Genomic DNA, 57,671 nt, shown 5'->3' on the forward strand with positions numbered 1-57,671 from the left:
CTGAAGACAAACGCTCCATAGAAGTTTGTTGAGCTGAGTTTGCGTTGTTTAGGTAACGCTGAGCGGTCATCGCTGATACGTTAGTGTTTACATTCACTGCCATGGTGATTTCTCCAATTGATTTTCCGGTGTAGCGGTTTCCGACGTCTCGGAAAACCAAGTAGTTCTCTCAAAGTTACTTTTATTAACGGCGCATGCCCTGTTTTCTTTAGAGAAAATTTTGTATTTTTTTGAAAATAATTCGTTTGGAGGGGTAATCGTGACAAAGCGGATAAAAAAGCAAAAAAACTTTCATTTTTCGCTAAAGCTTCTTTTCGAATTGTCGATACAGGCAGGTTTTACGTTAAATTCGGGCACGGCCGTTCATCAGCCAAGCAAGGTCAATGCTAGGTTTGGCGCTTGTTTTGCTTGCGCCAGAATAGAGGTACTGACCTGTTGTAAAATCTGTTGCTTCACCATTTGCGTAGTTTCTTTGGCATAGTCAGTGTCTTGGATACGACTGTTGGAAGCGGCTAAGTTTTCGTGGATATTATCGAGATTATTGATCGCATGATTAAAGCGGTTTTGATACGCGCCTAACTCCGCACGACTGCCATCTACCGTTTTCAAAGCATCATCTAAAATGCCGACCGCCATCTGAGCGCCACCGACCGTGCTAATATCAATACTATCTACCGTTCTATTTACGGTGACATACTTGCCAAGTTCTAACTCATCAGCCAGGCCACCACTGAAGGTTGGTCCAGGGTATTTTATGGCGTCCTTGTGGGACATGAGTAACTGCAGTTGCCCCTCTTCATTAACAGACGCTCTCACTTTATCGGTTTGCCCATTAATGTAAGTCGCGAGTTCTTCTATATCGTCGCCAGCTTTAGCTTCAATACGGATCTCCTGCTCTTCAAAATTGTTATCACGGTAGCTGATAACAATTTCATTATTTCCGTTTTGAACCGTCCAATCTGAACTGACTCTTTGATATGAGCTCATTGAAAAGCTACCTAAAGATTCCGGCTGCATGGTCCGCAGGCCAATTTGTACCGCTTCACCAGCCGTTGCACCGATTTGAAAAGACGATGTACCGAATGTGCCATTCAGCAATTTACGTCCGCCAAAGGAGGTCGTTTCTGCAATACGACTTAACTCATCATTTAAAGCAGAGACTTCTTCTTGCAGTGCAGTACGCTCCGCTTTGCTGTTTGAACCGTTAGCTGATTGAAGCGACAAATCACGCATACGTTGCATAATGTTAGTCACTTCATTCATCGCCCCTTCAGCGGTTTGCATTATAGAAATGCCGTCATTCGCGTTACGTACCGCGACATCCAAACCACGCATTTGCGATTGCAGACGGTTGGAAATTTGCAGACCCGCAGCGTCATCCTTTGCGCTATTAATACGCTTCCCTGAAGACAAACGCTCCATGGATTGATTCAGCATATCCGTTGCACTGGTCAAGTGACGCTGTGCGACAAGTGCTGCAACATTGGTATTAACGGTGATCGCCACGAATAAAGAGTCCTAAAATTAAGGCTTTGAGTACTTATCGACCAAGTAACAGAAAAGTTTAGTGTTTTTTGAAAAGAGATTGGAATAGAAATAGAAAACAAAAGCCCTCCATTGGAGGGCTTAAGAAATAAAGTCTGACAACTTACTTGATGGCTAGCTCTGCGAGCATTTCTTGCGAAGGCGCGAAGAAGTACGCACCAGTTACCGCTGTTGTGAAACGAAGCATTTGGTCTGTTTTACCATCTGTCACGCCGTACATACTTTCTAGCATCACTTTAATGTTATGAAGTGTATTGCAGTAAGAAATAAACAGCAGGCCATGAGGCCCTGTCACCGTCCCGTATGGTAAGCTGTGGCGAACAATCTTCAAACCTTTACCTTCTTCTTTGATATCAACTCGACCAACGTGTGATGCAGCAGGAACGTCTTCTAGCTCGATAGAGTCTGGCTTGGTACGACCAATCACTTTTTCTTGCGCTTTGACATTCAATCGATTCCAAGCGGCAAGGTTATGTTCAAAGCGCTGAGCCATAACATAACTGCCTCCAGCAAATGGGCCCTCTTTTACTAGAGCCACATCAGCGCGAGCCTCCCCTTTCGGGTTTTCTGTGCCATCAATGAAGTCTGTCATATCACGAGCATCAAGGTAACGGTACCCATATGTTTCGTCCACAATGGTGACATCTTGTGCCGTCTCTTCTAGGAACTTACGCAACACGTAAAAATGCAAGTCGTGACGAGTCGAGTGACAGTGAATCAGTACATCGACATCCGATGCAGGCGTTACGATGTCCCCTTCGCCAAGTTGAGTAAAATCAATAAGCTCTTCTGGCGCGTCTACATTAAGGTGTTCCCAAAACGATTTTGTGAATGCGATAGAAAGCGTCAGCGCTGCACCCGGCTGGGTAATGTTTAACTCTTCCACCAACTTTGGCAGTGCTTTCAGTTTTTCTAATACGTTTTCACGGTTTTGGTTCACTTTGAGTTGAGTGTACAGTGCAAATGGCCCGGCTTCTGGCACGATCGCCGTTTGAGCTTGTGACATTGAGGTTTCCTCTATTACTTTGCCCCAGAGTGGGAAGTTATTGTTTTTAATTCTTTGAATGCTGCTGTTCATCGTGCGCCAATTGTGGCACATGAAAACAGTCTTTTACCCATCTTCCATTTAGAAGATAGATCATAAACCAAGCTAATAAGGTAATGGTAAGGGCGTTTGCCCAATTAAACACTCCATGTTCTAGGTACACATGATACATGGTCTGAGCAAGTTGAATACCGCACAAGATCAAAGTGATCTCGCGACCATAGCGAGTAATTCTGTTTACCCATCCTCTGTCGGGATGACGAAGCCCCATTAACCACATAAGAAGCAAACTTGGAATGCCCATCGCCAAACCCAAATACAACGTACTTGAATCTGGGTAAACAATAGCGAGTAGCTTACTGCCACTATCACGACTTACACCAGCCATGGCAAACACCACCCATGAACGCACAAGAAACATCCATCCCACCCATAAAATGATCGGCGCCTTTAAAAATCCATGAGCGTCATATTGGTCAAACGAATAGCGCACAACATCTTCTTCTTTATGTGATAAAAACGTCACTTTAACCTATCGTTTCAGAGTTGCAAGCCAACAAAGATGAGAACTGAAGTTCATTTCAGCACCTTACACAGGTAAACTAAACAAAGATTTACAGCGACGTTGATGAGAAACATGAAAAAAAGAACTCCTGCCACCCCTGTGCCTTCTCAAGAAACACAAGCCGAAGCGATGAGAATTGCTAAATCCACGCAAAAGCCCGGCCAAACCAAAGAGCAAACCAAGCTTATCGCTCAAGGTATCGAAAAAGGCATCGCGCAATATAAGAAACAACAAAAAGAGCGCAACCGCCAAGCCGATAAAGCGAAGAAAAAACAGCAACGTGAAAAACAACGTCAGCATGAAGAGATTATCGAACAAGACAATATCACCGACGATGCGCCAAACCATTCATCAAGCAAACTGCCTTGGACACTACTTGTTCTGAGCTGGATTGGCTTTGCTGCTTACATAGTATTGGGGAAATAGCTAATGAAACGCCTGTTACTTGGACTTTTTGTCGTGCTTCTAACGGGTTGCACGATGCCTTCTCACCTTACTCATGCTCAAAGTCAAGATGTTCATATTCGCATTGACGCGCAATTCAACCCTGAGCGATGCGAATACAAAGGCGAAGTCACCGGAAGTGAAGGCCATTGGTATAACTACATTTTCATGACTAATGACGCGATGATGCAAGGCGCGATGAACGATTTAAAAAACAATGCAGCGGCTATCGATGCGGACACCGTTTTTATGGTTTCCCCACAAGATTTTATCACTTCATTTAGCGTGCTGGGTTCCGCCTACCGCTGCAATGGATGAGGCCTGAATATGAAAAAAGCCAGCAATTGCTGGCTTATGCACGAAATCCAAGACTGCTAGCGATATCTCTCTCCCGCTCTAGAACCCATTGGCTATCAAAAGGCCCCCAATCTGAAAGTTGATAATAGCCGTCATTATGACGTCGGCCATCTTGAACGAATATGAGTTCAATGCCGATCCCAGGTAACGCCTTGAGTACATCTTGAATAGTACGACGAGGCCACCCCGTTTTTTCGATCAACTTTGGCACATTCGGCCTTTCTAGGTTTTCCACCAACAAGGCCAAATATAGCCGCCTTGCAAAAACAGGACTCAATTCCATTGACACCTCCTAAAATTGTGCTGATTCATTATTTCGTTTTTGCTCAGCGAGGTGTTGCGTTTGATCAATAACTCGACTTTTCCATTTGATTTAGACGAATTTTTATTCGATTTATAGCGCATTCATCGTAAATAAGTTATGTGACATTAGTTATCTCAATCTATCTGAAAATATTTTCCACCGCATTTTGTCAGTTTGATTGCTTCTTGATAGGATGCTTTAACAGCCCAAATCACTTAAGTGCGTCTTAACCGCGCCAGTGAAAAATAGAACAAAGAAAAAGGAAACACTATGTCGATTACCATGTTTGGTATTCCCAACTGCGATACGATCAAAAAAGCCAAGAAATGGTTAGAAGCCGAGGATATTGCTTACGACTTCCATGACTACCGTAAGCAAGGCATTGATGCAGAAATGGTAAGTGAATTTTGTCGCGCTTTAGGTTGGGAACAGGTGCTCAATAAACGTGGCACAACCTACCGCCAATTAGCGCAAGAGCAGAAAGACACACTTAACGAGGAAAACGCCATCGCTCTTTTGGTAGAAAACCCTGCGATGATTAAACGCCCAATTTTAAAAGTGAATGATCAACTTCATATCGGTTTTAAAGCTGATCAATACGCTAGCATTTTCAACTCTTAAATAAAGGAATACTCAAGGATGACAGACAGTCCAGTATTGGCACTTGCTAAAGATCTGATCAGTAGACAGTCCGTAACGCCGGAAGACGCAGGTTGTCAGGATTTGATGATCGAGCGCTTAAAAGCACTCGGGTTTGAAATTGAAGTGATGGTATTTGAAGACACCACGAACTTCTGGGCTCGACGTGGTTCAGAAGCGCCGCTATTTGCGTTTGCTGGCCACACCGATGTGGTACCAGCTGGCAAATTGGAACACTGGAATACACATCCGTTTGAACCGACCATTATTGATGGTTACTTGCATGGCCGCGGCGCAGCTGACATGAAAGGGTCACTCGCTGCTATGGTCGTTGCTGTCGAACGCTTCATTGAAGAAAACCCAGACCACAAAGGCTCAATTGGCTTTTTGATTACGTCAGATGAAGAAGGGCCATTTATCAATGGTACCGTTCGCGTTGTAGAAACGTTGATGGAACGTGGTGAGAACATCGATATGTGTATTGTTGGTGAACCATCCAGCACCGACGTGGTTGGCGATGTAGTGAAAAATGGACGCCGTGGATCCATCACTGGTGATTTAACGGTAAAAGGAACACAAGGTCACGTGGCCTACCCTCACCTAGCCAGCAATCCAGTGCACGAGTCTCTACTCGCGATTCATGAACTCGCGACGACAGAATGGGACAAAGGGAATGATTACTTCCCACCGACTAGTTTCCAGATCCCGAATGTATCGGCTGGCACTGGTGCGTCTAACGTTATTCCTGGCGAGTTCCATGTTCAGTTCAACCTACGTTTTAGTACTGAGCTTAACAATGACGCAATTGTTCAGCGTGTTACCGAAACATTGGACAAGCATGAGCTGGACTACGACCTAAAATGGACATTCAACGGAGACCCATTCCTGACCGATACGGGCGCACTGCTAGACGCGGTTGTAGCTGCTGTGGCCGAAGTCAATGATACGAAGCCAGCGCTACTTACAACTGGCGGTACGTCTGATGGTCGTTTTATTGCTCGAATGGGAGGTCAAGTCGTAGAGTTAGGCCCTGTTAACGCTACGATTCATAAAGTGAACGAGTGTGTGAAAGTCGACGATCTTGAAAAGTTGACGGACATGTACGAAAACACGTTGAAACACCTATTGGCGAAGTAATCAGCGAGAACACAATGACACCAGAGCAACTCACCGGAATCACTGATTCCCATCTTCAATCCACACTAGTGGGGCAAAAGGCATTTATGCTTCACCCTAAAGTAGTCAATGACTTATTGAAGATGATTAATGCCGCAACCGAAGCAGGTTTCAAAATGGAAATCGCCAGTGGTTTTCGTGACTTTAATCGCCAAAAAGCCATCTGGAACGGGAAGTTTTCTGGTGAGTTGCCAATTCTCGATATCAACTCCCGCCCTTTGAATAAAGCAGAGTTAAATGACGAAGAGAAATTGATGGCCATTTTGCGCTGGTCGGCATTGCCCGGAGGAAGTCGTCATCATTGGGGTTGTGATTTTGATGTCTATGCGCGCAATTTATTGCCTGCTGACACCAAACTCAAGTTGGAACCTTGGGAGTATCTTGAAGGCCACCAGCAGGCGTTCTACCAATGGTTAAAAGCCAACCTTGGTCGGTTCGGTTTCTTCTTCCCTTATCAGCATGATTTAGGTGGCGTTTCGATTGAGCCTTGGCACATTAGTCACCGCGCTGTCGGGCAGCAATGCCTCGAGCAGTTGACGCTTGATGTACTCAGAAGCCAGTTGATTAAACAAAATCAGACCGACAACATTGCAGGGATTGACGTCATACTGAATAATTTGGATAACGTCGTTGCCAAATTTATTCACAATATCACGCCGCCGGAGGCTCTATGATAGAAATACTAACCAATCCTTGGGTCATTATTATTGTAGTGTTGAGCGTGGTCATTGGTAATATTGCCGCACTCAAATATACCGCAAAAATGAAGTTTGGTCAGATGGATAAAAGCCGTAAGAACGATTTAGATAAGCTGAACACATTGGATAAACAGCGCTACGCTGAAGAAGATAAAAACAAAAACGAGCCTCGTTAGTTACTCACCAGCTTCATCTCGACACATTTAATCTAAACATCAAAAAAGGGACCACTAGGTCCCTTTTCTATCATTAAGTAAACACGCCGCGTTAAGCTCGCTTTGTTTACTGCTTCACTGTTGCAGCCAATACAGGCGCTAGTGATTTCAAAAACTCTTCTTCTACTGGCTTGCCAGAGGAGTCGGTGATATTGATAGACGTACGGTTGCCTAAATCACCAAGTAAGAATGTGTACTTCCCAGCGGCTAACTCCACTGGTTTAACGCCGATATCGTTCCAGAATTCATCATCCGGAGACGCATATTTCGCAGTGATTGTACCCTGAGACTGGCTACGCTCTTCAATCTTAAAGCCCATCTTAGGTAGAATATTAGGCAAACGTTGCCAAAGCATGTTGTATTGCGCACGCGCGATAATCACAGGAAGTCCGCTGCGGTCTTTACCCATTGTGATTGGGATCTGTTTAACCAACTCTTGCGCTTTACGCTGTGCTTCTTCACGCACTTCTTGGTCGTAGCGAGCGGTGACCAAGTTCGTCATGAATACATTGTAGCGCTCACGGTTGGTCGCCGTTACTTCTTTCACTTGATTGCCTTCACGCCAGTCAATAAGGCTCACCTTAAAGCCGTGTCGACCATTTGCTTCAGCGCGTACGATTTCATATCGGCTGCCAATTTCTAGCTCTTCATCTGGCGAATCCCAAGTCACCCATCCTGTCTCGATGCGAGAGTCTGTTTGGCTTTCAACTGGAATCTCGTTAGCCGCGACCATGTTTTGCACCGTTTGCCAAACTTTATCTAGTTCATCTTTACGAAGTAGCCAAAGTGTCACTTCACCATCACTACTGCGGTCCAAACGTGCACCGGGAATAAGCTCTAGGACTTGTTGAGGTGGACGAATGTCGACATCTTTACCTACACCGCCAGCGTAGTTACCCTGAGGGATCTCGTAGTTAGGGTAAAACTGAGGCTGTGCACCCTGTGGGACATTCCACTCACCCAAATTTGGGGAGTTCAAATACTCGAAGTCATCTTTTGCTTGACGACGTTGATTGGCACCACCTGAACAGGCAGTCAATACGAATACAGCTAATGAACTTAACACTAACTGGCTTGAAAGCTTCATCTATACTCCTAAAACACCGAGGGCGCTTTGGCCCCCAGTATGAACTTCAATCCTAGTAACTCAATCTTAATAAATATGGGCGTCTGTTAGCGCCTGCTCGACGATCGGCTGCGATTTTTCAGAAAGCGTAGTTAAAGGAAGACGCAAACCACCTTCTTCAATCAAACCAAGCTTTTGCGCTGCCCATTTTACTGGGATAGGGCTTGCTTCGATGAAAAGGTTTTTGTGTAGAGTCATCAAGCGTTGGTTAATCGCTTCTGCTTCTTCGTACTTACCTTCACTTGCCAAATGGAACATGTCTGCCATGTCTTTAGCTGCAATATTGTTCGTTACCGAGATAACACCATTGCCGCCAAGTTTCACAAAATCCAGCCCTGTCGCATCATCGCCACTTAGTAAGATAAAATCTTCGCCACAAAGTTCACGATGAATTGCAATTCGTTCCAAATCGCCCGTTGCATCTTTTAGAGCCACGATATTATCAAGCTTTGACAAGCGTGCCACTGTTTCTGGCTGCATATCAACAGCAGTACGGCCTGGTACGTTGTACAAAATTAGAGGCACATCACTCGCTTCGGCAATTGCCTTGTAATGTAAAAACAAACCCTCTTGAGTTGGTTTGTTGTAATACGGTGTCACACTCAGGAAGCCAGCAATACCAGAATCAGCCAGTAATTTGCTAAATGTTACTGCCTCATGGGTTGCATTTGCACCCGTGCCAGCAATCACAGGGATGCGACCGTCGGCAAACTCAACAGTTTTATTAACGACCTTTACATGCTCTTCAATGGTCAGTGTCGCTGACTCACCTGTTGTGCCTACTGCCACAATACCGTCTGTACCCGCTTCAACGTGGTACTCTACTAGCTTTTGCAGACCGTCAAAGTCTACTTCGCCATCTGCTTTGAATGGCGTAATCAGCGCTACGATACTTCCTGAAAACATGTTTATCTCCCTCATTTAACTCTTTCTGCATGGTACTGTAATGCGATTGAAAAACACAAGAGCGTAAACTCGCTTACAAAGTACAAATGAATGAATAATTACCAGTTGTTAGAGGTCTAGCAACTTAATTGCTCTATTTGGTTTGATTAACGGCAATATTGATAATCGTGTTGGGCTTTCGAGTGACTTTAGAATCTATCAGTGATTTGGAAAATACTGAAGAGCACAAGCAAGGAAAATATACTCTTTGGTCTTGTTAGCCAAGTCAGATCTAAGTGAATAAAACGGCCAGACAATAGGCAAGCACATCATGCAAACGTTTTGTTTATCCTACAGCCTGCATTTACTGTTTATTTCCCACCGCTCCCCTCAACATCCTCCTGCTTTTTATAGACTAAAAAAGAACTGGCTCGATATTTCTTCGCAATATCTGTGCTAACATCTCTCTATTGAAGAAAGGACAAGAAGCTCATTTATGAAGCAACATCTGGTACTTACAGCAGTTGGAACGGACCGTCCAGGCATTTGTAACCAAGTCGTACAGCTCGTTACTCAAGCTGGTTGTAACATAGTCGATAGCCGTATCGCTATCTTTGGCAGCGAATTTACGCTGATCATGCTCCTGACTGGGAACGCCAGCAGCGTGACTCGAGTTGAAACACAATTGCCCCTGCTTGGCCAAGAACATGACCTTATTACGATCATGAAACGCACAGCGGCGCACGAACTGCTCGATAACAGCTACACCATGGAAGTGTTTATTGAGTCTGAAGACCGCCCTGGGTTAACTGAAAAATTTACTAAGTTCTTCGCTGATCAGCAGATTGGTTTAGACTCTCTTAGCGCGCAAACCATCAGCAAGTCGAAAATTCAACTCGATTCTGACCAGTTTCACATTGCGATTACTGCATCTGTAAGCGCGGATTTTAATTTGATGCAGTTACAAGAAGACTTCGATGAACTTTGTAAGTCGCTCAACGTACAAGGTTCTCTGAATTTCATTAAAAACACACTATAAAGTAAAGGAAATCAAAATGAATACGCTGACAGCAGGCTCGCCAGCGCCAGCCTTCTCTTTGCTCGACCAAGACGGAAATACCGTTTCTCTTGAAGACTTTAAAGGCAAGAAAGTACTTTTCTACTTTTACCCTAAGGCGATGACGCCGGGTTGTACTACACAAGCAAAAGGCCTTCGTGACATCAAAGCTGAACTCGATGCACATAACGTGGTGGTACTCGGCGTAAGCATCGACCCTGTAAAGCGCCTAGGCAAGTTCATCGAGCGCGATGATTTAAACTTCACTCTGCTTTCTGATGAAGACCATGCCGTTGCTGACCAGTTCGGCGTTTGGGGCGAAAAGAAATTCATGGGCAAAGTATACGACGGTCTTCACCGCATTAGCTTTCTGATCAATGAAGAAGGCGTGATCGAACACGTGTTTAACAAGTTCAAAACCAAAGATCACCACGAAGCCGTATTAAACTACTTAAACGAAAATGCTTAAACGCTATTGTTTTTCTACAAACAAAAAGCCCAGCAAACTGCTGGGCTTTCTTTTAACCATCGTACCTTTGGTAACAACTACTCTTGTTCGACAGGTTCGTTTTCTTCCGTGCTTGGTAATGCATGCCATACGGCTTTGACTAATGTCGCTAAAGGAATGGCAAAGAACACCCCCCAAAAACCCCACAGCCCACCAAAGACTAATACAGCCACAATGATAGCAACTGGGTGTAAGTTTACTGCCTCGGAAAACAGAACAGGAACCAAGACATTACCATCAAGCGCCTGGATAATACCGTAAGCAAGCAACAACCAATAAAACGGAGGCGTTAAACCCCATTGGAACAAACCAACGATGGCAACAGGTACAGTAACAGCCGCCGCACCGATATAAGGAATCAAAACCGACAGACCAACGGCTACGGCAAGCAACGCCGAGTAACGAAGATCTAAAAGGGCAAAAGTCACGTAGCTCACACCGCCCACGATTAAAATCTCTAACACTTTACCGCGAATGTAATTTGATATCTGCTCGTTCATTTCATGCCAAACTTTATTCGCCAATTTACGGTTTTTCGGCAGAATACCGCTTGCGATTCGCAGCATTTCTTCTTTGTCTTTAAGCAAAAAGAAGATCAGAAGTGGCACTAAGATCAAATATACCGCTAGCGTTGCAATGCTAACTAATGAAGCAAGCGACCCTTTGACGACACTTTCACCCAGCCCCAATGCTTGGTTTTTGGCGTTCGTCACCACGGTTTCTACTATTTCTAAATTGGCTAGTTCAGGGTGGCGCTCTGGCAATGTGACAATAAACTTTTGTAGCCCGTTGTACATGTTCGGAATATCGTTAATTAGATTACCGACCTGAGTCCAAATCGTCGGAACCAAGCCAAACAACGCAATTAACATTAACCCGACAAAGACCAAGATCACGATAATAACCGACAAAGTGCGCGGCACGCCCATACGACACATTTTGACAACTGGCCATTCAAGTAGATAAGCCAAAACGATCGCGACAAGTAATGGCGCAATCAAGTGTCCAAAGAAGTAAATGGTGATAAAGCCAAACAGCAAGATCGCGACGAGACTTACTGCGTGAGGGTCAGAGAAACGTCGTTTATACCAACGACTAACCATTTCAAACATCTTATGCGGATTCCTTATTGAAGACAGTCAATGTGTAGTGCTCTGATGTAGATTGGCAATCAACCGAGTACCCTTGGGCACTAAGATAGTTCACAATGTCTCGTTTAGAGCTGTTGTCCACCACTTGAATGACAAGTTGATGATACTGCTTTGCTTCTCCTTGAAAGACCTCAGCAGCATGACGCTTTGCAAGTAACAGTGCCATAGGACAACGTTGCTCACGCAAATCAAGTAACATGGATTCCATTGTATTGCTCTGCACTTATGATAGGGTTGTATTGTAACGGCTTTTTGAGCTGGTGCTAGCACTTCTGACATGATTTAACCACATGCTGAAATAGCTCGGATGTAAAATAATTTACGAAACCAATTCATTTATTTCCGGTCTTACTGTTAGCTTATATCCTCACGGATAACCAAAACGTATGTGGCGCTGTTAATAGGCTCTCGACCTGTAACCACATGCTTATGTATTTTGGAGAACCTTTTAAACGTATGTTAAAACGCACTCGCTCGCTAGTTTGCTTATGTCTTGCTGCTGCCATCAGTTCGCCGACAACTTATGCCAATAGCATTGACTTGCCAGACATTGGCACAGCTGCTGGTGGCACGCTTTCAATAGACCAAGAGTTGATTTATGGCGACGCCTATATGCGTATGCTCAGAGCCAGTAAACCTATCGTTAATGACCCTGTCATCAATGAATATATTGACTCTCTTGGGCACAAATTAGTGGCCAATGCGAATGATGTAAAAACGCCGTTCCACTTCTTTATGATTCGCGACCGTAATATCAACGCGTTCGCGTTTTTTGGTGGCTATGTAGCGCTGCATTCTGGGTTGTTTCTTCATGCTCGTTCAGAAAGTGAGCTGGCCTCTGTTGTCGCTCACGAGATAGCGCACGTCACACAACGTCATCTTGCTCGGAGTATGGAAGAACAAGCACGCCGCTCTCCGGCCACATTAGCCGCACTTGCGGGGGCACTACTGCTTTCAATTGCCTCACCCGAAGCGGGGATGGCTGCAATTACAGCAGCAACCGCGGGCAACATGCAAAGTCAAATCAACTACACTCGTGCAAACGAAAAAGAAGCGGATCGCTTTGGTATTTCGACACTAGCAAAAGCCGGTTTTGATGTTCAAGCAATGCCAAGGTTTTTTGGCCGTCTTGCTGATGAGTATCGTTATGCGAGTAAACCGCCACCAATGCTCCTGACTCACCCTCTGCCTGAAGATCGAATTACCGATAGCCGTGCGCGAGCAAGAACCTATCCTCCAATGCGTGTTGTGCCTTCAATAGACTATCATCTAGCTCGCGCGCGCATTGTGGCTCGTTACGCTGGCATTGATGGACAAGCCGCCCTGAGCTGGTTTGAGAGAACCCAAAAGAAAGCCTCTGCGGACATTACACCTGCTTTTGATTATGGTCGAGCACTCGTGCATTTAGACAATAAACGCTTATCTCAAGCGGAACCAATTTTGAAAAAGTTACTGGAACAAGACCCAAGTAACCCGTTTTACTTGGACGCTATGACGGATTTATACATCGAGAAGAAGCAGCCAGAAAAAGCAACCGAGATGCTCCGCAAAGCGTTATCTCGTAACCCTCAAAATAAAGTATTGACCATTAACTACGCCAATGCGCTACTTGAGGACAATAAAAACGATCAAGCCACGCGAGTTCTTCAAAGATACACTCATGACTATCCTGAAGATACAAATGGCTGGCACCTAATATCGAAGAGCTACCACGCGCTGGGGCGTAGCGATGAAGAGTTGGCTGCTCGAGCAGAAATTTTGGCATTGCGAGCAAATTGGAATAAAGCGATTCAATATTATAGTGAAGCAAGTAAAATGGCCAAGTTGGGCAGCTTAGAGCAAGCACGATACGATGCCCGTATCGACCAACTCATGATCCAAAGAGATCGATTCATGGCATTACAATAACGAAATGGAGAAAACCATGTCAGTCGTGATTTATCACAACCCTCGTTGCTCAAAGAGCCGTCAAACACTTGAACTGCTTGAGCAAAATGGTGTTACACCGGAAGTCGTCAAATACCTAGACACACCACTTAACGTGGATGAACTAAAAGCGCTGTACGCCCAGCTTGGCTTTTCATCTGTACGTGAAATGATGCGCACTAAAGAAAGTGAATATAAAGAGCTTGGCTTAGGCGAAGACTCCGTCAGCGATGAGCAATTATTCGAAGCAATGGCGAAAAATCCAAAGTTGTTTGAGCGTCCGGTAGTCGTTGCTAACGGCAAAGCAAAAATTGGTCGCCCACCAGAGCAAGTGTTGGATATTTTATAAATGGATTGCCAGATCCTTATTTTGTATTTCAGCCGTCATGGCTCGACAAAACAACTGGCAAGACAAATAGCAAGAGGAGTCGAATCGACTCCTCAATGCCAAGCAGTTTTGCGTACAGTTGAAGAATTGTCACCTCACTCACACTCCCCTTCTGATCCAATTGTTACTCTAGAGGAACTGAAAACGTGCGACGGTCTAGCGTTTGGCAGTCCCGTCTGGTTTGGCAACATGGCTGCGCCTTTAAAGCACTTCTGGGATCAGACTACATCTTTATGGGTCAGTGGTGACTTAATCGATAAGCCTGCTTGTGTCTTTACCTCTTCGTCCTCGATGCATGGTGGTCAAGAAACAACGTTACAAAGCATGATGACCCCTTTATTGCATCACGGGATGATGGTTTTGGGCATTCCTTATTCCGAGCCAGAGTTACACACTACGCAGTCCGGAGGCACTCCGTATGGCGCCAGCAGTGTAGGCCATGAGGCAACCCTAAGCAGTGAAGAGATTCGCCTGGCACAACAATTAGGCAAAAGGCTGGCAACTGCAGCGTTAAAACTAAAAGTCTGTTAGTAAAATCAAGGATAGTTAATCGATGTCTGACTCTTTAGACCAAACACCACTCGGTACACAGGCTAAAACCTATCGTTACCTGGCTTTATTTGGCAACTTAGCCTTATTAGCCTGGGTCGCTATTTGGCAGCTTGCGTTATCCCCTCACCCTCACCTCAGCAGCACAACACTTGCTATTGCTTGGTGTATTCCGCTACTACTTCCGTTACCTGGTATTTTAGCTGGTAAGCCTTACACTCATGCTTGGGCTAACTTTGTTCTTATGCTGTATTTCTTGCATGCGCTGACCATCCTTTATGTGGATGGGGGTGAACGCTGGCTTGCGGCAGTGGAACTGATACTGACTTCACTCGGTTTCGCTGGCAATATTTTGTTTGCTAGAGCGAGAGGCAAAGAGCTAGGTCTTAAGTTGAAACGCCTCTCTCAAGTAGAAAAAGAAGAAAAAGCGAAATTCAATAAATAACGCCAATTGCAGTCAATCACTGATCATTGGTTCGAATACGAATTTAGAAAACAAAAAGAGTCGCTATTGCGACTCTTTTTTATGCTTACCACATTGGTCTTTGATCCTTGCGTTTCACGCCTGGAACGCTACGAAGGCGATTACGATGCCGAGCGCCACTCGTAGATCAAGTCATACTGTTCTCGGACAGGCTCCACAATCATCGGCTGAGTTGGCTGTGTTTCGTCACTTGCTTCTGCCACAAGATCTACTGGTACTTCAGGCTGCGCTTCTTTTGGCGTCACGGCGTCTTTTGCTTCATTACTCTGAACCAATGGCTCTTCTTCTTGAGTTGAAGCTGGGGCATCAACTTCACCTAAAGGATCTTCAAAAACCATTAATTGAGAAATAGAAGAAGCTTCTTTCTCAAAAGCTTGTTGTGATGCCAAAAGGTGGATGTTGAGCGTTAACTCGTCCCCTTGAACACGCTTAATCTCTGTACCCGCAACCGAATTAAGTTGTTTTAACGCATTCTCTAAACGGAAGAAGTCCGTTGCAGAGGTTACATTAAGGACTTTCACTGCTAGCGCTTTTGAAGACTTTCCTGAAACCACAACTGCACTCTTACTTGCATAGTAGTCTGCGATGCCATCCACCATTTCTGCAATAGCATTAGCACCTGATGCAGACCCGCTACGCGGAGAACGTTGCGCTTCTACAATTCTCGTTGGCGACTGGTCGTAGAGTGTCCAACGAATTTGTTCACCTTGAGCTCGTACAACCAAAACGGCGTCAGCTGGGTAGCGCTGGCTGGCTTGACCAATTGGCTCAATAAAGCCGCCCCAAAGATCAGAGACATTAACACCGGTCACATCATCAAAATCCCCAACCGGGATAGTGATTGGTAGGCCTCTTAATTTCGCTGCGCTACGAAGTGCTGCAACATTTGAAGATTCAGAATGTTCCCACGCAATGTTACGATCGTAACCCTGCTCTTCAACCATCCAAACTAAAATATTGGCACGATTTGGCGACCAAGATGGCAATTGTGCTTGTGTTAAAAGAGAGCTGATTTGGTCGTTGTTAAACAACATTTTTAGGCTCGCTTTTCCATCAACCTGCCCATAGCTCAGTTGAGAAATGTAACGCGCACTTGAGCTGAGTGCCTTTTTAATCACTGGATTGCTTAAAGAGGATTGAGAACCGGTCGCTCGAACAATCACATCCTGCATACCTTGTTGACGAGCCAAAGACTCACCGTCGTTCTGCTCACTGTCGATAACCACTTCGGCACGATAGATATCCACCTGAGTTAATGCATATACTGGTAGGGACAACCAACCTATCAGTAAGAGAGCTAAATAGCGCATAGTTTTTATAATCCTCTGAACAAGAACCCGAATAATAAGCAACTATCAAATCTTGAGCAAGGCAAGTACTGAGTAAATTGTCTGTATTATGACCAGCTTTGTTAACTCGGGCCTCAACCAGCGCTTCAGTGCTATTTTTTATAATAAACTCATTGCTTATTAAGCTATCTCAACAAGTTAGGCTGTCCATTTTTCATCTTCACGCAAGACACGTAAAAGAGGACAATTTGCAAGCAAGCAACTCTCAAAAGTGCTATTTATGAGAAAAATTCAATCGAAAGTTTGATCTATGCAACATTGCAAACGATTGCAGGATGATAGTATTCGCCGGATTTGTCTGCGTATCTTGAAAATAGGGAATTATTATGAAAAACGCGTTACAAGGCGCTCAAATGCTCTTTGTCGCTTTTGGTGCTTTGGTGCTTGTGCCGCTCCTAACTGGCCTTGATCCAAACGTAGCCCTCTTTGGTGCCGGTGTCGGCACTCTCCTCTTCCAATTAATGACTAAACGTTCTGTTCCCATCTTCCTTGCCTCTTCTTTTGCGTTTATTGCTCCTATTATGTTCGGTATCCAAACTTGGGGTATCGGTGCAACGATGGGCGGCTTGATGGCAGCGGGCTTAGTTTATGTGGCTCTTGGGGCGATGATCAAAGTGCGCGGTGTTGGATTTATCCATAAAATTCTCCCGCCTGTTGTCGTTGGCCCTGTGATCATGGTTATCGGCCTTGGCCTTGCCCCAACAGCAGTGAACATGGCGGTAGGTAAAACTGGTGATGGAGCTGCACAGCTAGTTAATGGTGATGCTGCGATCATTATCTCGGCGGTCTCACTGCTCACAACCATTGTACTCAGCGTTTTTGCAAAAGGCTTTTTGAAGCTCGTTCCTATTGTTGGTGGTATTCTTGCTGGTTACTCTGTTTCTCTATTCTACGGTGTGGTTGATTTCACTCCCGTAGAACAAGCGGCTTGGCTAGCCATGCCAAACTTCACCGCGCCAGAGTTCAATATCAACGCAATTTTGTTCATGATTCCTGTCGCTATCGCACCTGCGGTTGAGCACGTAGGTGACATGCTTGCTATCTCAAACGTTACAGGTAAAAACTACCTGAAAAAACCAGGCCTTCACCGCACAATCGCAGGTGACGGGGTGGCAACTATCGCAGCTTCGATGGTGGGTGCTCCACCAAACACCACTTACAGTGAAGTAACAGGAGCGGTAATGCTAACCAAAGCATTTAACCCTGTGATCATGACTTGGGCAGCAATCACCGCAATCGTACTTGCATTGGTAGGTAAGCTAGGTACGGTTCTTCAAACGATTCCAGTTCCTGTCATGGGCGGCATCATGATTCTGCTGTTCGGCTCCATCGCAACGGTAGGCCTCAACACACTGATCAAGAATAACGTTGATTTACATAAGTCTCGTAACCTAGTGATTGTTGCCGTAACACTTGTGTTTGGCATTGGTGGTATGGCTTTCGGTATTGGTGAGTTCAGTCTACAGGGTGTGAGCCTATGCGGTATCGTGGCAATTATTCTTAACCTTGTGCTACCAAACGATTTAGGTGAAAACCACGTTGTGGATAACGCACAAATGGAAGAAGAAAGCGCGAAATAGTTCGTTTGCGCCGCTTTATTAGTTGGCGTGTCTTACTCTTCTCCTCTTGTAGATACAAAAAAGGCTTGGTTTTCACCAAGCCTTTTTCTGTTCAGTCATAGTAATACATCAAAGAATTACTTAGTACCGAAGATCTTATCACCTGCATCGCCTAGACCCGGAACGATGTAGCCTTTGTCATTAAGCTTCTCATCGATTGCCGCAGTGTATAGCTCAACATCTGGGTGTGCTTTTTCTAGCGCTTCAATACCTTCTGGTGCAGCAACAAGTACCAGCACTTTGATTTGGTTACAACCTTTCTCTTTTAGGAGATCGATCGTAGCAATCATAGAACCACCTGTTGCAAGCATTGGGTCAACAACAAGCGCAATACGCTCCTCGATGTTTGAAGCAAGCTTGTTGAAGTAAGGAACTGGCTCAAGCGTTTCTTCATCACGGTAAATACCCACAACACTGATACGTGCGCTTGGCATGTGCTCAAGAACTCCATCCATCATGCCTAGACCTGCACGTAGGATTGGCACTACGGTTACTTTTTTACCTTTAATCTGGTCTACTTCTACCGGACCGTTCCAACCATCAATGGTCACTTTTTCTGTTTCAAAGTCTGACGTTGCTTCGTAAGTAAGTAGGCTACCGACCTCAGTCGCTAACTCACGAAAACGTTTTGTGCTGATGTCACCTTCTCTCATTAGACCAATTTTATGTTTTACTAGAGGGTGCTTTACTTCAACAACTTTCATGTCCATCTCCGGCTATAGTTGGCAATATTTAAACAAACCTTCAGATTATACATGATTTTCACAGGGATATCAGGATAAATCACTAAAGAAAAAAACAGACGCAAACGTTTGCTATCTATGTTTAAGCACTGTTAGAATAGCGCCGTTTTCATATCCAACTTAATACCGAGGACTTCCCTGTGAGTGGTAACAACTCTTCTCTTAGCTATAAAGACGCTGGTGTAGATATTGATGCAGGCAACGCGCTTGTGGATCGTATTAAGGGTGCGGTAAAACGTACTCGTCGCCCTGAAGTTATGGGTGGTATCGGTGGTTTTGGCGCGCTATGCGAATTGCCAACTAAATACAAACAACCTGTACTGGTTTCTGGTACTGATGGCGTTGGCACAAAACTTCGCCTAGCACTGGATATGAACAAGCACGACACGATTGGCATCGACCTAGTGGCAATGTGTGTAAATGATCTTATCGTGCAAGGCGCAGAGCCACTGTTTTTCCTAGATTACTACGCAACAGGCAAACTAGACGTTGATACCGCAGCGGATGTTGTTTCAGGTATCGCAGAAGGGTGTGTTCAAGCAGGTTGTGCCCTAATTGGTGGCGAAACTGCGGAGATGCCGGGCATGTATGAAGGCGAAGACTACGACGTAGCTGGTTTCTGTGTTGGCGTAGTAGAAAAAGAAGACGTGATTGACGGCACGAAAGTCGCTGCTGGTGATGCACTTATCGCTGTTGGCTCAAGCGGCCCACACTCAAACGGTTACTCCCTTATCCGTAAGATCCTAGAAGTATCTGGTGCAGATAAGAGCGAAGAGCTAGCAGGCCGCACTATTGGTGAGCACCTACTAGAACCAACAAAAATTTACATCAAGTCAGCACTTAAGATGATTGAGAAACACGACATCCATGCGATTTCTCATATCACTGGTGGTGGTTTCTGGGAAAACATCCCACGCGTACTGCCTGAAGGCACGAAAGCAGTTATCGATGGTAACAGTTGGGAATGGCCAGTTATCTTCAAGTGGCTACAAGAGAAAGGCAACGTCGACACACACGAAATGTACCGCACATTCAACTGTGGTGTAGGTCTAATCGTCGCACTACCGAAAGACCAGGCAGACGCAGCAGTTGCTCTTCTTAAAGAAGAAGGCGAAAACGCGTGGGTGATTGGTCAAATCGCACAAGCAGACGCGAACGAAGAGCAAGTTGAAATCCAATAATTTGCAAATCGAGCTCAAAAGATAAGAAGAATGAGGACACTAGATGACTAGGTCCTCATTTTGCTATCTAGAACACTAAAAACCATTCTATTAGTAGGTAGTTTAGAAGCTACATAACTCCAACCTACAATACCAAGGCGCTCTCGACATCATGAAAAACCATACCCTAAAAAACTTTGTGGTCCTCATCTCGGGTAACGGAAGTAACCTGCAAGCTATCTTGGAAGCTTGCGAAGACAGCATGCCAAACGCACGAGTGGCAGCCGTGTTCTCTAACAAAGCAGATGCTTTTGGTTTAGAACGTGCAAAAAAGTTTGATGTAGACGGTCACTTTGTCGACCCTAAAGCATTCAGCTCGCGTGAAAGCTTTGATGCAGAGCTAATGAGTCAAATAGATGAATACCAACCAGACGTGATTATTCTTGCTGGTTACATGCGCATTCTGAGCAGCGCATTTGTTTCTCATTACATGGGTAAGATGATCAATATCCACCCTTCTCTTCTACCAAAATATCCTGGGCTACACACACACCAGAGAGCAATTGATGCTGGCGATAAAGAACATGGTACGAGTGTGCACTTTGTAACGGAAGAGCTTGATGGTGGCCCTGTCATACTGCAAGCAAAAGTTCCTGTGTTCGAAGACGATGATGCTAGTGTACTTGCGGCACGTGTTCAGGCGCAGGAGCACCGAATCTACCCTATGGTGGCTAAGTGGCTGGTAGACGAGCGGTTGATCATGAAGGATGGTAAAGCCTATTTAGATGGCGCAGAGCTTGGCGTACATGGGTACGCCTCAGATGAGTAGCCCTGAATAATAAACTCCAGGCACAAAAGAGCAGCCTGAGGGCTGCTCTTGGTTGTTTTAATACTTATAAACTTGATTCAAGAAAACCATGGTGAGACTAGAAACCTAAAACCCAACATTCTAAAAAATCCCATAACCACTTGAGTAACATAACACTCGGAAAGTAGATTCTGAATCTGGTTCGTTCTTCACCGTTCAGACTGACGAGATGTTTTATGAGAAATTTCTATCAGTTACGTCTTTACAGCAAGCCTTAGCGAGACTAGGACTCTACTACCAGCACTCTAGAAAGTAAGAATGCTCATCCGTATCCGCCCTCGGTTTAAAACGCATAAAAATAAAGCTCGCGATTAAGCGAGCTTTATTTTTATATTCAGAGTAAGAGACCATCACTCTAACGGTTCGGTTGGCGCTTGATTGCCCGGCTTAGCCGCCGCAAACGGCACATTTACCAGTTCAGAGGCATTATTTTTGACTAGTTCACCTAGGTGAAACAAGCCGTATTCGCCAGGTTTCATACGCTGCCAAGCTTCGTTGCCCGTCAAAGGTTGAGTTGCGATCACAGAAACGATATCGTGTGGCGTTGTTTCTTCTTGGAAGTTAATTTCCACATCTTCATCAAGCAACGCGGCTTTTCCAAACGGTGCGCGTCTTGTGATCCAATACAAATGATTGGTGCAATACGTCATTACATACTCACCATCACTCAGAAGCATGTTAAATACACCCTTCTCTCTTAGCTCATCACAACATTTAGCAACATATAAGAATACCGACTCCATATCCTTTGGTGGCTCAGGATATCGATCTTCCATTTGCTTCAATAACCAGCAAAATGCCAGTTCACTATCTGTTTCACCGACAGGTCGATGTCGACCTGTATGCAAGTCTTGATAGCCAGAGAGCTGACCGTTATGCGCAAACGTCCAATACCTACCCCACAGCTCACGTGTAAAGGGATGAGTATTTTCTAAATTAACACCACCACGATTCGCCTGTCGGATATGACTAACGACCGCACGACTTTTGATGGGATAATTTTGTACCAACTCTGCAATTTTAGACTCACAACTTGGCTTGGGATCTTTGAAGGTTCGAAAGCCCTTCCCTTCGTAGAAGGTGATCCCCCATCCGTCACGGTGTGGGCCGGTTCGACCTCCACGCTGCATGAGCCCAGTAAAACTGAAACAAATATCCGTTGGAACATTAGCGCTCATACCGAGCAATTCACACATGGTTTAAAAAACTCCCTAACAACACAGCTCGAAACGGTGGCCGTAAACGATTATTCCATCTCTTTTTCGATCAACTGAATGATGATATGAATAATCTTAATATGAATTTCCTGAATGCGGTCTGCATAACCAAAGTGTGGCACGCGGATTTCAATATCTGCAAGGCCTGCCATTTTGCCGCCATCTTTACCTGTTAGCGCAATCGTCTTCATGCCTTTCGCTTGTGCTGCTTCAATCGCTTTCAGGATGTTACCTGAGTTACCTGAAGTCGACAGACCAAACAGTACGTCACCTTTTCGACCAACCGCTTCTACATAACGTGAAAACACGAAGTCATAACCAAAGTCATTACTCACACAAGAAAGGTGGCTTGGATCTGAAATAGCAATACCAGCATAGCCAGGACGATTTTCTCGGTAACGGCCTGTTAGCTCTTCGGCAAAGTGCATTGAATCACAGTGAGAACCACCGTTACCACATGACAATACTTTACCATCTTGCTTGAATGAGTCAGCAATCATTTTCGCCGCTGCTTCGATTTGCGCAATGTTATGGTCATCGCTTAAAAATTTGTTGAGCACTTCAGCAGCTTCGTTTAATTCACTTCTAATCAGATCATGGTACATAAGACGTTCTCTTTATTATTTCGGCTTCAGTCAGCTCTTGACTCACTGAGCAAATTGTTCTGATACCAATTTGGTATCGGACATTTCATAAACCGGAACTCGGGTTTGATTACTCTGAGTTTACCCACAAACGAGAATTAGTGTCGATAGTGAACCAACAGATTTAGATTAGTGATGGTAATAAACTTGTCAACTTGCTCATGAAACCATCACTCAAATCTCAACTTTAGAATTTTAACTCTACTTAGATCACTTTTTATCCAATCTTATGTTTTACATTTCCTTAATATTTTGATTACACTTAAACCAACTGGTTAGACCTCTTACCTAACATGCAGACGTACAAAACTTATAAAGTCTGAAAAGGAAAATATATATGGACATCTTGCTCTCAATCATCACGATGGCGATCGTGCTAGGCATTACGCTCTACCACCGCATGTCTCTCGTGAAATCTATTAGCTTACTCACCGCAGCCATGCTGGCTCTTACAGTAGCTGGTACTGTTGGCGTTATTGGTTGGGCGATTTACGTTCTCGCCGCAGCTGTGCTCGCGGTTCCTGGCGTCCGTCAGTCTTTAATTAGCCGCAAAGCGTTAGTGCTTTTCAAGAAAGTGCTGCCAGCTATGTCTCAAACCGAAAAAGAAGCGTTAGACGCAGGTACCGTCTGGTGGGAAGCCGAACTATTTAAAGGCAAACCAGAGTGGCAAAAGCTACACGCAATTCAAGCACCTAAGTTAAGTGCGGAAGAACAAGCCTTTTTAGACGGCCCTGTGAATGAAGTGTGCGCCATGGTGAGTGATTTCCAAGTGACCCATGAACTCGCGGACTTACCGCCAGAAGTTTGGCAATACCTGAAAGATCATAAGTTCTTCGCCATGATCATTAAGAAAAAGTACGGTGGTCTTGAGTTCTCAGCATACGCGCAATCACTAGTACTACAAAAACTAACGGGTGTTTCTGGCGTTCTATCGTCTACCGTTGGTGTTCCTAACTCTTTGGGCCCAGGTGAGCTACTGCAACACTACGGTACTGAAGATCAAAAAAATCATTACTTACCGCGTCTAGCTGAAGGTAAGGAAATCCCTTGTTTCGCCCTAACAAGTCCAGAAGCGGGTTCTGACGCTGGATCTATTCCAGATTACGGTGTGGTCTGTAAAGGCGAATGGGAAGGAAAAGAAGTACTGGGTATGCGCCTGACTTGGAACAAGCGCTACATCACCCTAGCGCCAGTCGCAACGGTACTAGGCTTAGCATTTAAACTTCGCGATCCTGAAGGTTTGCTAGGCGACAAAGAAGATCTTGGCATCACTTGTGCGCTTATCCCAACTGATGTCAAAGGTGTTGAGATTGGTAACCGACACTTCCCGCTCAATGTACCATTCCAAAATGGTCCAACGCGCGGTAAAGACATCTTTGTTCCTATCGATTTCATTATCGGTGGTGAAAAAATGGCGGGCCAAGGTTGGCGTATGCTGGTTGAGTGTCTGTCGGTTGGACGTGGTATCACGCTACCTTCAAACTCAACAGGTGGCATCAAAACTGCGGCAATGGCAACCGGTGCTTACTCACGTATTCGCCGTCAGTTCAAACAGCCGATCGGCCATATGGAAGGAGTTGAAGAACCATTAGCACGCTTGGGTGGTAATGCTTACGTGATGGATGCAGCAAGCAACTTAACCGTTGCGGGTATCGACTTAGGTGAAAAACCTTCAGTTATCTCAGCTATCGTGAAGTATCACTGTACGCACCGCGGCCAGCAAAGCATCATCGATGCAATGGACATCGTAGGCGGTAAAGGTATCTGTATGGGACCTTCTAACTTCCTAGCTCGTGGTTACCAAGGTGCGCCAATCGCAGTAACGGTTGAGGGTGCTAACATTCTAACACGCTCAATGATCATCTTTGGCCAAGGCGCAATCCGTTGCCATCCGTACGTTCTTGAAGAAATGAACGCGGCGTATTCTGAAGCAAGTAATGCTGTCGAGAAATTTGATAAAGCGCTTGCTGGTCACGTGAGCTTTACAATGAGTAACCTAGTGCGCAGTATCTGGTTTGGTTTGAGCGACGGTCTGGGCTCTTCATCGCCAACCAAAGATGCAACCAAGCGTTACTACCAACAATTGAACCGCTACAGTGCAAACCTTGCCTTACTATCGGATATCTCGATGGCAGTGCTAGGTGGCTCTTTGAAGCGTAAAGAGCGTCTATCAGCACGTCTTGGTGACATTCTAAGCCAGCTATATTTGAGCTCTGCGACGTTGAAACGTTTTGAGCAAGATGGCCGCCCAGTCGAAGATTTACCATTAGTACACTGGGGTCTACAAGACAGTTTGAAACAAGCGGAAGTGGCGGTAGACGAATTCTTAGCAAACTTCCCGAACAAAGTGATTGGTCGTGCACTGCGCGTGTTAATCATGCCATTCGGTCGTGTACGCAAAGCGCCAAGCGATAAACTAGACAGTAAAGTGGCGCGCATTCTACAAACGCCAAGTGCAACGCGCTCACGCATTGGTCGCGGTCAATACCTTGAACCAACCGAGCACAACGCAGCAGGTAAGATTGAGCTTGCGCTGTCAGTCATTCTTCAAGCTGAACCTGTGTTTGACAAAGTATGTAAAGCGCAAGGTAAGCGTCGCCCATTCTTACGTTTGGATATGATTGCTCAGGAAGGGCTAGAGCAAGGCTTTATCACGCAAGAAGAAGCCGATCTACTCAGAGAAGCGGAACAGCATCGTCTAGATACAATCAACGTTGACGATTTTGAGCCGGAACTGCTTGCCGCAAAGCCGCTATACCCTCAGATGGATAGTGTCGCGTAACTCTAGAATCTGAGACCACAAACGGGAGTATCAGCTCCCGTTTTTTATTGCTTCCAGAATCGGATTCATAACACCTCACACTACAAAGCTCCCCCCTGCGCAATAAAATCCTCGCACTCCAATCTTTCCCCCGATTTCCAGTGATAACTAACTCACAGACGTTCCAACTAAGCGGTGTATACTTTAAGTAACTCACTCACATATATGGTAAATCCGTTGGCTAAAATATTACTCGCACAGTGGTTCCCAGGGCTTGTTCAGCTTAAGCATTATCAAAAAGAATGGTTTGTTAACGACTTTAGAGCCGCCTTTTCTGTTGTCGCGGTTGCACTGCCAGTTGCCATAGCTTACGCACAATTAACTGGTGTATCCGCAATTGTCGGTCTGTATTCGTGTGTACTGCCAATGTTGGTTTACGCCATGATGGGCACATCTCGGCAACTCATTGTCGGACCCGATGCAGCAACCTGTGCAGTGATTGCTGCTGTTGTGACACCACTTGCCGCAGGTGACCCCACAAAACATTGGCAGTTGGTTATGACCATGACAGCGATGACGGGAATTTGGTGTGTACTGGCAAGTCGTTTCAAGCTAGGGGTATTTGCAGATTTCCTTTCTCGTCCGATTCTTTTGGGTCTACTCAACGGTGTTGCTCTCACAATTATCGTTGGTCAGTTTGCGAAAGTAGTCGGTTTGAAATACGAGCAACGTTATTTACTGGAACGTTTATGGGAAGCTCCACAACGATTAACCGATCTTCATTGGCCTACTGTAACTCTGAGTATCGTGACAGTTGTCGTTTATTTGCTCACCAAACGCTACCGACCAACTTGGCCTGCTGCCATGCTGGCGATCCTCGTAACTACTGCGTCAGTTTGGTTTTTCCATTTACAAGAGATGGGCGTATCGGTTGTCGGACTCACTCAAGGTGGCTTCCCTCAGTTTCAAACACCGGAGTTTGAGCTAGGTGAAGTCCGTGAACTAGTGGTCCCGGCGCTCAACCTTGCGATTGTCAGTTTTGTTAGCATGATGCTCACCGCCCGCAGTTTCGCTGCTAAAAACGGTTATGATATTGATGCTAATAAAGAGTTTCAGGCGTTGGGTTTTGCCAACATTGCCTCAGCGTTTTCGCAAGGTTTCGCGATAAGCGGCGCTGACTCACGCACAGCCGTCAATGATGCAAATGGCGGTAAATCTCAATTAGTTTCGATTGTCGCCGCAATCACCATTGCCATTATTGCGGTATTTATTTACGAGCCTTTACAGTTCATCCCTATCGCTTCACTTGGTGTTGTATTGATCATTGCGTCCCTATCGCTGCTCGATCTTAAAGCAATTTGGAAATTAAAATCTCGTGACAAAGATGCATTTTATCTGGCCATCATTACTTTTATTTCTGTGTTGATCGTGGGTGTAATACCGGGGATCACTTTGGCGGTACTGTTAGGGCTGTTTCAATTTTTACGGATTGTCATGCGACCGAGTGATCAGCTACTTGGCTTGGATGAAAAAGGTACCATTCGGACCATCGACGACTCAGGAAAAGCTTCGCCTATTCCTGGAATGGTGATTTACCGCTTTAACTCACCGCTAACTTACTTCAATGCTCCTTACTTTAAACGTAGAGTGTTAGAGCAGGCAGAGCATCACAAAGACGCAAGTTGCGTTGTCATCGACGCCGTATCGAGCTTTACTCACTTGGATCTCAGTGTGATGGCAACACTGGCAGATATTCACAATACTTTGAAAAAGAGAGGTGTACGCTTAATCCTCGCAGGAAGGAAACGACGTCTTCGTCAATGGTGTGAGCTTACTGGTATCAGCACCAGTGAAGGAGGCATCTTACTGCGAGCTGATATGTACCTTGCCATTAAACTTAGTGGCTGTTACATCAGTGCTGTGGGTGAGGGACAAATTCCTACTGTTCAAAAAGAGCCTGATTTAGAGCAGCCACCCAAACCTATTCCAGAAGTGGCTTAAATACAAATTTAATATAGAAAACAGGAAATTAAACTCCTGTTTTCTAGTGCTTATCTTCACAGCTGAATACGTGTTACGCCTTTGGCTTAAACTTTTTTGTCATCCCTTGGCTTTTAGGAGCCACCAGCCTATAACCAAGCTTTTCGTAAAAGACCGGTTCATCAGCAATCATAGAAACGTAAGAGCCTTCAAGTGCAACAGAAGAAAGATAACCGTCGATGTATTCCATGACTTTTCTACCTAAACCGTTGCCTTGATAATCAGAATCAACGGCAACGTCGACAATTTCGAAGTTACACGCCCCGTCACCAACAACCCGACCCATTGCAATGAGCTTTCCTTCATCCCGAACAGATACGCCATATAACGAATTGGGTAGACCAATTTCAGCAGCTTTCAACGATTTGGGTGATAGCCCGGCTTTGATACGCATATCACAGTATTCTTTCGGGCTTGGCACATGCTCTTCATATCTTATTGTCATTATGTACTACTCCTTTGTATCACCTTGGAGCTTACATAACTAAACTGTATAAATAAACAGTTAAACGTTGGAAAGATGTTCCCATTAAGCACACAAAGTATCGGGTCTAGAAAAGAACCCGCCGACAACTCTGACGCCATAATAGATATAAGTTGCTCTGAAGCTAGACATTCCTTTTTCTAAACATGTTTCTCTCAACAACGTATCCGCATGCTTTCGAGCACTTTGAGGCAACACCTCTTCCCTCATGAGTTGGTAAAGAGCATCATGCACTAAAGAAGCTTTCATAATGTTTTTTGTGTCTAACGCTGGCCCACTCGCTCCATCCCATGCATAGCCCTTTTTAATCGTTAACACGCCTTGTTTGGACAAACTAAGAAAAGGGCTGTCATACGCCTGACTCACTGAAATGTGAGTCTCAATCTTTTCTTCAGAATGGAGAGTGTATTTGTACTTCTGACGCTTTTTGTATTTCATCAGAGACCTCGCGTTTACTTATTCTTATTTATCACGCACAGCTGAATATTTATCCAGAAACCCTACAAGATCGGCTCTTGTTATTATGGCGTACTACCTATTACAAAGCCCAAATCAATATGAATAGAACTCCATGCAATCAATAAAGCCAGAACCCCTGACTTTATTGATCAAAATTCAACCAGAAACCCTTATTCTGAAGGAAGTCTACTCAATTTTTTATGGATATCTTCTACAAAATTGGCTTGTTCACTTGGAGAAACCTCTAGAACATAATGAAAAAACGGACTTGTATGCTCAGTAATTTTATACTCTTCACTTAACAGCTTAATTACTTGTTCATGATTAAATCGTGCGGAGACTAAGCCACTCTCGGTTTCTTGAGTTATAACTATATAGTGAGCGGTTGGAAAAACCGTAAACCTTCCTTCGACAGGAAACCAGGGAGCAAAAGAAATAATCTCGTCATCAATTATGTATGCTTGAGGTTTACTGACATAAGTGTAAGGGTACTTTTCATCTAAATAGGGTCTTGCTGTATCAAACAAGCCATCATAATAAGTTGGTATTTCTACTTTTTGGATTTTACTTAAGGGATCGAAAGTGAAGGTATCAAGTGATTTTAAATTATTACTTCCCGAATCTGGATTATTAACACCATTATCAATAGAAGAACAACCTACAATTATCACTGCACAAAAAAAAGCTAAAATTTTATTCATTATTTCTTTTATCTTTAATTGATTGTTTTGAAAGTTAGTCACATTAAAAATGCAACCAATTTAGAAAGTAAAAATGATATATTATTTATATAAAATCCCAAACATATATTTGAATACAGTAAACTTAAATATTCATAATTTATCCATTTTTCTTCTTCCAACTTGGTAACTTGATAAAAAAACGGAGCCGATTGGCTCTGTTTCTCGCTTTATGTGTTACTACTATTTCTTTGGTACTTCTAATTGCATCTCTGGCATGGCATCGCGCTTCGCTTTAATTTTGCGCCAGACTATCCATGCAATGATCACAATCAGCAGCATTATCAAATTACCCACCGCGATAATAATCATGCTGCGCTTACGCTCAGCCTCTCGCTCAGCGATAATTTGCTTTTCCATTTCAATACGGCGCTGTTCGGCTAATTCAGCTTCTTTTGCAATTCGAGCAGCTTCTAGATCAACTTCATCAACAACACTGAAGGTTTGCTCTGGGATAGGAAACACCAACGAGCGCTGGGTTGCAAAATCAGTGGCAAAGATCTCGCCGCGCCATGCGTACTTACCAAGCTCAGCATCGTTATTGAGGTTCAACGTAACTCTCATTCCATCTTTAGAGACCTGTCCTTGGCTGTAACTAATGAAACCATCGGGTGCGTCCTTTTTCACTGTGACTGCTATAGAGCCTGGTGCAATCATACCTTGCTCGCCACTCACCACTAATTGGTGTGGCTTATCGGAATTACGAGCCTGAATAAAAGTACGAGAGATTGGGTTCGGATAAACCAAGATGACTTGTTCTTGCGCTCGTAAGAATACGCCATTGCCAGACGTGATGCGCGCGCGGTACTTACCAGGCTCAACGTCTATCGGGAGCTGAACCGTAAACACACCATCCCCTGCTTTTTCATCCAAGCCGCGGCCGTCATCAGAAAACTCACCCACAACCATCGACACTGGACGAGCTTCTTTGATCAGCTCATCTTCATTTTCGACAAACTTGGTAAATGTCACGCGCAGATTCACGCGATCAAGGAAGTCGCGCAGTACAAGAGGTTTGCCGTCGGAGGTCAGGCGAGCTGTAAACTTAAGCGCTTCCCCATTATATAATCGGTTTGGGAACAGATCCGTACTGAGCTTTAGGTGAGAAATTAAGCGGATGTTATTTTTAGGCGTAACTTTCCCCACAGCCTGCCATGGACCTGGCATAGGGTTATCAACGGAAATAATATCGAGTGAGGCTTCTTGATACCAACGTACATTGTCGTAAGAGCCCCAAGCATAGTATTTTTTACCGTCAGGACGGACTAAAACAACTGGCTGAGAACTTTGCTCACGATAAACCAAAAACGTGATCTGCTCGATGGTTGGATCAACTCGAAAGCGATTGTCTAACAAAGACATTGTAGATTCACTCGCAGCACTCGAGAGACTACTCCATATCGCTAAAAACGCGACCAACAAAGCCCTCAACATAGCTTCTCCTATTGATGCCAAATACAGTCGTTCACCAACTCTAATCTTTTTTGGTGAGCTTCTAGTTCATCGGCACTTGCGCGCAAAACCTTTAGCGCTTTTCTTCCTTCAATACGACGAATGGTTTCTACCCCACCCTCTTGTTTATTCGCGTTAAATTCTAGACTCGTTTGACCACCCGTCATAAAGAGGTAAACGTCGGCTAGAATCTCCGCATCGAGCAAAGCTCCGTGGAGTGTACGGTGCGAGTTATCAATACCGTAACGTTCACATAAGATATCAAGGTTGTTTCGCTTACCAGGGAAGATTTTCTTCGCCATTGCAAGGGTGTCGGTCACCTTGCAGTAGTCGTCCGTTTTGCCGATGTTAGGATCGAGCATGCCAAACTCGTAATCCATAAATCCGGTATCGAAGGGCGCGTTGTGGGCAACAAGTTCTGCGCCTTTAATAAACTCAAGAAACTCTTGGTGCACGCTCGCGTATTCCGGTTTATCAACCAAGAATTCATCCGTAATACCGTGAACTTCAACCGCTTCTGGTTGGATTTCACGATCGGGTTTTAAATAAACGTGGAAGTGACGACCAGTCAGCTTACGGTTGATGATCTCCACGGCACCGATTTCAATAATGCGGTGTCCCATGTAGTGAGGACCACCCTCGCGGTTCATACCTGTGGTTTCGGTATCGAGAACGACAATGCGGTTATATTCAGAATTGCTGCTGGTATTCATAAGGTTATGTATGTCAGACTATGCTTTATTAAATGTTTCGGCTAATAGTACCAAAAAATATGACCAAACACGTTGAGATTTTCACTGACGGTTCTTGTTTAGGTAACCCAGGACCAGGTGGTTACGGCATAGTATTGCGTTACAAAGACGTAGAAAAGACACTTTCCAAAGGCTATACGTTAACTACCAACAACCGCATGGAAATGTTGGCGGCTGTCGTCGCGCTACAGACGTTAAAACAACCTTGTAAAGTCACTTTAACGACTGACAGCCAATATGTGCGCCAAGGTATTACTCAGTGGATCCATAACTGGAAGAAGCGTGGTTGGAAAACAGCGGATAAAAAACCCGTGAAGAATGCCGATTTATGGCAAGCTCTAGACAAAGAAACCGCACGCCATCAAGTTGAATGGCATTGGGTAAAAGGCCACGCAGGCCATCGTGAGAACGAAATGTGTGATGAGCTAGCCCGGACTGCTGCAGAAAACCCAACTGAGGAAGATACAGGTTACCAACCCTCTTAGCGAGATTCTTTCCTCATAGTGTTACCCTCTCGATTCATCACCCCAAGTGGTGTGAGCTTTTTCTTCAAGCGCCAATGCGGTTTGATAGGCTTGAGAGGGTATGTCCGTTTCCGCGCGACTATGTAATACAAACTCCCAGCGGGTGATGCCCAATCACCAAGACTATTTTCCAACCATGTCCACATCGTACGGTAACGTTTCATCGGAAACAGCGCATAACGATCACAATGAATCACTTGATAATTAAGTAACCCTAACCAATCTTTGATGCGGTTCGACGTAAACATTCGTCCACTCCAAGGCAAATTATGTTTACGCCATGGAAGTAAACTCGCTAATCCAGTCAAGCTTAATGGGTTGAATCCAGTAATAATTACATAGCCATCATCCATCATCACTCTATCGACTTCACGCAACAAACGGTGTGGATCGCTTGCATAGTCGAGCTGATGAGCGAGTATCACAACATCAAAGCTTTTTTCCAAAAAGGGTAATTCGTAACCATCTGCAATCACATTATGCAACGGGTTCTGGATATCTACGTTGACTTGGTGTTGAATGTTACAATTACAGCTGGTTAGCTCACAGCTCAACCCGCCCAGTTTGAGCATATGGTAGCCGAAGAGTTTCGGACACCATTCATCAAGTCGGGTCTGGATTGACTCAAGCACCCACGGACCGTTGTTCATTGCTGACCAAGTCGACGGGTGTGGTATAGTTTTGTTGCTGAGTGCTGGTTTCATTAACCACCTGACTAAAATGGGTGACGGAGAACGAATCGTGTTAGAGATCAAAAGCATACCCGCATTTAATGATAATTACATCTGGCTGATACAAAATAGCGATAAGCGCTGCGCAGTCGTTGATCCGGGCGATGCGAAGCCAGTATTAGAATTTCTGCAGGCTAACGAATTAACTTTAGAAGCGATTTTAATTACGCACCACCACAACGATCACATTGGTGGCGTTCCAGACTTAGTGCGTGCATTTCCTAACGTCGCCGTTGTGGGCCCAAAATCAGAGCCAATTCCAACCCTAACGACACCAATGGAAGAAGGCGACAAGCTAGAGTTGTTTGGTGAGATTTTCTTAGTACTTGGGTTACCCGGTCATACTTTGGGCCATATCGGTTACGTTGGAGACGGAAAACTGTTTTGCGGTGATGTGCTCTTTTCTGCTGGCTGCGGTCGTATTTTTGAAGGTACGCCTGAGCAAATGTTTGAATCACTGAGCAAACTAACGTCTCTACCAGAAGAAACTCAAGTCTTCTGCGCACATGAATACACGGCGAGTAACGTGGCGTTTGCTCTAGCGGTTGAACCTGACAATGAGCAACTTCGCCAATATCGCGACGATGTAAACCGACTGCGAGCACTCAACATTCCGACACTTCCAACAACAATACGCAAAGAAAAGTGGATTAATCCGTTCTTGCGAACCTCTAACCCTGACGTGGTTCAATCTGTTGCTAGTCGCATTAAAAATAGCGATCCATGCTCGGTTTTTACTGCTTTACGCGAGTGGAAGAACGAATTTTAACCATTTTCTGCTTGTAAGTTTGCAAGACCCCAGTATTATCAGGGACTGATTTTTCGAGAAGCGCCACTGGCGCTTCTCTTACGTTTGGGGTTGATATAAATCTATTTGAATTTCTCCCCATTGCATAATTAGAAGCTCTTTGCCTCTATAAATTAGTTAGTGTTTAAAAGATGTCTATTATCTTGCGACTGCCACGCACATTACGTTGCGCGACAGGCAGGTGAAGATAAACAGGCCCTAAATAGGCTGAATCCATGCGTTTGAAGTATACTTGGGCGTTGGCGTTGTTATTATCTGGCTGTCAATTGACTCAGTCAGATTCAACGTCTTCTACACCAGAAACCAATAAATCTGAGCAGACTGCAAAGCAAAATGCAGTAAAAGCTCAACCGGGCAATAAATCGTCACTAGCAAAAAAATCCGCTAACGACGCGCCTAAAGTTCTCTCCCCCCAAGAACAAGAAGATGTGTGGCAACGTATCGCCATGCAGCTGGACATGGATATCCCAAACCACAAGAAAGTGGACTACTACCGTACGTGGTATTTAAAGCACCCAAATCACCTTTACACGGTATCTAAGCGTGCGACTCCTTTTCTATACATGATCACAAAACGTATCGAAGAGCGCGGACTCCCAATGGAGCTTGCATTACTTCCTGTAGTGGAAAGTTCATTCGATGCCTTTGCCTACTCACATGGTAGCGCGGCTGGGTTGTGGCAATTTGTCCCAGGCACCGGAAAAATGATGGGATTAGAGCAAAACTACTGGTATGACGGTCGCAGAGATGTGGCAGCAGCAACGGATGCAGCGCTGGACTACCTAGTACAACTAAACGAGCGTTTTGATGGTAACTGGGAACATGCAATCGCCGCTTATAACAGCGGTGGAGGCCGAGTTTCTAGCGCAATTCGTAAGAATAAAAAGCTCGGTAAACCTATCGATTTCTTCTCATTAGACTTACCAAAAGAGACCAGCAGTTACGTTCCTAAGCTATTGGCCTTGGCTGACGTTATCGCAAACCAAGACAAGTACGGACTTAATATTCCTGCAATTCCAAACAAGCCTGTTCTAACGCTTGTTGATCCAGAAGAGCAGTTAGATCTGGCTATTGCCGCAGATTATGCCGGCATTAGCGTAAAAGAGTTGCAGAGTTACAACCCAGCATACAACCAGTGGTCGACAGCGCCTGAGGGGCCGCACCAACTTTTGATTCCCGTAGAGAAAAAAGAGACTTTTCTCACCAAGGTGGAGAAAAATCGCGGTAAAGGGATGAAGGTCGCTCGCTACAAGGTGAAATCTGGCGACTCTTTAAGCGTGCTAGCTAATAAATACGGCACAACCACGAAAGTCATTCGACGTGCCAACGGCCTATCGAATAACAATATTCGTATTGGTCAATACCTGTTGATTCCGACATCAACAAAAGACGATGCAAAATACGCATTAACGGCACAAAACCGATTAAACAAGACTCAATCTCGTGCTCGTGGTCAACTCAAGCTCACCCATGTCGTTCAGTCTGGAGAAAGTTTGTGGTCAATCGCACGTAACAATAAAGTGTCGTATAAATCGTTAGCTAAATGGAATGGTATGAGCCCTAAAGATCCATTGCGTGTGGGTCAAAAGCTAGTGATATGGAAGGACTCAGACAAAGGTTCTGTGATCCGTACCGTTTTCTACAACGTTCGCTCTGGCGACACCATTAGCGGCATTGCAAGCAAGTTCAAAGTAAAAACGAACGACATCGTGAAATGGAACTCGCTACACAAGAAAAAATACTTACAACCAGGTCAAAAGCTTAAGTTGTACGTTGACGTAACGAAGGTAAGTGTATGAACCCATCAAGCAATCCACTTGTGATGCTGTTGGACATTTTTCGTTCTCCAACATCTTGTTTTCTCGCGCTTTATCAACGCGGTGGATGGGGATGGCAACCGTTCACCTTCCTGATGCTTAGTCCGTTTTTATTCTGGGGTGCTTACTTTTCGAATGTCGATTTCACGTGGCTCAGTGACCAACTTGCTGCGCAATTTCAGCAAATCGACCCGAAGCAGATTGAGCTATTAGAACCAAACACGCTAATGGCAAGCGCGATCATCAATGATGTATTCAACCGCTTTGCCACCTTACTATTGCTCGCGCTTTGGTTCTTTCTTGCAACAAAGGCAAGCAAACAACAATACGGTTACTGGAAATGGTTTGCCGCATCGTGTGCTATCTTATTCCCAGCAGTATTGGGCGATGTAGCAAGCTACGCGAGCTTGCTACTCAAGCATGGTCAGGTAATGACTTACGCTGCCGATTTAAATAGCCTCAATGGTCTATTAAAGCTGCCTCTTACTAACGAATGGTCTCATTTCGCTAGCTCGTTACCTTTGCTTCTGCCTTGGTACATTGTGCTCGGCTACGGCGTTGTACTGACGTGGACGGAGTTTGAACGTGGCCAAGCTTTGGTGATAGCAAGCCTGCCATGGGTATTCTTCTACGTTATTTGGGCACTTTATATTGTGGTAACCTAAGCTAGTTATTTAACGTAAATGACAATAACAATGGGTTATGATCGGAAGCGTCGCTCTGCGGCGCTTTTGCGTACTTAAGCGTCAGACCTCGGTAAAACACATGGTCCAGTGGTAACCCTGTTATAAATTGGACTCGATGATCCGGCAAGAACGTCACCTCTTGTAAGTCCGCAGCCTTTAAGGCCTGCCTCATCGCATTAACGCGAGATTCACTCCAGCTATTGAAGTCTCCAGCAAATAGAATTGGCCCCACATGATGCTTTAAAAGCATTTCAAGCGCCGTTAACTGCGATACATACTCTTTTGTACCTACGGTGAAGTTAATCGCATGTACATTCACCACTGCGAGTTTCTCGCCATTACTCAAGTGATACTGGCTATATAATGCAGACTTAGGTAAGCGAAGCCACGGCTCTTTAGAGGTGTAAGCGCAGGCTTTTTCTGGTTGCCCTTGAGCAATACTAATTACACCGGCACCGCTACCCAGCGCCTTAAAAGCACTCACTTGATTACTAACCCAGCGACCATCCACCAACCACTGTTTAAATGATGGTGTCATGCTGGCTTCTTGCAATAACAGTAACTGCTTATCAGCAGAAAACTCATCGAGTGCACGTTGCCAGTTAGCCCGGTTCTGTTTGTAGATATTCCAGACAAGCACATTGATTTTGCCGTCATGATCGAGAGCTTTTGAATCGCTAAATTCGATGCACCTGATATCTTGTGTCAGCTCGGTACCTGTTTGAGTAATAATTTGCGGCTGATCTGGTACGGTGAAAATAACCTGGAAGCCAACCAATACCGCTATTACGAGAAAAGCTAACGCCAGAAAAAAACGCTTAAACATACGACAAACCTGAATGTAGGCACCCGAAATCTAGAACAACCAATCTCGGGTTAAATGATTTCACTAATAAGCAAACAACAAAAAAGGAGCCACTTGGCTCCCTTTTAGCATAATAAATACGAAACAGGTGACAAGAAACCTTAGATCGCGTCTTCGTCTTCTTCACCAGTACGAATACGAACCACACGCTCAATATCAGTGACAAATATTTTACCATCACCAATCTTACCAGTTTGCGCGGTTTCAATGATTGTCTCTACGCATTTATCAGCCACATCTTCCGTTACAACGATTTCGAGCTTCACTTTAGGTAGAAAGTCCACCATGTACTCTGCACCACGGTAAAGCTCGGTGTGACCTTTTTGGCGACCAAAGCCTTTCACTTCAGAGACGGTCATCCCTGTAATGCCAACTTCAGCTAGCGCTTCTCGAACATCATCCAGTTTAAATGGCTTGATAATCGCTTCAATTTTTTTCATGTTCATCCCTTAAGCTTCAATCGATTGCGCTTATTATCGTTTAGCGTTTCGCAACATTCAATGTTTGTCTCTGATCCACCAGCGAAAATCCAGGCTGAGCAAATTAACATAGCGAATATCGTGAGTTGATAAAACCCAATGAGGACTGCTCAATGCCCAATCGTCCAAGCTTTTTCAGACTCGCGTTTACTTCAAACTTGCGTAGTAAGTCGCTAGGTTAGCGATATCTTCATCAGACAACAATGAAGCTTGAGCTTGCATCACAGCAGCAAGCCCACCTGTTCGCTCTTTATTTTTATAAGCTTTAATTGAACTGATAATATATTGCTCATTTTGCCCTTTCAGATTTGGGTAACCCGGAATGACAGCAATACCATCAGCGCCATGACACGCCGCGCATACTCCCGACTTTGCTTGACCTGCTGCAGCATCTCCCGCAGCTAGAGCCTGCCCACTGAACATGGTTAACGCCACCATTGCACCCATGATTGTTTTCTTCATTGCTTCACCTAATCAATTATTATTTAAGGATTTTTATATTTTATAATCGACATTGTGGCATGAATTTTCATTACCTGCGCCAAATAAGTTCACAATCTTGACCATTAAACGCCTGATCAACGAACAGATCTGCCACAGCAACGACTCGGTCTTGGTACATTAAAATCGGAATTTGACGACGCAGCCAGCTTGGCACATTGTATTCTTGGAATAACTTCTTCAGTTTTCGACTATGATTACGCATGGTTGGATGCGCTGATAAGCCTTCCGGATTGAAGGTCACGCGAAGCAATTCTGGCTGACTCGGTAGCGCAATCGTTGCGTTGCTAGAACTCGTCGTTAAGGTCAGCTCCCCGAGTCCCTCAGGCAGCGACAAAGTCGCATCAACTTGAATCGTACTTTGCCACTTAGTGACATCAGCCGTTTCCGTTACCCAATAGAGACGATTTCGAAAACGGCGCACTTCACCTTGTTTAAGTTGTAGTTTGGGGTTGGCATCTTGCTGAGCTAATGCCACTTCATTCCAGATAAGATTGAGTTGTACCTGAGTCGGCATACTAGTATTAAGCTTAGACAGCCACATACGAATCAAGCGCGCACGCGCTAATCCACTGTGCTTAGCCAGTTCTTCAATACTCAAACTTAGATCCGTTTGTAAAGCGCGTTCAAACACCGCGCTCAATAGTTCATCCAATAGCGCTTCTTGTTGAGCACATAAGTTTGCACTGCGCTGAACCGCTTGATGGATACTCGGCCAACGACCAGACAATTCAGGAATAACACAATGACGAAGAAAGTTACGATCATAACGGGTATCTTGATTGCTTTCGTCTTCCACCCACTCCAAGCCTAATTTAGTAGCGGCGTCTTCGATGGTCTTCCGCTTGATAGTAAGCAATGGTCGAACTAGAGATCCGCCAGAAAACGGCATACTCTCCGCCATCGAAGATAACCCTTTAGGCCCGCTGCCGCGCTTAAGCGCAAGGAGAAAAGTCTCTATTTGATCGTCGGCATGTTGACCAGTCAACAGTATATCGCCTTCTTGAATGTACTTAGTTAAGGCTTGGTAGCGAGCTTCACGAGCAAGAAGCTCAATACTTTCACCATTGCTGATGTCTAAGCTCACTCGCTCAATCGAGCACGATATCCCCACTTGTTGTGCCCAAAGTAAGCATTTATCGGCCCAATTATCGGCATTCGAGCTTAAACCATGGTGCACATACACAGCGTGACACTCTACAAAGTGCGCTTGTTGGTAGCGACTGAGTAATTCGAGTAAAAGACGTGAATCCACTCCTCCGCTAAACGCCAAGACAACCTTAGTGCCTGATTGATAGTAGCGGCCGAGAACTTGAGCAAAATGCAGGTAAAGCGATTCCATAAGCGATCCGATAGGTACAAAAAAGGGCTGGACTCTCATCCAACCCTTTCTATTTTAACTGTTATCACTTGAGATATCAGCTAACGCTTAATAGCAATCACCGAAATTAACAGTAACCGTAGCTCATTAGGCGCTGGTAACGACGTTCACGTAGCGTCTCTTCATCCAATTGTTCTAGATCTTCTAGCTGACGAAGTAGTGTTGCTTTCATATTCGCTGCCATTTGAACATGATCGCGATGAGCGCCACCTAGTGGCTCTTCAATGATTTCGTCGATCAGTTCAAGCTCTTTAAGACGAGGAGCAGTTAGGCCCATTGCCTCTGCCGCTTGTGGCGCTTTGTCTGAATCACGCCATAAGATTGAAGCACAACCCTCAGGAGAAATTACTGAGTACGTAGAGTACTGAAGCATGTTCACGTAGTCGCCTACACCGATTGCTAATGCACCACCAGAACCGCCTTCACCGACAACGTTACAGATTACTGGTACTTTAAGACCAGACATCACTTTTAGGTTTTTCGCGATAGCTTCAGATTGACCACGTTCTTCTGCGCCCACACCTGGGTATGCGCCAGCCGTGTCAATAAATGTGATGATCGGCATGTTGAAACGCTCTGCCATTTCCATCAAGCGTAGAGCCTTACGGTAGCCTTCTGGTTTCGGCATACCAAAGTTACGTTTCACCTTTTCTTTGGTCTCACGACCTTTTTGGTGACCAATGATCATCACAGGGCGGCCTTCAAGGCGAGCCATGCCACCCACAATCGCTTTGTCGTCTGCAAACGCGCGGTCACCCGCTAATTCATCAAACTCCTCAAAAGCGTGTTGGATGTAATCCAGCGTGTAAGGACGTAGTGGGTGACGAGCCAGTTGAGCTGTTTCCCATGCACCTAGGTCACTGAAGGTTTTTTTCTTCAGCTCTAAGCTTTTCTTCTCAAGCTGTTCGATTTCTTTATCCAGGTCAATCGCAGAATCACCACCGTGACGAGAGACATCACGTAATGCTTCAATTTTCGCTTCTAGTTCTGCAATTGGCTTTTCAAATTCAAGAAAGTTTAGGCTCATCTATGAATCCTTGTTTACTCAGCGTCTAACATATTGCGCTGAATTTTTAGTTAAATTCGAGTTCTACCTGGCTTTTGCCAAGCAACTGTTTTAAATCGTCGAGTAATGTATCACTTGGCGTAACTCGCCACTCGGTGCCCAATGTTAACCGCGCTCTGGCGTCGGCACGCTGGTAGTATACATTGACGGGTACGGTTCCGGCTTTGTGCGGTTCTAAAATACGGCTGAACTGCTCAAAAAACTGATCGTTGATCTGATTTGCATCTATCGATACCGACAAACCACGAGCGTATTTCTCGCGCGCACTGCCGAGATCCATAACTTCACGCGCCGACATTTTAAGGCCACCGTTGAAGTCATCAAAGCTGACCTGTCCAGAAACGACCAAAATTCTGTCTTTTTCGAGAAGTTCAGCGTATCGATCCAGCGCATCGGAGAACAACATCACTTCCATACGACCACTTCGGTCATCCAGTGTCATAATACCAATTCGTGTACCACGCTTGGTCGTCATTACACGAGCGGCAATAACCAGGCCGGCTACCGTGACAGATTGGTCGCGGCGAGTGGGCGTTGCGTCTTTTAGTCGACAACTGGTGTATTTGTTTAGTTCCTTTACGTAGGCGTTAATTGGGTGCCCTGTCAAATATAGGCCTAGGGTATCACGCTCGCCCTCTAACCACACTTTTTCTGGCCAAGGCGGAACCTGCGTATACTTATGCTCTACTTCTTCAGGCGCATCCGTTAGCACACCAAACATATCCGTTTGACCAAACGCCTCAGCTTGGTGATGTTGACTTGCTGCTTTTACCGCATCATTGAGTGACGCCATCATCGCCGCGCGGTGTGGGCCTAGTCGATCCAACGCGCCCGCATAAATCAGCTTCTCTATCACTCTTTTATTGACACGTTTTAGATCAACTCGAGCACAGAAATCAAATAGGTCTTTAAAGTGACCACCTTTATTTCTCGCCTCAAGAATCGCATCGATAGGGCCCTCACCAACCCCTTTTATCGCACCAATACCGTAAACAATTGCGCCATTTTCATCAACATTAAAGCGATATAGGCCAGAGTTGATGTCTGGTGGCAGCACGGTAAGCTTCATACGGAAACACTCATCGACCAAGCCAACGACTTTTTCCGTGTTATCCATATCGGCTGTCATTACCGCAGCCATAAATTCGGCAGGATAATGTGTTTTCAGCCAAAGAGTTTGATAAGAAACCAATGCATAAGCAGCAGAGTGCGATTTGTTAAAACCATAACCGGCGAACTTTTCTACCAAGTCGAAGATTTTCATCGCCAACTCGCCATCGATACCGTTCTTTATCGCACCTTCTTCAAAGATAGCACGTTGTTTTGCCATCTCTTCTGGCTTTTTCTTACCCATTGCACGACGGAGCATGTCCGCACCACCTAGCGTATAACCCGCTAAGATCTGCGCAATCTGCATTACCTGCTCTTGGTACAGGATGATGCCGTAGGTTGGATCAAGCGTCTCTTTTAGCGACTCGTGTTGCCACTTTTCATCTGGATAAGAGATCGCTTCTCGACCATGTTTACGGTCGATAAAGTTATCTACCATGCCCGATTGCAAAGGACCCGGACGGAAGAGTGCTACCAATGCGATAATGTCTTCGAAACAGTCTGGCTGAAGTCGTTTGATCAGCTCTTTCATGCCTCGAGATTCAAGCTGGAATACTGCTGTCGTTTCAGAGTTTTGCAACAAACGGAAAGAGGCAGGGTCTTCTAACGGTATGGATTCAATTTGAACCGGTTCTTTCCCTTCTCGCTCTAGGCGTGGGTTAATCAGTCCTAACGCCCAGTCAATAATGGTTAAGGTACGTAAACCCAAGAAGTCAAACTTAACTAGGCCAGCGGTCTCAACATCGTTTTTATCAAATTGAGTAACCGGAAAGTGACCTTCAGCGTCTGCATAAATTGGCGCAAAATCGGTAATTGTTGTAGGTGAAATTACAACACCACCAGCGTGTTTACCGGCGTTTCGCGTACAGCCTTCCAAAATATGACACATGTCGATGAGTTCTTTAACTTCCTCATCGGCCTCATACAATTCAGGTAGTGCAGGTTCAGCTTTAAACGCTTTATCTAGCGTCATGCCTGGATCGGGCGGGATCAGCTTTGAAATACGATCAACAAAACCAAATGGGTGGCCCAATACGCGGCCAACGTCACGGATTACCGCTTTTGCCGCCATGGTACCAAACGTGATGATCTGAGATACCGCGTCGCGACCGTACATTTCCGCAACGTGGTCAATAACCTGGTCACGTTTATCCATACAGAAATCGACGTCGAAATCGGGCATCGAAACACGTTCTGGGTTCAAGAAACGTTCGAACAGCAAGTCATATTCTAGTGGATCCAGATCGGTGATTTTTAGTGCGTAAGCCACCAAAGAACCAGCACCGGAACCACGTCCAGGACCTACAGGAATTCCATTATCTTTTGACCACTGGATGAACTCCATTACGATCAAGAAGTAACCAGGAAATCCCATTTGGTTGATAACATCTAGCTCTATCTGAAGACGTTCATCATATTCAGGGCGGCGACGTTTTCTCTCTTCCTCATCTGGAAATAGGAACTCTAAACGCTCTTCCAACCCCTCTCGGGATTTCATGACTAGGAACTCAGTCTCTTTCATCCCTTCAGTTGGGAAGGCTGGTAGGAAGTACTCCCCTAAGCGCACAGTCACGTTACAACGCTTCGCTATCTCGACACTGTTTTCTAACGCTTCAGGAATATCAGCAAACAGCTCGCACATTTCTTCTTCTGTACGAAGATATTGCTGCGGACTGTAGTTTTTTGGCCTGCGCGGATCTTCTAATGTGTAACCATCGTGAATCGCTACGCGTATTTCATGAGCATCAAATAGGTCTGGACTCAGGAATACAACTTCATTGGTCGCCACTACTGGCAAGTCTTGCTGCTCTGCCAATTCAACCGCAAAGTGAAGATAAGTTTCTTCATCTGGACGACCGGTACGAAGTAGCTCAAGATAAAAGCGATCTGGAAAATGCTGTTTATAGAAATCAACACACCCTTGCACTATTTGACGGTTGCCTTTCAAAAGGCCGCGACCAATCTCCCCGCTTTTCCCACCGGATAATACAATCAGGCCTTCAGACATTTCAGCCAACCAGGCTTTATCAATAACTGGGTGGTGTTGAACATGTCCACGTAAGTACGCTTTTGATATCAATAACGTCAGGTTCTTATAACCTACATTATCCGCCGCAAGCAAAGTCACTTGAGTCAGCTCTTCACCAAACTCGTCCGACTGCATTTTAAAGTCAGCACCGATGATCGGTTTAACACCACTGCCATGCGCCGTACCGTAAAACTTCACCAAACCACATAGGTTGGTAAAGTCGGTCAACGCCATTGCGGGCATACCGAGCTCAGCAACTTTCTTTACGATTGGCGGAACTTTGTTGAGGCCATCCACCATCGAGAAGTCACTATGAACACGCAGGTGGATGAATTTGGGATCTGACATTAACAGGTACCGTGTAACTCTATTTTGTTGGGGATTCTAACCTAAAGAGGTTGGGTTTATAACACCAATTAGATCGTTTGATTATTCTATGCCTAACGCTTTTTTTACTGGCTTGAAACTCTTGCGGTGTTCACTGATCACTCCGTGTTGCTCAATCGCTTCAAAGTGCGCTTTAGTTGGGTAACCTTTGTGCTTCGCGAAGCCAAATTGTGGATGAAGTTTATCCAACTCTTCCATCTCTTGGTCACGCACGACTTTGGCAATAATTGAAGCCGCACTGATTTCGGCAACACGTAGATCGCCTTTTACTACAGCTTGAGCATCCATTGGCAGCTCCGGACAACGGTTACCATCAATCAACACCAAATCAGGTTGAACCTGTAACCCCGCCACTGCACGCTGCATCGCAACCATAGTCGCCTGCAAAATATTCAGTTGATCGATTTCTTCAGGAGAACAACGCCCGACCGCCCACGCCAATGCTTTTTCTTTGATTTCAGGAAGCAACGCCATGCGTTTCTTTTCGGTCAATTTTTTCGAATCGTTCAACCCTTCAATAGGATTGTTAGGATCAAGGATAACCGCAGCGGTGACGACGTCTCCCACCAAAGGACCACGTCCAACCTCGTCGACTCCGGCCACAAGCTGGTAACCTTGCGGATATTCAAACGGAGGGAGTTCAACTGTGGTTTTGGTCGCTTTTGGTTTAACAGCCATGATAAATCTCTATTTTTCAATCAGTTTTAGAACCGCGTTTGCGGCTTGTTGATCCGCATCTTTACGGATCCAATGATGCATTTCCGTAAACTTATCTAACATCGGTTTATTGTCGCTTTCCAATAAGCGAGAAACCTCAGTAAACAAATTGTCTGGTGTGCACTCATCTTGTAGATATTCTTTGACGAGCTCATCATCCGCCAAGATATTCGGCAATGACACATACTTCGTTTTCAATAGACGTTTAGCTAAGAAAGCAGTAAATGCATTCACACGATAACCCACCACCATTGGACGCTTGAGAAGCATACACTCCAACGCTACGGTACCGGAGGCCAACACCACAGCATCGGATGCGGTGATGACGTTGCGTGCGGTGTCATCAACTAACTTGAAGTCCAACTCTGGCGCTAGCTCTTTCCATGCTTGTTCAAACTGCTCACGGCGTTTTTGATTAACAAGCGCGACAACAAACCCCAGTTCTGGAAATTTTTTATGGAGTAACTTGCAGGTTTCAATAAATGGCTCTGAGAGCATTTTTAACTCGCTACCACGGCTGCCTGGCAGGACAGCAAGCCACTTTTTATCTTGTTCTAAACCAAGCAAGTCACGTGCAGGCGCCTGTTCTGATTCTAGTGGGATGGCATCAGCCAAGGTATGACCAATGAACTCGCAAGGCACATTAAATTTGTCGTAGAACGCTTTTTCAAACGGAAGAAATGCTAGCACCAAGTTCGTTGCCGCTTCTATTCTAAAGATGCGCTTCTGACGCCAAGCCCAAACAGACGGACTCACGTAATGAACGGTTTTAATGCCCGCTTGCTTGAGGTCAAGCTCCAGGCGTAAGTTGAAGTCAGGAGCATCGATCCCGATGAAAACATCAGGCGGATTCTGAGTAAAATACTGAACGAGCTCAGCTTTCACTTTAAGAAGTCTCGGTAAGCGGCCTAAAACCTCGACTAATCCCATCACCGCAAGCTCTTCCATATCAAACAGAGACTCGCAACCTTGGGCTATCATTTTCGGACCACCAATGCCTACGAACTCTGCGTCTGGATATTGTTGCTTTACTGCTTTGATAAAGCCTTCACCTAGCGTATCGCCAGACAATTCTCCGGCAATGATGCCAATACGTAATGGTCTTTCCATATCTACTTCGCTATTTTTCCTGTGCGCTATGGATAACGGTTTGCCTTATCCATAAAACACAAAAAGATCGTAACCTCAAATTCGGTCACGATCTTTTTATTTATTGGTTCATTCGCCAATTAACGAATAATGCCACGTTCCGTCGTTTCCAGAATATCTGAGAAACGCTTCACTGCTGGCCACTCTTGAGCCATTTCAGCTAGAATAGGCTTCACTTCTTCTAGCGTCTTACCTGAACGGTAGATTTCTTTATACGCTTTTTGCAGCGCACGAATCTCTGGTTTCTCAAAGCCATTACGCTTCAAGCCAACAAGGTTCAAGCCGAAAGGTGTTGCGTGGTTACCTTGCGCGAGTACGTAAGCTGGGACATCTTGCACCACTGCTGAGCAGCCGCCAATGTACGCGTAAGCGCCCACTGTACAAAACGGGTGAATCGCAGACAGTGCCATCACACCAGCATAATCATCAACAGTAACGTGACCACCAAGAATCGAGTTATTACCGATATGAGTGTGGTTACCAATAACAACATCATGCGCAACGTGTGCATTCACACACAATAAGTTGTCATCACCAATGATCGTGGTTGCTTTGTCTTGCACTGTGCCGCGGTGAACTTGGACCGCTTCACGAATGACGTTACGGTCACCGATAACCACAGTTGTGTCTTCACCACCGTATTTTTTGTCTTGGTTTTCTTCACCAATGACAGCATGTGGGAAAATACGGTTATCTTTGCCAATAGTTGTGTGACCTTTGATCACAACGTGAGACATCACTTCTGTGCCTTCACCAATTTCAACCGTAGAGGTGATGTACGTAAAAGGACCTACTGTTACGTTAGCACCAATTTTGGCGCCCTCTTCTACCACCGCTGCCGGGTGGATTTTAGCGGTTTCATGAATCATATTAAAACTCTCGACGAGCACACTTCAGTTCTGCAGAACATACCACTTCGCCGTCAACTTTTGCTACACCGCTAAATGCAGCAATGCCGCGACGTTCTTTCAGAAATTCTACCTCAATAACCAATTGGTCGCCCGGAACCACTGGTTTACGGAATTTCGCGCCGTCTACGCTTGCAAAGTAGTACAGTTCATTTTCTGTTGGTGCACCAAATGATTTAAATGCAAGTAAGCCTGTTGCCTGAGCCATTGCTTCTAAAATCAAAACACCTGGGAATACTGGTAGTTGAGGAAAGTGACCTGTGAACTGAGGTTCGTTAACCGACACGTTTTTAATCGCGTGAAGGTACTTCTCTTCTTGGAAGTCTATCACTCGGTCGATCAATAAGAATGGGTAGCGATGAGGTAGTAGCTCTTGAATTTCAGAGATGTTCATCGTTTTCTTTTCAGTAGTCAAAGTCGTCTTCCTATATCAATTTTTTGCCGCCAAGATGGCAAACGTGGCAACAGGTCGTAAAGCCGAATCGCTTTGCAATATACTAGCAAAATACGCACCATCTTGGAGTTAAATCTACTTAGAGCGCGTCATTATAGAAGAAAAAGACCCGCATTTCGCGAGTCTTCGTACAGAATATGGAACTAGAGCCTGTTAGCTTTCACGTTAAATACAGAGCGAAAGATAACTTGTTCTAAATTTCTTCTTTCTGTTCCAGCTGTTTTTCAACCGCTTTCAGGCGCTTATTCATCTCATCAATACGGTGAACTCGAGTTGCAGTTTTACGCCACTCTCTGTTCGTTTGTAGTGGAATACCTGATGAGTAAAGGCCTTTTTCTTCGATACTGCGCATTACCATGCCCATACCTGTAATCGCCACACCATCTGCGATAGTGATATGGCCATTCAGAACAGACGCGCCGCCAATCTGGCAGTACTTACCAATTTTTGTACTGCCCGCGACAATAGTACCACCAGGCATCACGGTACCATATCCGATCTGCACGTTGTGCGCGATTTGAAGTTGGTTATCCAGAATGACATTGTCTTCAATGATAGTATCTTCGAGTGCACCGCGGTCAATCGTAGTACAAGCACCAATCTCAACGCGGTTACCGATACGCACTGAACCAAGCTGAGGGATTTTGATCCACTCGCCTTTGTCATTCGCATAACCGAAGCCATCAGAGCCAATGACGGTACCCGATTGAACAAGACAGTCATCACCTAATGACACTTCATGGTAGATAGTGACATTAGCCCAAAGCTTGGTGTTATTCCCTAGCTTGGCGTTCTTACCGATAAAACAACCAGCGCCAACGCTTACGTTATCGCCGAGTTCTACGCCCGTTTCAATCACAGCGTTAGCGCCGATTGTAACGTTCTCACCCATCTTAACGTCAGCGGCAATCACAGCACTTGGTGCAATATCGTCTGCCGGTTTTGGTGTGGTATCCATCGCTTGAACCACACGAGCAAATGCGACATAAGGGTCTGAAACCACTAGCGCATTTCCAACGCATTGATCTTTATGCTCAGCCTTTACCATAACAACGGTAGCTTGGCACTCAGAAAGGTGTTTTGCGTATTTTGGGTTAGACAAGAAGGTTACGTCACCTTCTTGTGCTTTATCCATTGGGGCAACACGGCTTACAACGAGAGACTCGTCACCAAACAGCTCACCCCCGGTAATTGTCGCCAATTCGGCTAATGTCAATGTCTTCATAACTTCTTATTTTAGAGCTTTAATTACGTCTTCAGAGATATTGTATTCTGGCTTGCCGTACTGCAAAGCAGAGATATCAATCACAAGATCGTAACCATTTTTGTCTGCGACTTTCTTAACTGCATCTTGAATCGTTTTGAAAAGCTTCGCTTTTTCTTCAGCTTCACGACGCGCACTTGCTTTTTCAAGTGCTTGTGCTTTCACTTTGTACTCGCTGTCTAGCTTCGCGATATCGATACGTAGCTTTTCAACTTCATCTTGACCCAAAAGCTCGCCGTCACGTTGTAGCTTCTCAATCTTTGTTTTAGCTTGTGCTTGGATTGACTTCAGTTCATCAGCTTTGCTTTTGAAGTCTTTCTGCATTTTTTGTAGTACAACTTCACGTTGAGGAAGAGCTTGAAAAACTTGAGCTGTATTTACGTAAGCAATTTTCTGTGCAGCTTCTGCCGCATTTGCAAACATTGAAGAGCTCAGTACAAGAAGGCCAATCCCAGCCGCTTTGATCATTTTATTCAAAATATTTTCCTCTTTAGAAAGTTCTACCGATAGTGAATGTGAAGAACTCTTCATCATCGCCATCAAATTTCTTAATTGGTTTCGCTAGTGAGAAGACTAGTGGCCCCATTGGAGACATCCACTGCAACGCCGCACCGTAAGAAGAGCGGTAGTTGGTTGGATCTGAGTAATCGTAGTAGTAACGGTCACCATATTCCGCACCTGAATCGCGGTAGTCAAACTCCGTATCCCAAACACTTGCCATATCAAAGAAGATACTGGTACGAATTTGGTTTTGTACTTCTTCTGATGCAAATGGTGTTGGGACAATCAACTCAACACTTGCTAGCGCTACGGCGTTACCACCAACAGAGTCATCTGTTGCTGTATCTGCGCCATTGTTTGAACCAGATGTATCACGGTAAACCGCTTTAGGACCAACAGAGTTTGAGCCAAAGCCACGAAGCGATGTAAAGCCACCTGCGTAGTAGTTTTCGTAGAATGGGAACAAGTTATCGTTACCATCCGTTTGACCGTAACCATTACCGTAACCTAAGCGGCCACGGAACAAGAGGGTAAACTCGTGCTTTTTAGTCAATGGCACATACTGGCGAACATCGTACTGCATTTTGAAGTATTGAACGTCAGAGCCAGGTACGGTCATTTTATAGAATGCACGTTGATGGTTACCTGCTGTTGGGAAATAGCCACGGTTTAAGTTATTACGTGTCCAAGAAATATTGAAGTCGAAGTCGTTTGTGTTCAACGCTCCACTAGAATCAATGTTGTCTGCTTGTGCTCGTAAGAACTGCTCTACCTGCAAGTAAGGCGATAAGTTACCGATCTTGTTGTGCGTATAACCGACACCGAATTCAAAACGGTTCAACTCATCGAATGGGAAGCCCCACGTTAAGCTCGCGCCATAGCTTTCGTTGGTATAGTCAACGATATTGGCTTCTTTCGCTTCAAATTCGTTATAGAAAACCTTACCACCCAAGCTTACACCGTCTAAGTTCCAGTACGGATCACGGTAATCTAGACTGATGTTTTTCTGGTAGTCATTCATCATCGCGTTGATACCAACACGGTTACCGCTACCAATAAAGTTATCTTGTTGCAGGCCAACCTGGAAGCTCACACCCGATTCTGTACCGTAGCCAACACCGAAGTTAACGCTACCAGAGTTCGCTTCTTTGACAGAATAAACTAGGTCAACTTGATCATCACTACCAGGAACTCGAACCGTCTGTACTTCAACATTTTCAAAGTAGCCCAAACGATTTAGACGAGTTTTACCCGTTTCAATCGATTTCGAGTTCAACCAACTGCCTTCCATCTGACGCATTTCACGACGAAGGACTTCATCTTTGGTTGAGTTATTACCCGTGAAGCGAATATCACGAACATAAATTCGGTTACCCGGATCTACGTTAACGACCAAAGAAACCTCTTGATTCTCGTCGTCAAACTCAGGAATGGTGTTCACTTGAGGATAAGCATAACCGGACTCACCAAGCACACGCTTAATTCCTTCTTCCATTGAAGTAACCAACGAGCCGTTGTATGTCTCATTGTCTTCAAATGGCACAAGTCTTTCGAACGTCGCTTCCTCACCAATCAAATCACCACGGAACTTCACGTCCTTAACGGTGTAAACCTCGCCCTCTTCTAGACCAAGAGTAATGTATACCCCTTTCTTGTCAGGAGAGATTGCAACTTGTGTCGAATCAACGTTAAATTTTAAGTAACCACGATCCAGGTAGAATGATTTGAGTGCTTCAATATCACCTGCAAGGACTTGCTTTTGATACTTTTCATCAGAAAGGAAATTCCACCACGGCACATCAACATTTAAGTTAAAGCGCGAAAGCAGTTCTTCATCACTGAACACTTCATTACCGATAAAGTTGATTTGCTGAATTTTTGCCGACACACCTTCAGTAAAGACAAACTTAAGGTCAGAACGATTACGTGGTAGTGGAGTAACCACCGCTTTTACTGTTGCGTTGTATTTACCTACGCTGTAGTAAAAGTCTTCTAAGCCTTTTTCAATGTTGCTTAGCGTGGTGCGGTCAAGCGCTTCACCTTCACGAACGCCAGACGCGTTCAGGTTTTCTTGTAGCTGCTCGTCCTTGATTGCTTTGTTACCTGAAAAAGAGATGCTTGCAATGGTAGGACGTTCTTTGACTTGAACCATCAGAACACCACCGTCACGCAACACTTTCACATCTTCAAAGTTACCAGATGCATACAGGGCGCGGATAATTTCTGCAACATCGCCTTGGCCAATGGTATCACCGACACGTACAGGCATTTTCAACAATGCAGCACCCAGTGCTACACGCTGCAATCCATCGATTTCAATATCTTGAACTACGAAGTTCTCTGCTCCATTTGCAGATACACTGGTCGCCAGTAAACTTGCAAATAGAATTCGCTTAATCGCCATACTTGTTCTAATTATTCCTTGCTACTGCTTTTGTCTCTGAACTATCACAGACGAGTAAAATCATTAAATAGCGCTAACGCCATGAGCGAGAAGATGATCGCACCACCAATTCTAAAGCCCATTTCCTGCACTTTCTCAGGAACAGGACGTCGAATGACTGCTTCAATTGCAAAAAACAACAAATGACCGCCATCCAACATTGGTAAAGGAACGAGGTTAATAATACCTAGGTTAACACTAATTAGAGCGAGAAAACCTAAAAAGTAGACCAAACCATAATCTGCTGTCGCGCCTGCGCCTTTGGCTATTGATATTGGTCCACTCAGATTATTCAGACCAACGTCTCCAACAATCAGCTTCTTAAGCATGCTGATTGTCAAACCAATGACTTGGCCAGTTTTGTCTACTGCTTTACCTATTGACTCGAATACACCAAACTGAAGATCGAAGCGATAACTTTCTGGCCATTCTGCGACTTTAGGTGCAATACCTGCAAAACCAACGACTTCTTTGTTAGCTAGCTCACGGCTACCGGGCGTCAGCGTCAATGTTTGCTCATAACCCTGACGTAACACCGTCAATTCAAGCGGTGTATCAGGATTAGAACGAACCGCTTCAACCACTTGCTTCCATTCGGTTACGCGTTGTTGACCAATTGCGACAACCTCATCACCTGGAAGCACACCGGCTTTTTCCGCCGCTCCACCTTGCGAGACCTGCTCGATAACTCGATACACCTCCGGTGTATACGGAGCAAAACCTAACGACTGCATCGCTGACTGAGTTTCTGGGTCGAACTTCCACTCACGTAAATCGAGCGTTTTCGTTACTTCTGAACCAACTTCATTCGCTGACGTTAGTGTTACCGTCATCAAATCATCGCCAATATGAGAAATCAATCCCATATTTACTGATTCCCAATCCGGAGTTTTGATACCAGATATCGATTTAAGTTCCATTCCAGATTCAATTCCAGCTTCCGCAACAATCGAATTGGGCGTAACTTCACCAATTACAGGCTTAACAGCCGGGATACCAATTAGAAATACCAGCCAATAGGCAAAAATTGCGAAAAGAAAATTAAATATGGGGCCAGCCGCAACAATAGAGGTTCGCTTCCATAACGGCTTCTTATCAAACGCTAGGTGCTTCTCATGTTCTGGCACCTCATCGACACGGCTATCAACCATTTTCACATAGCCGCCGAGAGGGATCATTGAGATGCTGTACTCCGTTCCGTCTTTGCCTACTTTACTCCAAATAGACTTGCCGAAACCGATTGAAAACTTTTCAACTTTAACGCCGCAACGGCGAGCAACCCAAAAGTGCCCAAATTCGTGCACGGCAACAAGAATGCCCAGTGCGACGATAAAAGAAATGAGATTCCACAATATACCAGTCATCAGCTACGCTCGCGTATGGTTTCTAGGGCAATAGTTCGTGCCATTCTATCTAGCTCGAGCAAGCTTTCCAAGCTATTCGCATTCTCAGCTTTGCAGCTTGCGTTGATTTTATTCAACACAGACTCATTGATGCGAGCAATATCGGTAAAACCTAGTCTGTTATTTAAAAATGCATCAACAGCGACTTCATTAGCTGCATTCAATGCCGTTGTTGCGTGTTGACCTTCATAACAAGCATCAATTGCGAGTTTTAAACATGGGTAACGAGCAAAGTCAGGCTGCAAAAACGTCAGCTCACCAACTTTCGTGAAGTCTAGCGGCTTAACCCCAGCTTCCACTCTTGACGGGTATGACATGGTGAGCGCAATTGGCGTCGCCATATCCGCTTCTCCCATTTGTGCCAAGACCGAACCATCACGATACTGAACCATAGAATGAATTACCGATTGAGGATGAATAACCACCTTCAGTTGTTCGCGAGCAGCATTAAATAGCCACTTAGCTTCTATATACTCAAGGCCTTTATTCATCATCGTGGCAGAATCAACAGAAATTTTTGGCCCCATCGACCAGTTTGGATGAGCGATCGCCTGAGCGGGTGTCACCTGCTCCAGTTCTGCGATGTCAGTGTAACGGAAAGGGCCACCAGATCCAGTCAACAAAATATGAGAAATGCCATGTTCTTGTAAATTGCAACGACCTAGATTGGTTTGTACTTGCTGTGGTAAACATTGGAAAATGGCGTTGTGTTCACTGTCGACGGGAAGTAGCTCTGCGCCAAATTCTTCTACAGCATCAATAAATAGCTGGCCTGACATTACAAGTGCTTCTTTATTTGCCAACAAGACTCGCTTACCTGCTTTCACGGCAGCCATGGTAGGCAATAAGCCAGCTGCTCCTACAATAGCAGCCATTACACTGTCGACCTCGTCCAGCGAAGCAATATGGCATAGCGCATCAACACCACCTAGCACTTCGGTACCTGGCGAAACCGAGTGTAGCTCAGCTTGAAGTTGAGACGCCGCAGCTTTATCTGCCATGACCGCATACTTAGGTTGCCACTGACGACATAGACCGATCATCTTTTCAACGTTAGTGCTTGCCGCTAAGGCAACGACAGAAAACAGATCTGGGTTTTGTTCGACCACTTTAAGCGTGCTTGCACCAATTGATCCAGTAGCACCAAGAATCGTTAACTTTTGCATGTTGTAAGACCGTTAGAAAGCTCAGGAGCGACGACGCCGCTCCTGATAAATTAGAATACGTAGTAAAGAAGAGCAAAAACTGGGAATGCTGCGGTTAGGCTGTCGATACGATCTAGCACACCACCGTGCCCTGGGATAATGTTACTGCTGTCTTTAATGCCTGAGACACGTTTGAACATACTTTCAACCAGATCACCAAGCACTGAAATAACGACAGTCACCAGCGTAATCAGCACCATATGGACAGGGCTAGTGAACTGGATATCGAACCAATCAGCAAATGCCCACGCTACGATTAATGCCGTGATAATGCCACCAATTAGCCCTTCAATGGTTTTATTGGGGCTTACATGAGGAGCCATCTTACGTTTGCCTAAGCTTTTGCCTGCAAAGTAGGCGCCGCTATCTGCAGCCCATACCAAGAAACAAACGTACAACACAAGCTTTGCGCCGTGGTATGGATCTACAGTGATGTCATACGCTCTGAGAATAATCACACTCCAAAGGAATGGGATTAATGTCAGAAAACCAAATACATGACGTAAAACAAAATTACTTTGCCAAGATTTCGTCGTTTTGGGGTAAGTAATCGCCATTAAGCTAGCAATAATCCACCAAACAAAACCAATACCCAAGACGACATAATGAGGTGTCGTTAAGTGATTGAGGCTATATGCATCAGGCGAGATGTATAGAAAACTAAGTCCGGTAATAATGATTGCCGGCACAAGGGCAGCAATGCGAGAGTTGCTTCCTGTAAACTGAGTCCACTCCCAAAAACCTAATAGCGTTATTGCAGTTAAAGCGGCAATAAAGCCCATTAGCGGTAATTTAAAAATGCCTAAAATAACCAGGGGAGCTAAAATTAGTGCTGTTATTATTCTCTGTTTCAAACTAACTAGTCCTTATTGAGCTGCCATCAATGCCTTTATTTGTTCACCTGTACAGCCAAAACGACGTTCTCGGTTGATAAACCAAGTCACAGCTTCTACCAAACTGTCTTCATCGAATTCTGGCCAGTACTCTGGTGTAAAGTACATTTCTGCATAAGCCATTTGCCACAACATAAAGTTGCTGATGCGGCACTCTCCACTGGTGCGAATTAAAAGATCCACTTCCGGTAGGTCTGCCATGGTCAAATGCTCAGTGATTAGCTGCTCATTGATATCCTCTACACGAATTTCACCGTTACGTGCTTTTAGCGCTAACGTTTTAGCAGCTTCTGTGATGTCCCATTTACCGCCATAGTTGGCTGCAATGTTGATCACCATACCCGTGTTATCTGCCGTTAGGTTTTCTGCTTCTACAATTTTCTTTTGTAGACGCTCACTAAATCGACTGGTATCACCGATCACGCGCAACCGTAAGTTATTTTTGTGTAGTTTTTTTACTTCACTAGACAGGACCGTGATAAACAGTTCCATCAAAAGACCCACTTCTTCCTCCGGACGACGCCAGTTTTCACTACTAAAAGCAAACAGCGTCATGGCTCTAATGCCTAGTTTTGAAGCAGCAGCCACGGTCTTACGAACGGCACTAACGCCTTTTTTATGACCAAATACGCGAGGTTTTCCTTTGGACTTAGCCCAACGGCCATTACCGTCCATAATGATGGCAATATGCTTAGGAAGGGAATCAGAGAAGGCTTGAGAATTTTGCATAGGGAGTTAATTGAGTTCCATCAGTTGGATAGACTAACATAAAAAAACGCTGAGCTGTGAGCACAGCGTTTTCCAACAGTGATGTGTGTGGGAGTATTAAACTTCCATCAACTCTTTTTCTTTTGCAGCAAGAACTTCATCGATCTTCTTAACTGCAACGTCAGTTAGCTTTTGAATTTCGTCTTGTGCTTTACGGTCTTCATCTTCAGAGATTTCTTTATCTTTTAGAAGCGCTTTAAGATCGTTGTTTGCGTCACGACGGATGTTACGAACAGCAACACGACCACCTTCAGCTTCACCACGGACGATCTTAACTAGGTCTTTACGACGCTCTTCCGTTAGCGGTGGAAGTGGAACGCGGATGATAGTGCCAGCTGACATAGGGTTTAGACCAAGATCAGACGTCATGATCGCTTTTTCTACTTTCGGCGTCAGCTCTTTATCAAAAACCGTGATTGCAAGTGTACGTGCATCTTCAGCAACAACGTTTGCTACTTGGTTTAGAGGTGTTGCTGCACCGTAGTATTCTACAGAAATACCAGATAGTAGGCTTGGGTGTGCACGACCTGTACGAATTTTAGAAAGGTTGTTCTTAAGCGCTTCAACGCTTTTATCCATGCGCTCTTGCGCGTCTTTTTTGATTTCGTTAATCACAGTTTCACCTTAAAAATGTCATCTTTCCTGAAGAAAGCCTAAAACGGTTGAGCAAAGCAAGCACCACCCTAACGCTTTGGAGTGGCACCTTAAGCCAAGCTTATTCGTTGATGAGCGTGCCTTCTGCTTCGCCCATTACCACGCGACGTAGTGCGCCTGGCTTGTTCATATTAAATACGCGGATTGGCATTTTGTGGTCACGAGCTAGCGTAAACGCCGCCAAGTCCATAACTTTCAGCTCTTTATCCAGAACTTCTGCATAAGATAGCTTATCATACAGCTCTGCGTCTGGGTTTGCTACAGGGTCAGCAGTAAATACACCATCAACTTTCGTCGCTTTTAGTACGACATCCGCTTCAATTTCGATACCACGTAAACAAGCAGCAGAATCCGTTGTAAAGAACGGGTTACCAGTACCAGCAGAGAAGATGACAACTCGGCCTTGGCGAAGCTCACGGATCGCATCAGCCCAATTATAGTCGTCACATACGCCTTTTAGAGGGATTGCAGACATAACGCGCGCATTTACGTATGCACGGTGAAGAGCATCACGCATCGCTAGGCCATTCATTACTGTAGCAAGCATACCCATGTGGTCACCAACTACGCGGTTCATACCAGCTTCAGCTAGGCCTGCACCACGGAACAAGTTACCGCCACCGATAACTACACCAACCTGAACACCCAGTTCAACCAGTTCTTTAACTTCTTGTGCCATACGATCAAGGACCGCAGGATCAATACCAAAACCGTCTTCACCTTGAAGAGCTTCACCACTCAGTTTTAATAGAATACGTTGATACGCTGGTTTAGGGTTCGTAGTCATGGAGTTTACCTTCCAAAGAGAGTTGTTGATTAACAGTCATGAATAGACACAACTTCAGTTATGGCTATTCATCACGGCTAATCGTTCACTGCTCATAAAAAGACCGCAGCCTTGGCTACGGTCTAATCTTTATACAGTCTCTAAGGATTAACCTTTTTGAGCTGCTGCAACTTCTTCAGCGAAGCTCATTTCTTCTTTCTTCTCGATACCTTCACCTACTTCTAGGCGAACGAACGTAGAAACTGAAGCGCCTTTTTCTTTCAGCATTTCGCCTACAGTTTTCTTAGGTTCCATGATGAAAGCTTGACCTGTTAGAGAGATCTCGCCAGTGAATTTCTTCATGCGGCCAACAACCATCTTCTCAGCGATTTCAGCAGGCTTGCCTTCGTTCATTGCGATTTCAACTTGAACCGCTTTCTCTTTTTCTACTACGTCAGCTGGTACGTCTTCTGGGTTAACGAACTCTGGCTTAGAAGCAGCAACGTGCATTGCAACGTGCTTAAGAGTTTCTGCGTCGCCTTCACCAGCAACAACAACACCGATTTTCTCACCGTGACGGTAAGAAGCGATTGCAGTGCCTTGAACGTATTCTACGCGACGGATAGTGATGTTTTCACCGATTTTAGCTACTAGAGCTACACGTGCGTCTTCGAATTGTGCTTGTAGTTCTTCAACAGAAGCTTTTGAAGCTAGAGCTGCAGCTGCAACTTCTTCTGCGAATGCAGTGAAGTTACCGTCTTTAGCAACGAAGTCAGTTTGGCAGTTAACTTCAAGAAGAACAGCAACGCCGT

Annotated in this window: 59 protein-coding genes and 1 pseudogene (1 of these 60 running past the window's edge); 21 read left to right on the forward strand and 39 right to left on the reverse strand. The window is 45.0% G+C overall.

Going from position 1 to position 57,671, the window contains the following annotated elements:
• The 4 genes and pseudogenes from KI742_RS11780 to KI742_RS11795 form a co-directional block, all read right to left on the reverse strand.
• Positions 1–160 (reverse strand): annotated as a pseudogene (locus tag KI742_RS11780) (flagellin); the annotation flags it as partial.
• A gap of 206 nt (positions 161–366) precedes the next feature.
• Positions 367–1,506 carry a flagellin gene (locus KI742_RS11785; protein WP_053349786.1) on the reverse strand — a complete coding sequence of 380 codons (1,140 nt, stop codon included), beginning with the start codon at positions 1,504–1,506 and terminating at the stop codon, positions 367–369.
• A gap of 142 nt (positions 1,507–1,648) precedes the next feature.
• Entirely contained in the window at positions 1,649–2,551 is a 903-nt protein-coding gene (locus tag KI742_RS11790) for a Dyp-type peroxidase (RefSeq protein WP_285385511.1), read from the reverse strand.
• 46 nt (positions 2,552–2,597) lie between these two features.
• Positions 2,598–3,083 (reverse strand): DUF2919 domain-containing protein, encoded by a 486-nt coding sequence (locus KI742_RS11795; protein ID WP_025768263.1) that lies wholly within the window; start codon positions 3,081–3,083, stop codon positions 2,598–2,600.
• Between the two features lie 144 nt (positions 3,084–3,227).
• On the opposite strand from KI742_RS11795, the gene KI742_RS11800 reads away from it, so the two are divergent.
• The gene (locus tag KI742_RS11800; protein WP_005380437.1) at positions 3,228–3,581 is read left to right on the forward strand and encodes a DUF2956 domain-containing protein; all 354 of its coding nucleotides are present in this window, start codon (positions 3,228–3,230) and stop codon (positions 3,579–3,581) included.
• A 3-nt stretch (positions 3,582–3,584) separates the two neighbouring features.
• Entirely contained in the window at positions 3,585–3,917 is a 333-nt protein-coding gene (locus KI742_RS11805; protein ID WP_025768262.1) for a DUF4156 domain-containing protein, read from the forward strand.
• Between the two features lie 34 nt (positions 3,918–3,951).
• Here KI742_RS11805 and KI742_RS11810 read toward each other — a convergent pair whose 3' ends face one another.
• Complete coding sequence (locus KI742_RS11810) at positions 3,952–4,239, reverse strand: helix-turn-helix domain-containing protein (RefSeq protein WP_005380433.1); 288 nt, start codon at positions 4,237–4,239, stop codon at positions 3,952–3,954.
• Positions 4,240–4,530: 291 nt separating this feature from the next.
• On the opposite strand from KI742_RS11810, the gene KI742_RS11815 reads away from it, so the two are divergent.
• The 4 genes from KI742_RS11815 to KI742_RS11830 are packed head-to-tail and all read left to right on the forward strand — an operon-like array spanning position 4,531 to position 6,949.
• Positions 4,531–4,881, forward strand: a complete 351-nt coding sequence (locus KI742_RS11815; protein ID WP_005380431.1) for an ArsC family reductase — start codon at positions 4,531–4,533, stop codon at positions 4,879–4,881.
• 18 nt (positions 4,882–4,899) lie between these two features.
• Complete coding sequence (gene dapE, locus KI742_RS11820; protein WP_005380429.1) at positions 4,900–6,036, forward strand: succinyl-diaminopimelate desuccinylase; 1,137 nt, start codon at positions 4,900–4,902, stop codon at positions 6,034–6,036.
• Positions 6,037–6,050: 14 nt separating this feature from the next.
• On the forward strand, positions 6,051–6,749 hold the full coding sequence (locus tag KI742_RS11825) for a M15 family metallopeptidase (RefSeq protein ID WP_025768261.1): 699 nt from the start codon (positions 6,051–6,053) through the stop codon (positions 6,747–6,749).
• The gene (locus KI742_RS11830; RefSeq protein ID WP_005380425.1) at positions 6,746–6,949 is read left to right on the forward strand and encodes a DUF2897 family protein; all 204 of its coding nucleotides are present in this window, start codon (positions 6,746–6,748) and stop codon (positions 6,947–6,949) included. Before KI742_RS11825 ends, KI742_RS11830 begins: the two co-directional genes overlap by 4 nt.
• A gap of 106 nt (positions 6,950–7,055) precedes the next feature.
• Here KI742_RS11830 and bamC read toward each other — a convergent pair whose 3' ends face one another.
• Entirely contained in the window at positions 7,056–8,075 is a 1,020-nt protein-coding gene (gene bamC, locus KI742_RS11835; protein ID WP_005380424.1) for an outer membrane protein assembly factor BamC, read from the reverse strand.
• Positions 8,076–8,141: 66 nt separating this feature from the next.
• Positions 8,142–9,020 carry a 4-hydroxy-tetrahydrodipicolinate synthase gene (gene dapA, locus KI742_RS11840; protein ID WP_005380422.1) on the reverse strand — a complete coding sequence of 293 codons (879 nt, stop codon included), beginning with the start codon at positions 9,018–9,020 and terminating at the stop codon, positions 8,142–8,144.
• A gap of 475 nt (positions 9,021–9,495) precedes the next feature.
• Here dapA and KI742_RS11845 point away from each other — a divergent pair, with 475 nt between their 5' ends.
• Positions 9,496–10,038 carry a glycine cleavage system protein R gene (locus tag KI742_RS11845; protein ID WP_005380420.1) on the forward strand — a complete coding sequence of 181 codons (543 nt, stop codon included), beginning with the start codon at positions 9,496–9,498 and terminating at the stop codon, positions 10,036–10,038.
• Between the two features lie 16 nt (positions 10,039–10,054).
• A complete protein-coding gene (bcp, locus tag KI742_RS11850; protein ID WP_137282302.1) occupies positions 10,055–10,525 on the forward strand; it encodes a thioredoxin-dependent thiol peroxidase in 471 nt (156 codons plus the stop codon).
• 77 nt (positions 10,526–10,602) lie between these two features.
• Here bcp and KI742_RS11855 read toward each other — a convergent pair whose 3' ends face one another.
• Together KI742_RS11855 and KI742_RS11860 are read right to left on the reverse strand one after the other, a co-directional pair.
• Complete coding sequence (locus KI742_RS11855) at positions 10,603–11,676, reverse strand: AI-2E family transporter (protein WP_005389843.1); 1,074 nt, start codon at positions 11,674–11,676, stop codon at positions 10,603–10,605.
• 1 nt (position 11,677) lies between these two features.
• Positions 11,678–11,914 carry a sulfurtransferase TusA family protein gene (locus KI742_RS11860; RefSeq protein ID WP_005380414.1) on the reverse strand — a complete coding sequence of 79 codons (237 nt, stop codon included), beginning with the start codon at positions 11,912–11,914 and terminating at the stop codon, positions 11,678–11,680.
• A 257-nt stretch (positions 11,915–12,171) separates the two neighbouring features.
• Here KI742_RS11860 and KI742_RS11865 point away from each other — a divergent pair, with 257 nt between their 5' ends.
• Genes KI742_RS11865 through KI742_RS11880 form a run of 4 tightly spaced genes read left to right on the forward strand, consistent with a single transcriptional unit; the run spans position 12,172 to position 15,023 of the window.
• Positions 12,172–13,623: a M48 family metallopeptidase gene (locus KI742_RS11865; RefSeq protein ID WP_005394337.1), complete on the forward strand. Its 1,452-nt coding sequence runs from the start codon at positions 12,172–12,174 to the stop codon at positions 13,621–13,623.
• A gap of 16 nt (positions 13,624–13,639) precedes the next feature.
• Complete coding sequence (gene arsC / locus KI742_RS11870) at positions 13,640–13,990, forward strand: arsenate reductase (glutaredoxin) (protein ID WP_005380410.1); 351 nt, start codon at positions 13,640–13,642, stop codon at positions 13,988–13,990.
• Positions 13,991–14,560: an NAD(P)H:quinone oxidoreductase gene (gene wrbA / locus KI742_RS11875; RefSeq protein ID WP_025768258.1), complete on the forward strand. Its 570-nt coding sequence runs from the start codon at positions 13,991–13,993 to the stop codon at positions 14,558–14,560. It abuts the gene before it with no gap.
• 22 nt (positions 14,561–14,582) lie between these two features.
• Positions 14,583–15,023: a DUF2069 domain-containing protein gene (locus KI742_RS11880; protein WP_005380407.1), complete on the forward strand. Its 441-nt coding sequence runs from the start codon at positions 14,583–14,585 to the stop codon at positions 15,021–15,023.
• Positions 15,024–15,163: 140 nt separating this feature from the next.
• Here KI742_RS11880 and KI742_RS11885 read toward each other — a convergent pair whose 3' ends face one another.
• On the reverse strand, positions 15,164–16,372 hold the full coding sequence (locus KI742_RS11885) for a DUF2066 domain-containing protein (protein ID WP_213966873.1): 1,209 nt from the start codon (positions 16,370–16,372) through the stop codon (positions 15,164–15,166).
• Between the two features lie 365 nt (positions 16,373–16,737).
• On the opposite strand from KI742_RS11885, the gene KI742_RS11890 reads away from it, so the two are divergent.
• Positions 16,738–17,991 carry a uracil-xanthine permease family protein gene (locus KI742_RS11890; RefSeq protein WP_005380403.1) on the forward strand — a complete coding sequence of 418 codons (1,254 nt, stop codon included), beginning with the start codon at positions 16,738–16,740 and terminating at the stop codon, positions 17,989–17,991.
• A gap of 116 nt (positions 17,992–18,107) precedes the next feature.
• On the opposite strand, the gene upp is transcribed toward KI742_RS11890, so the two are convergent.
• Positions 18,108–18,734 carry a uracil phosphoribosyltransferase gene (gene upp / locus KI742_RS11895; RefSeq protein WP_005380401.1) on the reverse strand — a complete coding sequence of 209 codons (627 nt, stop codon included), beginning with the start codon at positions 18,732–18,734 and terminating at the stop codon, positions 18,108–18,110.
• A gap of 179 nt (positions 18,735–18,913) precedes the next feature.
• Here upp and purM point away from each other — a divergent pair, with 179 nt between their 5' ends.
• Positions 18,914–19,954 (forward strand): phosphoribosylformylglycinamidine cyclo-ligase, encoded by a 1,041-nt coding sequence (purM, locus tag KI742_RS11900; protein ID WP_005389861.1) that lies wholly within the window; start codon positions 18,914–18,916, stop codon positions 19,952–19,954.
• Between the two features lie 151 nt (positions 19,955–20,105).
• A complete protein-coding gene (purN, locus tag KI742_RS11905; RefSeq protein ID WP_025768256.1) occupies positions 20,106–20,762 on the forward strand; it encodes a phosphoribosylglycinamide formyltransferase in 657 nt (218 codons plus the stop codon).
• A 389-nt stretch (positions 20,763–21,151) separates the two neighbouring features.
• Here purN and KI742_RS11910 read toward each other — a convergent pair whose 3' ends face one another.
• Together KI742_RS11910 and lpcA are read right to left on the reverse strand one after the other, a co-directional pair.
• Positions 21,152–21,997 (reverse strand): class II glutamine amidotransferase, encoded by an 846-nt coding sequence (locus KI742_RS11910; RefSeq protein ID WP_005380394.1) that lies wholly within the window; start codon positions 21,995–21,997, stop codon positions 21,152–21,154.
• Positions 21,998–22,047: 50 nt separating this feature from the next.
• Entirely contained in the window at positions 22,048–22,623 is a 576-nt protein-coding gene (gene lpcA / locus KI742_RS11915; RefSeq protein ID WP_005380392.1) for a D-sedoheptulose 7-phosphate isomerase, read from the reverse strand.
• Between the two features lie 376 nt (positions 22,624–22,999).
• Here lpcA and fadE point away from each other — a divergent pair, with 376 nt between their 5' ends.
• Together fadE and KI742_RS11925 are read left to right on the forward strand one after the other, a co-directional pair.
• Positions 23,000–25,444 (forward strand): acyl-CoA dehydrogenase FadE, encoded by a 2,445-nt coding sequence (gene fadE, locus KI742_RS11920; RefSeq protein WP_005385392.1) that lies wholly within the window; start codon positions 23,000–23,002, stop codon positions 25,442–25,444.
• Positions 25,445–25,648: 204 nt separating this feature from the next.
• Positions 25,649–27,424 (forward strand): SulP family inorganic anion transporter, encoded by a 1,776-nt coding sequence (locus tag KI742_RS11925; RefSeq protein WP_005380390.1) that lies wholly within the window; start codon positions 25,649–25,651, stop codon positions 27,422–27,424.
• A gap of 73 nt (positions 27,425–27,497) precedes the next feature.
• On the opposite strand, the gene KI742_RS11930 is transcribed toward KI742_RS11925, so the two are convergent.
• The 5 genes from KI742_RS11930 to dnaQ form a co-directional block, all read right to left on the reverse strand.
• Entirely contained in the window at positions 27,498–27,908 is a 411-nt protein-coding gene (locus KI742_RS11930; RefSeq protein WP_005391824.1) for a GNAT family N-acetyltransferase, read from the reverse strand.
• Positions 27,909–27,992: 84 nt separating this feature from the next.
• The gene (locus KI742_RS11935; RefSeq protein ID WP_137282304.1) at positions 27,993–28,385 is read right to left on the reverse strand and encodes a DUF1353 domain-containing protein; all 393 of its coding nucleotides are present in this window, start codon (positions 28,383–28,385) and stop codon (positions 27,993–27,995) included.
• A gap of 191 nt (positions 28,386–28,576) precedes the next feature.
• A complete protein-coding gene (locus KI742_RS11940; RefSeq protein WP_005380387.1) occupies positions 28,577–29,107 on the reverse strand; it encodes a hypothetical protein in 531 nt (176 codons plus the stop codon).
• A gap of 222 nt (positions 29,108–29,329) precedes the next feature.
• Complete coding sequence (locus tag KI742_RS11945; protein ID WP_256901278.1) at positions 29,330–30,580, reverse strand: TIGR03503 family protein; 1,251 nt, start codon at positions 30,578–30,580, stop codon at positions 29,330–29,332.
• An 8-nt stretch (positions 30,581–30,588) separates the two neighbouring features.
• Positions 30,589–31,311: a DNA polymerase III subunit epsilon gene (dnaQ, locus tag KI742_RS11950; RefSeq protein WP_005380385.1), complete on the reverse strand. Its 723-nt coding sequence runs from the start codon at positions 31,309–31,311 to the stop codon at positions 30,589–30,591.
• A 59-nt stretch (positions 31,312–31,370) separates the two neighbouring features.
• Between dnaQ and rnhA the strand changes: the two genes are divergently transcribed.
• The gene (rnhA, locus tag KI742_RS11955; protein WP_005380384.1) at positions 31,371–31,835 is read left to right on the forward strand and encodes a ribonuclease HI; all 465 of its coding nucleotides are present in this window, start codon (positions 31,371–31,373) and stop codon (positions 31,833–31,835) included.
• Here rnhA and KI742_RS11960 read toward each other — a convergent pair.
• Positions 31,832–32,578, reverse strand: coding sequence for a class I SAM-dependent methyltransferase (locus tag KI742_RS11960; RefSeq protein WP_017636046.1), 747 nt, complete (start codon positions 32,576–32,578; stop codon positions 31,832–31,834). The two genes, rnhA and KI742_RS11960, sit on opposite strands and share 4 nt — an antisense overlap.
• Positions 32,579–32,615: 37 nt before the next feature.
• Here KI742_RS11960 and gloB point away from each other — a divergent pair, with 37 nt between their 5' ends.
• The 3 genes from gloB (at position 32,616) to KI742_RS11975 (ending at position 35,895) form a co-directional block, all read left to right on the forward strand.
• A complete protein-coding gene (gene gloB / locus KI742_RS11965; RefSeq protein WP_005380380.1) occupies positions 32,616–33,374 on the forward strand; it encodes a hydroxyacylglutathione hydrolase in 759 nt (252 codons plus the stop codon).
• A gap of 254 nt (positions 33,375–33,628) precedes the next feature.
• Positions 33,629–35,212: a LysM peptidoglycan-binding domain-containing protein gene (locus KI742_RS11970; protein WP_005391819.1), complete on the forward strand. Its 1,584-nt coding sequence runs from the start codon at positions 33,629–33,631 to the stop codon at positions 35,210–35,212.
• Positions 35,209–35,895 carry a YIP1 family protein gene (locus KI742_RS11975; protein WP_132936886.1) on the forward strand — a complete coding sequence of 229 codons (687 nt, stop codon included), beginning with the start codon at positions 35,209–35,211 and terminating at the stop codon, positions 35,893–35,895. Before KI742_RS11970 ends, KI742_RS11975 begins: the two co-directional genes overlap by 4 nt.
• A gap of 1 nt (position 35,896) precedes the next feature.
• On the opposite strand, the gene KI742_RS11980 is transcribed toward KI742_RS11975, so the two are convergent.
• The 20 genes from KI742_RS11980 to tsf form a co-directional block, all read right to left on the reverse strand.
• On the reverse strand, positions 35,897–36,742 hold the full coding sequence (locus KI742_RS11980) for an endonuclease/exonuclease/phosphatase family protein (protein ID WP_132936887.1): 846 nt from the start codon (positions 36,740–36,742) through the stop codon (positions 35,897–35,899).
• A gap of 140 nt (positions 36,743–36,882) precedes the next feature.
• Positions 36,883–37,221 (reverse strand): nitrogen regulatory protein P-II, encoded by a 339-nt coding sequence (gene glnB, locus KI742_RS11985; protein ID WP_005380372.1) that lies wholly within the window; start codon positions 37,219–37,221, stop codon positions 36,883–36,885.
• A gap of 186 nt (positions 37,222–37,407) precedes the next feature.
• Positions 37,408–37,722, reverse strand: a complete 315-nt coding sequence (locus tag KI742_RS11990; protein ID WP_064368713.1) for a cytochrome c — start codon at positions 37,720–37,722, stop codon at positions 37,408–37,410.
• A gap of 70 nt (positions 37,723–37,792) precedes the next feature.
• Positions 37,793–39,103: a tRNA lysidine(34) synthetase TilS gene (tilS, locus tag KI742_RS11995; protein WP_064368714.1), complete on the reverse strand. Its 1,311-nt coding sequence runs from the start codon at positions 39,101–39,103 to the stop codon at positions 37,793–37,795.
• 106 nt (positions 39,104–39,209) lie between these two features.
• The gene (gene accA / locus KI742_RS12000) at positions 39,210–40,169 is read right to left on the reverse strand and encodes an acetyl-CoA carboxylase carboxyl transferase subunit alpha (RefSeq protein WP_005380365.1); all 960 of its coding nucleotides are present in this window, start codon (positions 40,167–40,169) and stop codon (positions 39,210–39,212) included.
• A 46-nt stretch (positions 40,170–40,215) separates the two neighbouring features.
• The gene (gene dnaE, locus KI742_RS12005; protein ID WP_005385364.1) at positions 40,216–43,695 is read right to left on the reverse strand and encodes a DNA polymerase III subunit alpha; all 3,480 of its coding nucleotides are present in this window, start codon (positions 43,693–43,695) and stop codon (positions 40,216–40,218) included.
• 81 nt (positions 43,696–43,776) lie between these two features.
• A complete protein-coding gene (rnhB, locus tag KI742_RS12010; protein ID WP_285385510.1) occupies positions 43,777–44,412 on the reverse strand; it encodes a ribonuclease HII in 636 nt (211 codons plus the stop codon).
• A 9-nt stretch (positions 44,413–44,421) separates the two neighbouring features.
• The gene (lpxB, locus tag KI742_RS12015) at positions 44,422–45,561 is read right to left on the reverse strand and encodes a lipid-A-disaccharide synthase (RefSeq protein ID WP_285385509.1); all 1,140 of its coding nucleotides are present in this window, start codon (positions 45,559–45,561) and stop codon (positions 44,422–44,424) included.
• 119 nt (positions 45,562–45,680) lie between these two features.
• Positions 45,681–46,469, reverse strand: a complete 789-nt coding sequence (lpxA, locus tag KI742_RS12020; RefSeq protein ID WP_005380357.1) for an acyl-ACP--UDP-N-acetylglucosamine O-acyltransferase — start codon at positions 46,467–46,469, stop codon at positions 45,681–45,683.
• Position 46,470: 1 nt separating this feature from the next.
• Positions 46,471–46,923 carry a 3-hydroxyacyl-ACP dehydratase FabZ gene (fabZ, locus tag KI742_RS12025; protein ID WP_005380349.1) on the reverse strand — a complete coding sequence of 151 codons (453 nt, stop codon included), beginning with the start codon at positions 46,921–46,923 and terminating at the stop codon, positions 46,471–46,473.
• Positions 46,924–47,155: 232 nt separating this feature from the next.
• Positions 47,156–48,187, reverse strand: coding sequence for a UDP-3-O-(3-hydroxymyristoyl)glucosamine N-acyltransferase (gene lpxD, locus KI742_RS12030; RefSeq protein WP_005380347.1), 1,032 nt, complete (start codon positions 48,185–48,187; stop codon positions 47,156–47,158).
• Positions 48,188–48,193: 6 nt separating this feature from the next.
• Positions 48,194–48,703 carry an OmpH family outer membrane protein gene (locus tag KI742_RS12035; RefSeq protein ID WP_005391804.1) on the reverse strand — a complete coding sequence of 170 codons (510 nt, stop codon included), beginning with the start codon at positions 48,701–48,703 and terminating at the stop codon, positions 48,194–48,196.
• Positions 48,704–48,716: 13 nt separating this feature from the next.
• The gene (gene bamA, locus KI742_RS12040; protein ID WP_005391802.1) at positions 48,717–51,131 is read right to left on the reverse strand and encodes an outer membrane protein assembly factor BamA; all 2,415 of its coding nucleotides are present in this window, start codon (positions 51,129–51,131) and stop codon (positions 48,717–48,719) included.
• Between the two features lie 44 nt (positions 51,132–51,175).
• Positions 51,176–52,534: a sigma E protease regulator RseP gene (gene rseP, locus KI742_RS12045; RefSeq protein WP_005380334.1), complete on the reverse strand. Its 1,359-nt coding sequence runs from the start codon at positions 52,532–52,534 to the stop codon at positions 51,176–51,178.
• Positions 52,534–53,739 carry a 1-deoxy-D-xylulose-5-phosphate reductoisomerase gene (ispC, locus tag KI742_RS12050; protein WP_005385353.1) on the reverse strand — a complete coding sequence of 402 codons (1,206 nt, stop codon included), beginning with the start codon at positions 53,737–53,739 and terminating at the stop codon, positions 52,534–52,536. The genes rseP and ispC overlap by 1 nt, the downstream gene beginning before the upstream one ends.
• Before the next feature lie 50 nt (positions 53,740–53,789).
• Positions 53,790–54,632: a phosphatidate cytidylyltransferase gene (locus KI742_RS12055; RefSeq protein ID WP_005385351.1), complete on the reverse strand. Its 843-nt coding sequence runs from the start codon at positions 54,630–54,632 to the stop codon at positions 53,790–53,792.
• Between the two features lie 12 nt (positions 54,633–54,644).
• Entirely contained in the window at positions 54,645–55,400 is a 756-nt protein-coding gene (locus KI742_RS12060; protein WP_005380331.1) for an isoprenyl transferase, read from the reverse strand.
• Positions 55,401–55,496: 96 nt separating this feature from the next.
• Positions 55,497–56,054 (reverse strand): ribosome recycling factor, encoded by a 558-nt coding sequence (gene frr, locus KI742_RS12065; RefSeq protein WP_005385348.1) that lies wholly within the window; start codon positions 56,052–56,054, stop codon positions 55,497–55,499.
• A 100-nt stretch (positions 56,055–56,154) separates the two neighbouring features.
• On the reverse strand, positions 56,155–56,880 hold the full coding sequence (gene pyrH, locus KI742_RS12070) for a UMP kinase (protein ID WP_005380329.1): 726 nt from the start codon (positions 56,878–56,880) through the stop codon (positions 56,155–56,157).
• A 147-nt stretch (positions 56,881–57,027) separates the two neighbouring features.
• Positions 57,028–57,671 carry the 3' portion of a translation elongation factor Ts gene (gene tsf / locus KI742_RS12075; RefSeq protein WP_005380328.1) on the reverse strand. 202 nt of this gene lie beyond the right edge of the window, so the window shows 644 of its 846 coding nt (coding positions 203–846); its start codon lies off the right edge, out of view — the gene reads right to left on this strand; its stop codon occupies positions 57,028–57,030.

Origin of the sequence: Vibrio sp. D417a (assembly GCF_030248595.1) — a bacterium.
Lineage (GTDB): Bacteria > Pseudomonadota > Gammaproteobacteria > Enterobacterales > Vibrionaceae > Vibrio > Vibrio alginolyticus.

What these genes read in the sequence shown, in the direction of transcription:
- KI742_RS11790 (WP_285385511.1), bottom strand. Translation starts at nt 2,551, where the DNA reads ATGTCACAAGCTCAAACGGCGATCGTGCCAGAAGCCGGGCCATTTGCA.
- KI742_RS11800 (WP_005380437.1), top strand. Translation starts at nt 3,228, where the DNA reads ATGAAAAAAAGAACTCCTGCCACCCCTGTGCCTTCTCAAGAAACACAA.
- KI742_RS11805 (WP_025768262.1), top strand. Translation starts at nt 3,585, where the DNA reads ATGAAACGCCTGTTACTTGGACTTTTTGTCGTGCTTCTAACGGGTTGC.
- KI742_RS11810 (WP_005380433.1), bottom strand. Translation starts at nt 4,239, where the DNA reads ATGGAATTGAGTCCTGTTTTTGCAAGGCGGCTATATTTGGCCTTGTTG.
- KI742_RS11815 (WP_005380431.1), top strand. Translation starts at nt 4,531, where the DNA reads ATGTCGATTACCATGTTTGGTATTCCCAACTGCGATACGATCAAAAAA.
- dapE (WP_005380429.1), top strand. Translation starts at nt 4,900, where the DNA reads ATGACAGACAGTCCAGTATTGGCACTTGCTAAAGATCTGATCAGTAGA.
- KI742_RS11825 (WP_025768261.1), top strand. Translation starts at nt 6,051, where the DNA reads ATGACACCAGAGCAACTCACCGGAATCACTGATTCCCATCTTCAATCC.
- KI742_RS11830 (WP_005380425.1), top strand. Translation starts at nt 6,746, where the DNA reads ATGATAGAAATACTAACCAATCCTTGGGTCATTATTATTGTAGTGTTG.
- bamC (WP_005380424.1), bottom strand. Translation starts at nt 8,075, where the DNA reads ATGAAGCTTTCAAGCCAGTTAGTGTTAAGTTCATTAGCTGTATTCGTA.
- dapA (WP_005380422.1), bottom strand. Translation starts at nt 9,020, where the DNA reads ATGTTTTCAGGAAGTATCGTAGCGCTGATTACGCCATTCAAAGCAGAT.
- KI742_RS11845 (WP_005380420.1), top strand. Translation starts at nt 9,496, where the DNA reads ATGAAGCAACATCTGGTACTTACAGCAGTTGGAACGGACCGTCCAGGC.
- bcp (WP_137282302.1), top strand. Translation starts at nt 10,055, where the DNA reads ATGAATACGCTGACAGCAGGCTCGCCAGCGCCAGCCTTCTCTTTGCTC.
- KI742_RS11855 (WP_005389843.1), bottom strand. Translation starts at nt 11,676, where the DNA reads ATGTTTGAAATGGTTAGTCGTTGGTATAAACGACGTTTCTCTGACCCT.
- KI742_RS11860 (WP_005380414.1), bottom strand. Translation starts at nt 11,914, where the DNA reads ATGTTACTTGATTTGCGTGAGCAACGTTGTCCTATGGCACTGTTACTT.
- KI742_RS11865 (WP_005394337.1), top strand. Translation starts at nt 12,172, where the DNA reads ATGTTAAAACGCACTCGCTCGCTAGTTTGCTTATGTCTTGCTGCTGCC.
- arsC (WP_005380410.1), top strand. Translation starts at nt 13,640, where the DNA reads ATGTCAGTCGTGATTTATCACAACCCTCGTTGCTCAAAGAGCCGTCAA.
- wrbA (WP_025768258.1), top strand. Translation starts at nt 13,991, where the DNA reads ATGGATTGCCAGATCCTTATTTTGTATTTCAGCCGTCATGGCTCGACA.
- KI742_RS11880 (WP_005380407.1), top strand. Translation starts at nt 14,583, where the DNA reads ATGTCTGACTCTTTAGACCAAACACCACTCGGTACACAGGCTAAAACC.
- KI742_RS11885 (WP_213966873.1), bottom strand. Translation starts at nt 16,372, where the DNA reads ATGCGCTATTTAGCTCTCTTACTGATAGGTTGGTTGTCCCTACCAGTA.
- KI742_RS11890 (WP_005380403.1), top strand. Translation starts at nt 16,738, where the DNA reads ATGAAAAACGCGTTACAAGGCGCTCAAATGCTCTTTGTCGCTTTTGGT.
- upp (WP_005380401.1), bottom strand. Translation starts at nt 18,734, where the DNA reads ATGAAAGTTGTTGAAGTAAAGCACCCTCTAGTAAAACATAAAATTGGT.
- purN (WP_025768256.1), top strand. Translation starts at nt 20,106, where the DNA reads ATGAAAAACCATACCCTAAAAAACTTTGTGGTCCTCATCTCGGGTAAC.
- KI742_RS11910 (WP_005380394.1), bottom strand. Translation starts at nt 21,997, where the DNA reads ATGTGTGAATTGCTCGGTATGAGCGCTAATGTTCCAACGGATATTTGT.
- lpcA (WP_005380392.1), bottom strand. Translation starts at nt 22,623, where the DNA reads ATGTACCATGATCTGATTAGAAGTGAATTAAACGAAGCTGCTGAAGTG.
- fadE (WP_005385392.1), top strand. Translation starts at nt 23,000, where the DNA reads ATGGACATCTTGCTCTCAATCATCACGATGGCGATCGTGCTAGGCATT.
- KI742_RS11925 (WP_005380390.1), top strand. Translation starts at nt 25,649, where the DNA reads ATGGTAAATCCGTTGGCTAAAATATTACTCGCACAGTGGTTCCCAGGG.
- KI742_RS11930 (WP_005391824.1), bottom strand. Translation starts at nt 27,908, where the DNA reads ATGACAATAAGATATGAAGAGCATGTGCCAAGCCCGAAAGAATACTGT.
- KI742_RS11935 (WP_137282304.1), bottom strand. Translation starts at nt 28,385, where the DNA reads ATGAAATACAAAAAGCGTCAGAAGTACAAATACACTCTCCATTCTGAA.
- KI742_RS11940 (WP_005380387.1), bottom strand. Translation starts at nt 29,107, where the DNA reads ATGAATAAAATTTTAGCTTTTTTTTGTGCAGTGATAATTGTAGGTTGT.
- KI742_RS11945 (WP_256901278.1), bottom strand. Translation starts at nt 30,580, where the DNA reads ATGTTGAGGGCTTTGTTGGTCGCGTTTTTAGCGATATGGAGTAGTCTC.
- dnaQ (WP_005380385.1), bottom strand. Translation starts at nt 31,311, where the DNA reads ATGAATACCAGCAGCAATTCTGAATATAACCGCATTGTCGTTCTCGAT.
- rnhA (WP_005380384.1), top strand. Translation starts at nt 31,371, where the DNA reads ATGACCAAACACGTTGAGATTTTCACTGACGGTTCTTGTTTAGGTAAC.
- KI742_RS11960 (WP_017636046.1), bottom strand. Translation starts at nt 32,578, where the DNA reads ATGAAACCAGCACTCAGCAACAAAACTATACCACACCCGTCGACTTGG.
- KI742_RS11970 (WP_005391819.1), top strand. Translation starts at nt 33,629, where the DNA reads ATGCGTTTGAAGTATACTTGGGCGTTGGCGTTGTTATTATCTGGCTGT.
- KI742_RS11975 (WP_132936886.1), top strand. Translation starts at nt 35,209, where the DNA reads ATGAACCCATCAAGCAATCCACTTGTGATGCTGTTGGACATTTTTCGT.
- KI742_RS11980 (WP_132936887.1), bottom strand. Translation starts at nt 36,742, where the DNA reads ATGTTTAAGCGTTTTTTTCTGGCGTTAGCTTTTCTCGTAATAGCGGTA.
- glnB (WP_005380372.1), bottom strand. Translation starts at nt 37,221, where the DNA reads ATGAAAAAAATTGAAGCGATTATCAAGCCATTTAAACTGGATGATGTT.
- KI742_RS11990 (WP_064368713.1), bottom strand. Translation starts at nt 37,722, where the DNA reads ATGAAGAAAACAATCATGGGTGCAATGGTGGCGTTAACCATGTTCAGT.
- tilS (WP_064368714.1), bottom strand. Translation starts at nt 39,103, where the DNA reads ATGGAATCGCTTTACCTGCATTTTGCTCAAGTTCTCGGCCGCTACTAT.
- accA (WP_005380365.1), bottom strand. Translation starts at nt 40,169, where the DNA reads ATGAGCCTAAACTTTCTTGAATTTGAAAAGCCAATTGCAGAACTAGAA.
- dnaE (WP_005385364.1), bottom strand. Translation starts at nt 43,695, where the DNA reads ATGTCAGATCCCAAATTCATCCACCTGCGTGTTCATAGTGACTTCTCG.
- rnhB (WP_285385510.1), bottom strand. Translation starts at nt 44,412, where the DNA reads ATGGCTGTTAAACCAAAAGCGACCAAAACCACAGTTGAACTCCCTCCG.
- lpxB (WP_285385509.1), bottom strand. Translation starts at nt 45,561, where the DNA reads ATGGAAAGACCATTACGTATTGGCATCATTGCCGGAGAATTGTCTGGC.
- lpxA (WP_005380357.1), bottom strand. Translation starts at nt 46,469, where the DNA reads ATGATTCATGAAACCGCTAAAATCCACCCGGCAGCGGTGGTAGAAGAG.
- lpxD (WP_005380347.1), bottom strand. Translation starts at nt 48,187, where the DNA reads ATGAAGACATTGACATTAGCCGAATTGGCGACAATTACCGGGGGTGAG.
- bamA (WP_005391802.1), bottom strand. Translation starts at nt 51,131, where the DNA reads ATGGCGATTAAGCGAATTCTATTTGCAAGTTTACTGGCGACCAGTGTA.
- rseP (WP_005380334.1), bottom strand. Translation starts at nt 52,534, where the DNA reads ATGACTGGTATATTGTGGAATCTCATTTCTTTTATCGTCGCACTGGGC.
- ispC (WP_005385353.1), bottom strand. Translation starts at nt 53,739, where the DNA reads ATGCAAAAGTTAACGATTCTTGGTGCTACTGGATCAATTGGTGCAAGC.
- KI742_RS12060 (WP_005380331.1), bottom strand. Translation starts at nt 55,400, where the DNA reads ATGCAAAATTCTCAAGCCTTCTCTGATTCCCTTCCTAAGCATATTGCC.
- pyrH (WP_005380329.1), bottom strand. Translation starts at nt 56,880, where the DNA reads ATGACTACGAACCCTAAACCAGCGTATCAACGTATTCTATTAAAACTG.